The organism is Cellvibrio chitinivorans, assembly GCF_035117775.1.
Lineage (GTDB): Bacteria > Pseudomonadota > Gammaproteobacteria > Pseudomonadales > Cellvibrionaceae > Cellvibrio > Cellvibrio chitinivorans.
This window is the reverse complement of record NZ_JAYKKN010000003.1, coordinates 1-57,671: the sequence shown is the minus strand read 5'-3', so window position 1 is coordinate 57,671 and position 57,671 is coordinate 1. Positions and strand designations below refer to the sequence as shown.

The following is a 57,671-nucleotide window of genomic DNA, read 5'->3' as shown; positions in this document are numbered from 1 at the left end:
CAGGGAATAAGCCGCGTGTATTCAAACTTTGGAGTGTTTCATTGTCGCGCTTGATCCGCACTGGCGATGATGTGCGTGTTTCAATACCGGTTAACACGGCATCTTTGCGATCAAACCCGCGGATTTGTTTGCCAAACGCGGGCAGTGCTTCGCGGATGGCTTCAATTGCATAGTCAGGCAGTGAAGGCGCGAGGTCGCCGAGTTTTACGCCGGGTTTGTAAGACGGTTCTACTTCCCCAAATTCGGTAGAACTTTTGCCGCGAATAAAATCACCGACTAATTGGCCGGGGGCACAGTAATCTTTGCCGCCCAACTCATAGGCGCGCGATTCCAATTTTTCTTGCAGTTCAACACCGGCAAGTGGGCCACCTGGGAAATCTTTTTCCGGTTCAATGCCCACCACAATACCTGCATTAGCATTGCGCTCATTACGCGAGTATTGGCTCATGCCGTTGGTAACAACGCGTTCGGGTTCCGAGGTCGCAGCAACAACGGTTCCGCCGGGGCACATACAAAAGCTGTAAACGGCGCGGCCATTTTGTGCGTGATAAACGAGTTTGTAATCGGCAGCGCCCAATTCGGGATGGCCTGCATATTTACCTAGACGCGCGTTATCAATCAACGATTGTGGATGTTCAATACGGAAACCAATCGCAAATGGTTTTGCTTCTACATAAACACCGCGCTCGTGAATTTTACGGAAGGTATCGCGTGAACTGTGACCTAATGCAAGTACGACATAGCGGCTGCGCAGTTCACTTCCATCGGCAAGTGTTACACCTTCAATACGGCCGTTGTTGATCAGAAAATCTGTCACTTTATTTTCAAAACGTACTTCACCGCCCAGCGCTTTAATTTCTTCACGCATGGTAGATACCACACCGGTCAAGCGAAAGGTGCCGATATGTGGTTTGCTTACGTACATGATTTCTTCGGGCGCACCGGCGCGCACAAATTCGTGCATCACTTTGCGGCCATAAAATTTCGGGTCTTTAATTTGGCTGTAGAGTTTTCCATCGGAAAATAAGCCAGCGCCACCTTCGCCAAATTGCACGTTGGATTCCGGCGTTAGTACTTTGTTGCGCCAGAGTGCCCAAGTATCTTTGGTGCGTTTGCGTACATCTTTTCCGCGTTCCAACACAATCGGTTTAAAACCCATTTGCGCGAGTATGAGGGCAGCGAATAATCCGCAGGGGCCGAAACCAATAACAATCGGACGTTCGGTTAAGTTCTCTGGCGCTTGCGCAACCGGATAATAATTGGTGTCGGGCGCGGGGCGGATATTTTTATCATCGGCAAAACGCTGGAGAATTTGCTCTTCATTTTTTACGTTTAAATCGATGATGTATACAAAGGTGATTTCGCTATTTTTTTTACGCGCATCGTAACTGCGTTTAAACACAGTGAAATCGAGCAAATCTGTGTCTTTGATTTTTAGGCGTTTAACGATAGCAGCGCGCAGGGCTTCAGCTGGGTGATCCAACGGCAGTTGGAGTTCGGTGATGCGAATCATAATGGCTCCTGGCCGGTAACTTTCCGGCAAAAGGATGAGAAATAGAGGTGTATTGCAAGGAATGCGGGCATTTTACGCGGGTTTTGGAGCCAAGGCCATGTATCTGCATAGTTTGGAATCGGGTTAAAATAGGCTTTATTGTCAGTAAAGTAATTTTTTGAGTTATCCCTATGGCTAGATCCAAAAGCAGCAACCGTTGGTTGGAAGAGCATGTCAACGATCCTTATGTCAAAAAGGCGCAGGTCGATGGTTATCGTGCGCGCGCCGCTTATAAGCTGATCGAATTGAATGAAAAAGATAAATTGATTCGCCCCGGAATGATGGTGGTGGATTTAGGTTCTGCGCCAGGCAGTTGGTCGCAAATCGCTGGGCGTTTGGTTGGGGTAAAAGGCCGGGTGATTGCTTCAGACATTTTGCCAATGGACTCACTTGAGCACGTCGATTTTATTCAGGGTGATTTCACTGAAGAAGCGGTTTTCAATCAGATCATGGAAAAACTGGGCGGTAATCGCGCTGATGTGGTGATCTCGGATATGGCACCGAACATTAGCGGTGTGGATGCAGTTGATCAGGCATCATCCATGTATTTGGTTGAGCTGGCGTTGGATATGGCGCGCAGCGTGTTAAAACCCAAAGGCGATTTTGTGGCAAAAGTTTTTCACGGCGAAGGTTACGATGATTACGTGAAAGATGTGCGAACCTCATTTGAGAAGGTTGTAATTCGTAAACCTGATGCTTCACGCCCTCGCTCGCGTGAAGTTTATGTGGTAGGAAAGGGGTTTAAAGGTTAAACCTACTGCTATTAATCTGGGCGCTTTCAGCTAGCGCCCATCAACTCTTAACCATATCAAATCTCAACCCATCAATCCTTAACTAAGGAAGATAATTTTGTAATTGTATCTTCCACCTGCGCAGCTAAATTTTTAATTACTTGTCGATGGGATTCTCGTAAATCGTTTTCAGATGCTGCATCAATTAATGATTGCAGATGCTGTTCTGTATCTAAACGATGCGATATGAGCGGGGAAATGTCGTTAGGTGATAATGATGCTGCAACTTTTTCAATGATCAACTCACCGGTTTCTTTATCCGGATCGGGTGCAGACGGCAGTGTGCCGAGATTGAGAAGTATATCTTCCAATTTTTTGGCAAATGTTTTTCGCTCGCTGATAATGTTGTTAAAAAGCGAAGTCACTTCTTTATCAGAGATGTTATTCAGCGCATCTTCGTAATAGTCGATGCTTTCCTGACAGGCGATCAATACTTCATTCAATGCAACTTCAGTGTCTGACAGTATGTAAAACATACGTGGCTCCCGTTGATATTTAACTTAAATAGTATTGGGGGCAGGGCGGATAACTTCAAGTGCGTTTGGGATTACCTCAAACAATGCCGGTGTTGTGCTGATGGGTTCGCCGTCGGCAATAATCTCTTTTGGTCTACGCGTTTTTATCTCTATGCGTTTGGCCGAGCCGGTAAAACAAGTGGGAATATAACTGTGCTTGCCGTAGCGTAAAAATACGGCGTTTTTTAATAATTCCCATATTGATGAGGGCGCCAGACTATAAAGACAGAGGGCGCCGTCATCAATTTTTGATTTTTCATCTATCACATTACCGCCACCGTAAAATCGACCATTCCCAATAGCGACTTGAATGGAGCGCAGCTTATGTTCTTTGCCGTTGGCTTTAATCGTGACGCGAAAAGGGCGATTTTTTTTAAACGCAGAAAACGCTGCTTTTAAATAACTAAATACTCCCCACTTTTTTTTCACTTCGGGCGTGAGTTCACTTGTGACTTTTACGCCCAAGCCTATGTGTGCCGCGTTTAAAAAGTAATGCTCGTTAATTATTCCTAGATTAATTCGTCCGCGATGATTGTTAGCGATAATCTCAAATGCCTCAGGGATATTAGGTGGAATATCCAGGGAGTGTGCCAAATCATTTGCAGTGCCGAGTGGAAGAATGGCGAAGGGCAATTGATGTTTATAGAGCGTGCTTGCCGCAGAGCTGATGGTGCCATCACCACCACCTAAGATGACTAGTTGGACTTGTGCGGCGAACTCGTGAATATGTTGCGCTGTTTGTTTGGCACTGGAAGAGGTTTTTTGAATGACATTGATCCCGCGTTCAGCTAACAGGCGTAACCCTTCACTGATGTCCGTATCGGCTCCACTTCGGCTATTTGGATTCACAATCATCAGTGCCGTAATCGGAGTATTTAAAAGGGCAGTATTCACAGCAAAGCTCCGCAATCCGTTTGTTTAATTGTAAAAATGGGAAATATCCGCAAGCGTTTTTACACGACTGTTGTCTGCACGCTGAATCTACAACTGAATTAATCAGCTGGGAGAGAGTAGTGTGCGACGAGATAAGTATATTGAAGCAAGTAATTTGCCAGAGATGTCCTTTAGTAACTCAATCGCATGCTCTGTGTAGTCAGAGCGGGATCTATTGTTACTAAAGGATTGTTGGGATTTAACGAGCAAAAGTCTTGGGCAAAACTATTGTTTCGCCTGCTGCTCTTTTACATATTTCATGATGTTTACGAAGGTGTCTGTCCAGTAAATATCTTTATTGTCTGCTAGATATTTCACCAACTGCTCATGCGCTTCTTTAGATACCACTATGTGATCGCCACCCACGCCGTGAAAGGTGAAGTTGGCCATAGTGCCTTTGGCGGCGGCCTCTTTGACGTGCGCAATCAATTGTTCACCAGTAACGCCAGCGGGGAAATCCACGGGCACTGCATAAGGGTCAAGGGTTTTCATATCGGGCGTGACGGCGCCGAAGCCGGTTTTCATCGCTACAAATTCGCTTTTTAGCCCGTCTACATAATTAGCGCCACCGGCTTTTAAGTCGATGCAGGGTGGGGTGTAAGTGCGTTCGGTTTTGCCATCAATTGCATGTAAAAAGCTGTTGGCGACTTTCACTTGATCTTGCATTTGAATCACGCTGACCTTATCCAAGTCGCGGTCATCCGTAACCCAGTCGCGCCCCGGTTGGCTTTTGGCGCATTGGTGAAAAATGCTGTGGTTGCCTAGTTCATGGCCTTTTTGGGCGGCGGCACGCCATTCTGGCAAACGGGTCACCAAGGTTGGGCTAACAACATTCAAATAAAAAGTGCCGCGCAGTTTGTATTTATTCAGCGTGGGGATGGCGTTATCCAGTTGGCTATCGAGGGCATCGTCATAAGCAAGATTGACTGCCGCTTTGGCGCCCTTTGGCCAAGTGAAAGGCTTGTCCGCTGCGATGCTCGCTGTAGAGCCAAGCGCCAAACTTATGCCGATTAATAGTGCGGGAATTTTTATTGTCATTGTTTCTATCTCTTGTTGGTTGAGGCTTTTGTTAGGTGTAACTGTTAGCTGAAATTGTGTGAGCTGTAATGGTTGGTGATCAATTTCATCATTAATCGATGAGTATCATTGTTGTAGTTGCAAATGTCCTGTCATTCAACTTTTTGAAAAAGATGAACAGTTGTTAATCAGTTCTCAGAAAAGTGAATCAATAAAAATGAGAATGACAGCGCTGTCGAGATGGCAGAACTGATAAGAATAATAGCACTAATGCGTTTTTAGGCGACAAATCTCTCCGTGTATCACCCGTGTTAAAGCCGTAATCCTGTTCAGGGTTACAACTCAAAAAAATTACAAAGCAAAAAGCTGTAGACGTTTGCGTTTTTAAACGAATGTGATGGGATCACAGTGCGGCGGTGTGTCTTTGACATGCCTTCGGGCTTTGTTTGCCTCAATTTTAGGCGGACGACAGGAGTGGCAACAGCGAACGCCCGTTCTAGAGGGCTAAGACAATAATGCAGGTTATTAACTTTCACTTTATCAAGGAGACAACGCATGATAACTCCGCCCAAAAAAGGCCTGAGTCTGCTGGCTGTATTCAGCCTCTGCACTATGGCTGTCGGTTATAGCGGCGCAGCATCGGCCGCCTGTTCTTACAAGATCGATAACGAATGGAATACCGGCGCGACCGGCACAATCAGTATCACCAACTCTACTTCTGCTGCGATTAACGGTTGGTCGGTAAATTGGCAATACACGACCAATCGCTTGAGCGGTTCATGGAATGCGAATGTATCGGGAAGCAACCCTTACACCGCATCCAACCTGAACTGGAATGGCACTCTCCAGCCCGGGCAATCAACGAGCTTTGGTTTCCAGCTGAACAAAAATGGCGGGGCGCTTGAGCAGCCAACCATTAATGGTGTGGTTTGTTCGGGGACTACTACTTCATCGGCACCATCATCTGCGCCATCTTCATCATCAGTACCTAGCTCTTCTGTTCCATCATCAACACCCAGTTCATCGTCTGTTCCAAGTTCTTCATCAAGCAGCATCAGCGCCTGTCTTGAGCAATGTAATTGGTACGGCAGTGTGCATCCGCTTTGTGTTACCACTACCAGCGGTTGGGGTTATGAGAACAATAAGAGCTGTATCTCCAGAAATACCTGCGCCAGTCAGCCGTCTCCATTTGGTGTGACTTCTGCTTGTGGTACGTCTTCGTCGGTTATTCCTTCCAGCTCAAGCCGTCCAAGTTCTTCATCCGTACCGAGTTCTTCATCAGTCCCAAGCTCAAGCTCAGTACCTAGTTCAAGCTCTGTGCCTAGCTCAAGCTCGATAGGCAGTTCTTCCAGTGTGCCGTCTACAGCGGGTGTATTCCGTGTCGATTCAACCGGCAACATCACCAAAAATGGCACTGTGTTCCCGGTTCGCTGTGGCAACTGGTTTGGTCTTGAAGGTCAGCATGAGCCAAAAGATGCGGAGAACAATGCTAACGGTGCAGCACTGGAGTTGTATGTTGGGAACATGTGGTGGGCTAACACTGGCCGTACCATCCAGCAGACGATGACTGAAATCAAAGCGCAAGGTATCAACATGATTCGCTTGCCGATTGCACCGCAAACATTGGATCCAACTGACCCGCAAGGCATCGGCGATATTCGTACTGGCGGTGTATTGAAAAATCATCCGTCTGTGCGTCAAACCAATGCGCGTCAGGCGATGGAAGATTTCATCAAACTTGCTGCGCAAAACAACATTCAAGTGTTGATCGACATCCACTCCTGCTCTAACTACGTAGGTTGGAGAGCTGGTCGTTTGGATGCGCGTCCTCCGTATGTTGATGCTACCCGTGAAAACTATGAGTTTACTCGTGAAGATTATTCCTGTGCGCCAACCGGCACTCCGGGCGTAACTACTCATGCGTACAACGAATCTATCTGGTTGGATAACCTGAAAGACATCGCCGGTCTGCCAGCGAAATTGGGTGTTGATAACATCATCGGTATCGATATTTTCAACGAGCCGTGGGATTACACCTGGGCTGATTGGAAGCGTCTGTCTGAAAGTGCTTACACTGCGATCAACTCTGTTAACTCGGATATGTTGATTTTCGTGGAAGGTATTTCGGCTACTGCTGATAACCAGGATGGTTCTCCATCAACTATCACACAAGTTCCACACGGTTCTGAGGAATACAATCCGAACTGGGGCGAAAACCTGTTTGAAGCCGGTATCGCACCGCTCAACATTCCAAAAGAGCGTTTGGTTTACTCGCCACATACCTATGGCCCATCAGTATTCGTACAGAAGCACTTTATGGACCCTGCGCAAACCGAGTGTACTGGTCTTGAGGGTGATGCTGCGGCGGACGAAGATTGCCGTATCGTAATCAACGAAACCAAACTCAGAGCCGGTTGGGATGAGCACTTTGGTTACCTGCGTGCGCAAGGCTTCGCGATGGTTGTGGGCGAATTCGGCGGTAACATGGATTGGCCACAAAAAGGCAGCATTTCTGATCGCAGCAAGTGGAATCACATCACCACCAATGTTGATCAGCAATGGCAGCAAGCCTTTGTTAAGTACGCGAAAGAGAAAAACATTCAAGCCTGTTACTGGTCGATCAACCCTGAGTCGGGCGACACTCATGGTTGGTATTCCACTCCATATGATCCTGTAAGCAACGAATCTGCTTGGGGTACATGGACAGGTTTTGATGCGCGCAAAACCACCTTGCTGAAGGATCTCTGGGGTAATTAATCCTTAGGCGATCATCGCAATTAAAGCCGGAGCCAGCACAAGTTGGCTCCGGCTTTTCTTTTGCGCGGTTAAGATTCATCAACTTCGGTTTGATTTTGCGGGTGATCTCTATAAGCTGGGCAAAATTTTTTGACCCTTGGAGTAACCCATGACCTGGCTGTTGTTGATTGTTGGTTTAGTGCTGTTGGTAATTGGCGCCGATGTGTTGGTAAAAGGCGCAGCGCGTCTTGCATCCAATTTTGGTGTACCTGCGTTAGTGATCGGTTTGACAGTGGTGGCGTTTGGTACCAGTGCGCCAGAGTTGGCGGTCAGTGTAAAAGCGGCTTACTCGGGCGAGGCGGAATTGGCTATCGCTAATGTCGTGGGCAGTAACATCGTGAATGTGCTGTTTATCCTGGGCCTATCAGCGGCAGTTTCACCATTAATTATTTCACAGCAATTGATTCGTCAGGATGTACCAATCATGGTGGGGTTGTCGGCACTGGCGGCCTATATGGCATTTGATGGCAGTATCAATCGGGGCGAGGCCGCGATTTTGGCGCTTGGCTTGCTGACCTATACCTGGTTTTTGTTTTATCAAGGAAAGAAATCCGGCAACGATGTTGCTGATGGCGAAGTAGAGGAGATGCTGAGCAGCAAAGTGCCTATGTGGCAAAACGTACTCTTGGTGATTGTGGGGTTGATTCTGTTGGTGATGGGCGCGCGCTGGTTGGTGCAAAGCGCAATTGAATTGGCGACTGCTTGGGGAGTGAACGAGGCGATTATCGGTTTGACTATTGTTGCCATAGGAACTTCTCTGCCTGAGCTGGTGACCTCGGTGGTTGCAACACTGAAAGGTGAGCGCGACATCGCCGTTGGCAACGTTGTTGGCAGCAATATTTTTAACATCCTCTGCGTGCTGGGGATTTCCGGTGTGGTATCGCCTATGCCGCTGCTCGCAGGTGAGCAATTGGCGACCTTTGATATTCCGGTGATGCTGGGTGTGGCAGTGCTCTGTGTGCCACTGTTTTTTATCGGCGCTTCATTAAATCGTATCGAAGGTTTGATGTTCCTTGCGCTCTACACTGCCTATGTTTGGATATTGGTTGCGACCGCTTTATCACTGGGTTATGTGGCGCAATTAAAAACAGCAGTCTTCTACGGACTGCTTCCGCTGGTCGTGGCTTATATTGTTATTGCGCTGATTCTCGACTTGCGTAAGCGCCGCGCCTGATCTCTGCTCAACAGCCCCTCATGGTGCGTTTGCGCACTGTGAGTGGGTTTAATTCCTTGTTCTATACTCACAACAGCAACGCGAAAGATGGATTTAACCTGATGGTTTAACCATACATTGTTCAGTGACGAAGACGAGGTAGTAGCTATGTTGTTAAGAGATTTAGTGACCCAATGGGAATCCACCGCACAGGGTGTGCTGACGAAAGAAACCTACACAGTGAAGTTGTTAAAAGAGGATGCCGCAAAGCTGGACGCGCTCGCGGAGATGTACCCCAAGCGCACTAAAGAGCAGTTGATCAGTGAATTATTAACTGCCGCACTGGGGCAACTGGAGGCGAGTTTTCCTTATGTACAAGGAACCAAAATTGTCGCTACCGACGAAATGGGCGATGCCATTTACGAAGATGTCGGCCCTACACCGCATTTTATGGCGCTGACCAAAAAGTATTTGGAACAGAGCTAATCCGCGTTCACTTTTCTCATATCTGTTCCATTCAACGGTTCGAGTGCGCGCCGCAACTGCGGTAGGTGATACCCAAGCGAAAGCGCGCGCGTGATCACATAGATGATAAATGCGATCCACAATCCTTGATTACCCGCCAAATTGTCGGTTGTCGACATCAATACTTCAGCTGCCAATAAAAATACCAACAGCGAAATAAATGACGCATTGCGCATCGCACGGCTAGCTGTTGCACCAATAAAAATACCATCCAACTGAAACGCCGCAAACGACACCAAAATATAAATGGCTGCATAGGGTAAGTAGGTGAAGGCGACCTCTTGTACCGTTGAAATCGGCGTCAGCCACTGGATAAATTGATGTCCGCACAAGCCAATTATCATCATCAAACCAAACGCACAGGCAGCGGCGATTTGCGTTGAGTGGATAATCGCGCGATCAAATAGCTGACGATTTCTAGCGCCAATGGTTTTGCCGATGAGCGACTCCAGCGCGAAGGCAAAACCATCCAGAAAAAAGGCGGAGAAGGAAATAAATTGCAGCAGTATGTGATTGGCCGCGAGAGTGTTGTCGCCAAACTGCGCGCCCTGATTTGCGAACCATGCAAAGCCGGTCAGCATAAATAAAGTGCGCCACATGATGTCGCTGTTGGTTTTCAGAGTGTTGATGATGGCATTGCGCAGAAAAATTTTGCGCCAGCTGAAAAAGGATTCGGAATCTGCAGGGCGCAGGCGCCGGAACAACACAAGCCCGCCTACTGCAAAGCAGATCCACTCAGCGAGTAAAGTGCCCAGTGCAATGCCGCGCACGCCCCAATCAAATCCGACAACAAACAGAATATCCAAAACGATATTGGTGCCGTTGAGCAGTAATTGCAGCCAGAGCAGTCTGCGTGTTTCACCGAGGCCAATCAGTGTGCCCATGATCGCGTAACTACCGAGTGTGGCAGGTGCTGCCCAAATACGTAATTGCCAATAGTCGTGAGTGCCTTGCTCGACCGCAGGGCTTGCATCCAATAACCACATCGCCATATGCCCCAATGGGTATTGGGCGATGATTAACACTAATCCGATGACTATGCCGAGCAGTAACGCGCGCAAAAAAGCAGCGCGTACTTCGGCGGCATCCCCTGCACCAACGGCTTGTGCGGTAAAGCCGGTGGTGCCCATGCGCAAAAAGCCAAAACTCCAATACACGAATGAAAATATCAGTGAGCCAAGTGCTATCGCGCCCAAGTCGGCAGCAGTACCGGTTTGGCCAATTACGGCGGTATCAACCAAGCCGAGTAGAGGGGCGGTCGCATTTGCCAGAATGATAGGAATGGCCAATTGGATAATGGCGCGGCGGCTGGTTGCTATGGGAATCACAGATGTGTTGCTCGCAAATAAAAAACCCGGCTAGTTGCCGGGTTCAGTCACAAATCCTAATTTTAATATACCCGATCGCTGCACCGCGGCCATAGTGGTAATCACATGTTCGTAGCTCACGGCTTTATCCCCGCGAATGTGTACCTCGGGTTGTGGCTGCTTGCTGGCTTCGGTCGCCAAGCGCACTTCCAATTCTTCCGGCGTCACCTGATGCTCGTTCCAAAAAATCGCACCCACTGCATCAATTGAAAGGTTGATGGTTTCAGGTTTTAACTCGTTGGGTGTGTTATCGGCGCGCGGTAAATCCACTTTTACGGAGTGAGTTAATACCGGCACAGTAATAATAAAAATAATCAGGAGTACCAACATCACATCCACAAGGGGCGTCATGTTGATTTCGCTCATTACTTCTGAGTCGTCGTCGAGTCCACCGCCAAAGGCCATGGTTTAGCCCTCTTTACGTGGAGTAAGTTTGGTAACAGCGTTTTTATTTTGAATCGGGCTACCGGTAATAAAGTAAGCGTGCAGTTGATGCGCAAAGCGATTAAGTTTATTCAATACGCCTTTATTCGCACGCGCCAAAGCGTTGTAACCCAGTACTGCTGGAATTGCTACAGCCAGACCAAATGCCGTCATGATCAATGCCTCACCCACCGGTCCTGCGACTTTATCGATACTCGCTTGACCGCTTACGCCAATTCCTACCAGCGCGTGGTAAATCCCCCACACGGTGCCAAACAATCCAATGAATGGCGCAGTTGAGCCTACAGAAGCAAGAATCGCCAAGCCACGCTGCAAACGCTCAGCGCTTTCATCGATGGAGCCGCGTAAACAAGCAGTCAGCCATTCAGCCAGTGGCAAATGACCGTGAAGGTCATCTTTGTGATTGCTATGGTGGTCAAGTGCTGCCTGGCCTTCTTCTGCCAAATGGCGGAAAGGGGTAGTGCGGTCATCGCCCAGTGTGCGTAAACCTTCCGCGAAACTCTGCGCATGCCAGAAATCGTTCAAGCCCTGCGATGGGCGACGCAAGCGCCACAGGCCCCAGGCGCGTACCAGAATAACCCACCAGCTGGCGATGGACATGAGCAGGAGCATAATTGCAACGCCTTTGATCAGCGCATCGCCTTGTTGCCAGATGGAGGCAATACCGTAAGGAGAATCCATATAAACCTCTAAAACGATCAATAAAAAATTCGGGTTAAAAAAATACTAAAACAAATTAGTGCAAACTAAATTCAAGCGGCTGTTCATACCAAAAGTCGATTGACTTCCCGCCTTGTGTTGCAGGCTGATAACGCCAGCGTTTGACGGCTTTTACCGCTGTCTCATCCAAGCGTTTGAAACCGCTTGAGTTTTTAATTTTGATCTCACCTACGGTGCCGTCGGCTTTGATCAGAATCTCTAGTACCACTATGCCTTCTTCGCGCAGCCGGCGTGACATGCTCGGGTATATTGGCGCAGGGTTATTTAGCTGACCGGCGTCTGCGCGCGGCGGTTGTACTGGCGCTGGTGCAGGCTCAGCAGGTTTGGCTTCGCTTGGCTGAACTACCGGCGGCGGTGGTGGCGGTTCAGGTTCTGGTGCCTTAACTGCTCGCTCTGATGGCGGTGCCTTTGGTGGCGGCTTAGGTTTGGGTTTAGGCTCCGGCTTTTTTTCTGGTGGAGGAGGCGGTGGTGGCGGTTCAGGTGGAGGAGGTGGTGCTTCTTCTGGTTCCGCCATGACGATTGCGCCCTGAATTGTGGGCATAACCATATCAACAGGCTTGGGGGCCTCTGGCGCAAGCAACACTGCGCCCAATACCCCAGCGTGAATGCCGATGACGAGCAGCAACGAAATCAAAGATGTGTGTTTGGAGTGCATCGACAACTTACTGAAAAGGCTAATTTCTAATGGGAATAATAAGATGAGGCTAATGATAATATTTCTCATTGATTAAGGCAATGAAATCGTTAGCGTCTCTCTATTGCGGAATCAGGGCTGGCAATCTTCGTGGACGCCGATGTTATACTCGACCCCCCGCGCATTGCGCATTGGTAGAAAAAACTCATGGAAATCTTTGTATTACTTGGCTTGATCGTCCTCAATGGCCTTTTTGCAATGTCAGAAATTGCCATTGTTACCGCTAAAAAATCCCGCTTGATGGCGCTAGCCGCCAAAGGCAATAGCTCGGCGCAGGTCGCATTAAAGCTCGCAGAAGATCCCACACAATTTTTATCTACTGTACAAATTGGTATTACTTCTATCGGTTTGTTAAACGGAATTTACGGTGAGTCCATTCTTGCTGAACCCTTTGCTTTATGGCTGCAGTCTTTCGGTGTTCCAGTTAACTTTAGCGATAACATCGCAACTGTATTAGTCGTAATCGTAGTCACTTATTTTTCGATTGTGATTGGCGAACTCGTCCCCAAGCGCATTGGCCAACTAAATGCTGAACGCATCGCCTGTGTTGTGGCGCGTCCAATGCAAGTCTTGGCGATTGTCGCCAAACCTTTTGAACATTTTTTATCGGGCTCCACGCGCGCTGTGATGCGTATTCTTGGATTTCACCAAACACAAAATCATCAGGTGACTGAAGAAGATATCCACGCAATTCTGGATGAAGGTTCAAGCTCTGGAATTTTGGAGCAACAAGAACACACCATGGTAAAAAATGTATTGCGTCTTGAAGAGCGCAGTATTGTTTCGTTGATGGTGCCGCGTGCTGATATTGTTTATTTGGATACCGCTTTATCACTTGAAGAAAACTACCAGCGTGTAATGCAATCCCCTCACTCGCGGTTTCCCGTATGCAATAAGCAGAGCGATAATTTAATTGGCGTCATCAATGCAAAAGAACTCTTGGCTGAAGCTATTCGTGGCGATGCCGTCGATTTGGAAGCAATGGCGCAGCCCTGTCATGTAGTACCTGAATCCTTAACGGGAATGGAGTTGTTGGATTTTTTCCGATCATCAAATAGCCAGATGGTATTTGTGGTTGATGAGTATGGCGATCTAAAAGGGTTGGTTACTCTGCAAGACTTTTTGGAAGCACTGACGGGCGAGTTTGTTCTCGGTGATGGTGAAGACGCTTATATCATTCGCCGCGATGATGGTTCGTTATTATTGGATGGCATGTTGCCTATCGTAGATTTGAAAGATTGTCTGGAAATTGAAGACCTGCCGGAAGAGGGCGACTACCAAACACTCAATGGCTTGATCATGTTACTAATGGGACGCATGCCCGCCACCGGCGATAAAGTAAGAGTGCAGGATTGGTCATTGGAAATTATTGATATGGACGGACGTCGCATTGATAAGGTGCTTGCCTATAAACTTTTTGACAACATTTAGATGTATATAGAGGAGTCTGGGAAGTTCACTCCTGCATCTAGCGAAAAGCCCCGCACAAAAAAAATTGTGCGGGGCTTTTTTATTGCGCAAATAATCTCGAGCGAAAATTAATTAGATGTAGTAATTCGCATCAATAATGTCACCCAGTTCGGCTTTGGCAACTTGTGGTTGTGCGTTGAGCCATGCGAGTAATTTTGCTTTGTCTTCTTCGGTTGCTGAACCGTAGCGTCTATTTGAACCTACAAAACCGGACAGGCGCTTGCTGGATAAGCCGCCGCCAAAGGCCAATCCTTCCGCGTTAATTGCATCGATAAAAAAGTTGTCCACAAACTCGCTGATGGTTTCATCACTCAAGTCGCTTTTAAATTCGCATTCCAACTCAAAGCCGAAGGTGGCGAACTCGTCCTGAAATAATTTCTTGCGCAGGCGCTTGCTGCGTTGCGGGGCTTTTTTGCCGGTTGAGGCGTTGTTTGCGGTCATTTCTTCTACCTTTCTATCGGAGCGCTTGTGGCGCTTGCTTGCAGCGGGATTGCTATCGCTTTTGCGGGGGTGCAACTCTACGCGTATTGGTGTTGAATTTCATCCACTTTGGGCATGTGTCAGGGAGGGTTGGCCGATTTTTGATCGGCCCTGAAGGGGTCAGGCTTCATCCTGAATAAAGATGCTGGCTTCGGCGTAGATGACTTCATCGATCAACTGCTCTTGGGTTTTGTTATTGCAATCGATCACTATATCGGCATAGCGTTGGTAGAGCGGGCGGCGCTCGGCGTAAACATCGGCAAAACTCTGGCCTGCTGGGCGGGCGATACCGCGTGAGTCCATATTGTTGATACGCCCTTCAAGCACATCAATATCCGCATCCAGAAACACAATCGGCCCGAATTGTTTCAGGTGGCGCATGCCCGCCTCAGAGTAAACCGCACTACCGCCGGTGGCGATAATGTGATTGGGATAGTGCGCGTTGAGCAGTACCTGTTCTTCAATATCGCGCAGTGCCTGATAGCCTTGCTGATGAAGAATTTCTTGCAGGGTTTTGTGGTGCTCCAGCTGGATGAGCAAATCCGTATCGACAAAATCTTTCGCCAAATTTTTAGCAAGCAGCAAGCCCAGTGTGCTTTTACCCGCGCCGGGCATGCCAATTAAAATCAGGCTTTGGTGATAGTGATTCATAAGTGCTCCTGCTGTATCGGCGGTGGCGAGAGCTTTAACTATAGTCGATTCTGCCTATAGTAAGGTGCTATCGGTTCGGCTGCTGGAGTGGAATATCGCGACCAGCGAATAACGGAAAAAGGCACTGCAACTGGCGAGATAATCGCTCAGCAGAAATTTAACCTGCTCGGTGGCGATGTCAGTTTGCTCGAAGTCTGCGCCCACACTAATCGGCGCATCCTGCTGTTTATTTGCATCCGTCACTACAACTTTCAGGCTATTGGTTTGCGGATTCCACTCAAACAATAAATAGAGTGAGTCGTCCTGAATATTGTCGTTTAGTAGATTGATAGCTTTGGCGGCGCAGGCTTCCAAGCCATCTTTTAACGCTAGCTGTGTTGCATTGGTAAGCGTGTAATGAGTGTCGTTCGCAAGTGGTTGGATTTGCCAGTCAGTGGTTGTCATAGCGATGGTTTTGATCTTAGGCATTGCACAGGTCTTCAAACGCATCCACAACGGATTCTTCATCAGCTTCGGATAATTCGGCCAAATCCATAATGCAAGGCTCGTTGATACCCAGAATTTCCTCAATATCTTCAAAGGGCAAGTTAGCGTCCAGTGCGTGTTTAACGTAATTTTTTACCGCAGCGTGAATGGCAGGTTCGTTGTCGCGTGCTGCTTTTAATTCGGCGACGGTCTGCTCAGTGAGCCATTGGATAAATGCAGTGCGGTCAGCTTCTGAGGTGTTAGTGCGGGCATCGTAATTCACTGGGGCTACCTGTGTTGGGGGAATGATGGCGCCATTGTAAAGGTTTTGCCGCTAGCAGACGAACCGAATAATGGCTATGCCAAGCTGGAGGGCATTATTCACGTTGTTTGGATTGTTGGGGTGGTGCTAGAGTGAACTTGGCACAAGTTGAAAGGACTACCACTATGCAAGTGAGTAAACGTTCTTCGCGGGCAATAAATCCCACGCGCTCCGGTTTGGCAAAAACGGGGTTGCCTCAAGGTATTGTTTTAGTTGCGGTATTGCTGTTATTTTTTGGCGCGACTTACGCTGCATTTACCCAATCCCCTCGCGCCAATCTATTTCAGCCTCCAACATTTACTGAGCGTTTTTTTTCCCCTTGGGAAAGTAATTCGCTCAAGCGTTTGCCGATTGTGATTGGCCATTTGAACGATGTATTCGTATTACCTGGCTCGCGCTTGGTTTGGGTGGTTGGCGATGGCGGCATGATTCTGCACAGTAAGGATGACGGGATTAGCTGGGTGCAGCAGGCATATCCTTCAGCGCAGCCAGCCGCAGCGGCCGCTGCCATGTCGGCGCCCCCGGGCTTGGAGGCGACGCGTTTTTCACTCTTTCCTGCCGCTGTGGCTGCGGCGGAAAAAGACCCCAAGGCGCAGTATCCCAACGCGCAATACCCCACGACAGAATATTCCACAGAACAGTACCAAACGGAGTCAGCGTTACCGCAAACATCGCCCGCACAAGCCCCAGTGCAACAATATCCAGAGCAGAAGGCGGTGGAAAACCCGTCGCCTGTGCAAACCGCTCCTGAATCCAATGCCAATAGGATGCCTCCCAAGGACGATATGCCGGCCGATTTGTATAGCGTTTTTTTTGAGGATGCCAAATCAGGGGTAATTCTCGCGCGTGATGGAACTGTGCTATCCACTTCTGATGGCGGTGAAAACTGGGATAATCAAATTGCCTCTGATGAATTGATCAGCAGAGCAGGGGAGCGAGCGAAACAACAAACGAATACGAATTACATTGATCAGCAACAACAACCCAATCTCACGCAAAATGCACTCGCACAGCTTGATGCTAGTCATTGGCTGCAAGTCGGTGATGATGGCTTGATGATTCGCTCCGATGATGCGGGTGAAACCTGGTACCCCATCAGCCGGGGTGTTTTCTCTTGGGCAGGCACTGCGCCTTTATCAAAGGAGGAGTTGCTGGCCGGTGCGGATAATATTGATGCGGTGCAATATCGAAAATTTCCAGCGCCCTGGTATTGGCTGGTGTGCTGTTTCATCATTTTTTATGGCATTTATTTTTTTACTCGCAAAGCCGAGCCCTTGCCACAGGAAGAGTCGATTGCCGATTTACTCGCATCGGATCGGCCACTGCGCCCAGGCGACCCTGATCCTCTTGGTTACAACTCAATTGCCTGTGGGCTTTCGCGGTTTATGCGTAACCCGAACACTGAGCCACCCTTAACACTCGCCATCACTGGAGCATGGGGGAGCGGTAAAAGTTCGCTGATGAATTTGCTGTATTACGATTTAAAAAAATTTGGTTTTACACCTGTGTGGTTTAACGCATGGCACCATCAAAAAGGCGAGCAACTACTCGCGTCGCTTTACGCAAATATTCGCAATCAGGCAGTTCCCGGTTTATTTAGTTTTTCGCAAATGATTCCGGTTGGCTTAATGTTCCGCATCAATTTACTGTTCCGGCGCGGCGTTAAACATTGGTTAATGACAGTAGTGCTGATTGGAGTATTTGCCGCAAGCGCTACCTATCTGGCGGCACATAGTTCAGCTTCAGCGGTGAACGTTAATAAAATTACCGAGGTGTTGGGTGCGCCGGGTTTTAGTTGGGAGACTTTATTGATTGCACTCTTTGGCAACGTGGCGCCACTGCTGGCATTGTTTCAAGCATTGCGGGCATTTGGGCTCAGTCCACTGAGTTTGATGACTACCCAGAATGACCGGCAAGCACAAGGGCGAGTAGACCCCAGCGCGCGCCAGCAATTTGCGCGTGAATTTAATGAGGTTGCAAAAAGTTTATCGCTTGGGCGAATGGTTATTTTTATCGATGACCTGGATCGCTGCAGCAAAGAAAATGTGGTGGATATTCTGGAGGCGATTAATTTTCTTTCTGTCTCTGGCGATTGCTACATAGTCTTGGGGATGGATGAAACCTGGGTAAAAATTTGTATCGATGAACACTTTAAAGAAATGTCTAAAGATAAATCGGACTTTTCAGAACAGTATTTGGAAAAAATGATCAACATCAAAGTGCCGGTGCCACAGTTATCGGAAACCGGCACCAGTAAACTGCTCGGCTGGGATTTACCCGACTCCGGCAGCAAAAGCGAATCTGCGATTGCACAACTATGGCGCGGCATGAAAAGCGCGCTCTATCCTTATCGTTATTTTATGTTGATGCTGGGTGTTGTGGTCTTGGGTGGCTGTTTTGGATTTTTAATCGATTCAGTATTTAAAGTTGAATCAAAGTCAGTATCCCCCGTTCAGACAATTGCAACCTGGGATAATATCGAGCTTAACAAGCTTTCTATGGGGGATGACAATCCACAATTCACCGTAAGCGTACGCTCGAATACTATGTCGAACGCTTCAGGAAACCTTGATGAATCCTGGCAGCTTTCGCTAAATGCAACCGAGGAGGATATTAAAAAAGGTATAGTGATTGGAAAATTGGGCGATGCAAAATCCAATGCTGTTTTGGTGCTAAAGGGAAAGTTGTCCACACCAAAACTGAGTGAAAATAGCGATGCAATCACGAAAGAAAACTCACCCTCTGGCGAAGCACTGTTTCGCACCGGCCAGCAAGATAATTTCTGGGGCGATTTCTGGTTGCCAGTGCTGGTGGGAATTTTGTTGGCAATTGGTGTGATTGCCTACAGCATGAAAATGCCAGAGCGCCGGCCAAAAGATTCGGTGGAATTTAAAGAGGCACTAAAAATATGGCAGCCCTGGATACTCTTGAATCGACAAACGCCACGCGCCATCAAACGTTATCTCAACCGAATACGTTACATGGCTATGCGTTATCGCACCGAGCCTGATATGGATTCCTCGAGTGTGAGCGATGGGTTCTTGCGCTTGTTTCGTAAGGCCGATACCAGTCAGCAGCTGGAGCAGGAAGGCGATGAGCACCTTGAGGCCAAGCTGGTAGCACTCAGTGCAATTCAGGCCGCAAATACCCCTTGGGCATTAAACGTGTTTGATATTGATGATATCCAGCAGCAGGATTTACAGGTACTGGTAACTGATAAGTTTGGAGAACAGGCCGGGAATTCCAATAGGGCAGTCAAGTTGGTGAATCAGTTGTGGGATGCCATCAATATGCACAGAGACCTATTTGGCGATACGATTGTAGTTGATGAAGAAAAGAAAAAAGATTTTGAAAAAATGCTAATCGATATGCAGGTGAAGTAAGTGGGTTAATTTGCCTTTTTCATACAACAGAATGGGATGTATGAAAAAGGCAAAAAACTACCGACTCGATATTATTTTTTCAATTGCGCTGCCCACTCAACTAACGCACTCAATTGTGCTTTGATATTTCCCTGAATTTTTTCATCGGTCAGGTTGCCATCACCATCAAATGTGCCTGCAAACGCATTAACAAAAACTTCAGGCTTATTGAGTGGATGTACATTCACATACACGCAAACCTGACGCAGATGATATTGCGATCGGGATGTTCCCATGCCGCCGCCAGCGCCCATAATTGCTGCAGCTTTGCCATTGAGTAAATGGTTATCTGGCTCACGTGAGGCCCAATCAATCGCATTCTTCAACGCGGGGGCGATGGAGTAATTGTATTCCGGGCAAGCAAAAATAAAGGCATCAGCCGCGCCAATTTGTGCCAGCAGCGTGGTAACTGCTGCCGGTTTTTCTGTGAGGTCGGCGTTATAAAAGGGGATCGCGGATAAATCAGCAATTGTGATGTTGCTGCCTTCAGGTGCATTGGCTTGTGCGTAGCGCAATAAACCCATGTTGGTAGATTTTTTGCGCAAGCTGCCGCAGATTGCCAGAATATTCATTATTTCTACTCCATTAAAGTGTTTAGTGTCTTTTTTTAACTTTACGGTTAATGGCTGGTTTTGCAGCCAAATCAGCCGTAATCATCAATTGAAAAGCGCCAAAAAAAATCGCCATCAAACCAATGAGTGCAGTAAATAAAAATGCACCGCCATCGATTGCAAAATACATCGCGAGTGTTAGAGCAACACCAAAGAGAATAAATCCCAAGCCTATTTTCTTTTGTAATTGCATAGCGGGATAACCTTTTTTATTAGAGTTGAAGTTTAATCCGGGGGGAGCTGGAAATGCACTCACTGCACTTGTGCAGTGAGTGAGAATTTACGCTTAGAGATCGTTTAGCTTATTTAATTGTTTGGCTACCAAATAATAAAAGGTAACGCGCGATTTATTGCGTTCGGCTTTCATGATATTGCAGACCGCATCAACCGCGGCGGTTGCAGCAGCGCCGCTCACACCAAGTTTTTTGCCGCACCACTTTTCTATTACACGATCCAGTTCTTCTTTATCGCTAGCGGCAACCAGAGAGGCATCGCGGCTCTGTAGCGCAATACCAAGGTGCTTAACAATTTTTTGAACCACAGCATCATCAGCGGAGGCGTCATATTTTTTTACATCAGCTAAATAATCGCTCATCACATTTTCCTTTTCGGGGATGGATAGGGTATTTAAAAATGCCTGCTCGAGAAATAGGCTAAGTAAAGATAGACTATTTTGACGCTAATAAGTCCTGCCAAACCGAAATAAGAGCATTGCTGTTTATGGTTTTGAGTAATTTGAGCCGATTGTGGATTGCCCTGGAAAACACCCGAGCACGATTTATTGTGTTTTCTCTGGTTTGAGTGCGATAAAACCTGCAGCGGGGCGAGTTTCTTTATAGTCGCCATGATACATATCGAGGTAAACGCTATGGCTAACAGCGCCTTGGTTGGTATCGCAAATCACTTCATATAAATCAATGATATTCCCGAACGGGCCAATTCCTGCACTTCCCGATCGCTGAAATGCAGAAACTTGTTCATTGTTATCACACACCAAGCGTGACAGATAAATACGCTGCCCCATAGGTCCATCAACACGAACGGGGTTTTCTGCTGAACCTAAAGGATGTTGAGCCAGAGTTTTCTCATCTACCTCAATATTTTCACCAAAAAGTGCTGCTAATGAATAAGCCACATCATCATCTGCTTGTGCTGCAGGTTCTGGTGTAGTGGTGCAGGCAGTAACCAGCAGTGCAATACTCGCAAGCAAACACGTTTTGATAAATTTCATTTAGGTTTCCTTGATTTTTTTATTTTCGATAGTGGGTGAGCAGGCGACTAATAACAACAAGAACCAATGCGATAAAAGCACCTAAAAATTCTCGCGCTTCTTCGATGTAAGGTTTATCAGGGTTCATGCTTTGCATCAGCGGTTCGGTGTTGCGATGCAAATAATAATTATAAGCACCCTCTGCATACAGCCCCAGTGTAATACCGCACACAGCCAGCGCAATCCAAAATACAGCCTTGATGGGGCGATTAAATAATGCAAGCGCAGGCACAGCGGCGCAGATTAAATAAAACAAAATCCAACTGGCCGGGTCGGGGTCATTAATTTGTAGCGCAGCAAAAGCGAGCATGCACAGTGCAAATAAAAATTGAATGGTGTTTATGGCGTATTTCATGGTTGCTCTCTTTTTTGCAATTATTAAGCGTAATCAAAAAACTTGCGGCGCTCTGCTCCAGCGCTATTTGAATTTATTTTATTGGGATGTTTGCATTCCTTCCAACTATCTACCCGTTTGCCCACATTCAAGTGCGGGAAGTCGCCAGCAGTGCTGCTATCGATACCTAAAAAATCCAACAATTGTTTCAAACTACCTGACTGACTAATATCGATTGCTAAAAAATCATCGCGCTGGGCGAAATAGCTAAATACGGCTTGTTGATGAGTGCGATAACAATTTTCCAGATGCTCTTGAGTAAGTGGGTTTTCACAATCGAAAGGCGCAAAGATTTTATTGATACAGCGTTTCAGTACCGGATTGAGATAGCCGGATTTTGGTGTTAACTCCGGCAGCATTTTATTCATCAGCATTTGCATGGATGGCACCCATGCGCTCAATGCACGATCAAGATAAACAAATTTTGAATTGGGGAAGAGCGCATCCAGCTCTCTGTAGTCGGCAAAGCAGGGGGCATCGGATATTACATCTGCCAGTTCAAACGCACGTTTGGTGTAGGCCGTGTGAGCAACTTTAAAATCGTAATCCAGGAGCGCAACACTGATACTGGTAGTACCAGTGCGCGGTAGGCCGATAATAAACAGTTTGTTCATTGTGTTCATGGAGTCGTTATCATCGAGCCGTCAGGTAAAAAATTAAACAGATAAAATTAGAGTTGAGCGATATTTAATAATCGCCCAGCCTGATGATCATCTGATTAGTGATCACCTAAAAGTGCGTTATCGTTAGGTGCTTTCAGCCATTCGGCGATATCTTTACCCATAGCTTTAACTGTGCGGCCTAAAACAGAACAAGAACCTTTGTAGTTAGCAAAAGCACCACCCATTGATATACGGCGGGCTTCAAAGGATGCAATTTTTTTACCGCTTTCAAACAGTGTTCCCTGAGCGGTAGTGAATTTATGGTGCCCCATAAATGCATTGCCCATGCTAACTGCATCAGTGATTTCCAGCTGCAGTACACGGCCTTGTTGGGCAGTATTTAAACTTTCGGTTAATTGCACCGCTACACCATTTTTCTTGCCGAACTCTTGCGTGAATTCCGCTAACTGTGATCCGAGCTTGGTGCATTCAGTACGAATGTTTTGGGCAACTTTTGCATCGGCAGCGTAGGGAATTACGGCCTGCATAGTCACTGGGTCGGCGCTGCTAAAGCCACTAGTGGATGCAGCTAAAATAAATAACGCGATTTTTGTTCTTTTTAACATCGTGCAAATCCTTGTTTCAGGTTGAAAGTTATTGAATTCACTTATTGTGTTACGTGTGTATGAGCCTTAAGGCTGGCGCCAATATACACCATTAATACTGAATTGCTATTTGTGAATTTAAATAGCTCAGTAGCGGGGCTCGCCAATAAACTCATCGTATTCTCTAAGTTCATCTATGAGTTTTCCATCGCAATAATACCCATTCTGATCATTTCACCAGAAGATGAATAAAAGAGTCTGCGGGGTGCATTTTATTGGCTTATTCGTGATTACATTTTTTGCTTACGGTAAAGGTATTGCCTGAGGTAAAACTTTTGTAGGTGAAGCTATCAGACGTAAGATTTTTTACCCTAAATGCATCGTAGAGTGTTGGTGTGTTTGTGTCGGCGGGAAAACTGCTACCCTCATCGATAAAGCCTCGTACAGCAGTAAAGTAAATAGGGTATCGAATACCCCATATTCCGTACTCGCCCCAAGTTTCTGTGGTTTTGTCTTTTTTCGTTAGAGAAAATTTAATGGCATAAGTCCCATCGGCCTTGCGGTTAACCATCCATCTTTGGTAGTCACCATCGGCCAAGTGTTTTGACCCACACCACTTACCAATAAGCATTTCACGCATTTCTGCTGTTTTTTCTTTATTGGCTGCTACTGAGACTTCATCCGCAAGGCTCGCTGTGCTTGTGATTAGCAAGGTTAATAAAAATAGATATTTCATTATTTTTTAGTCTTAAACGGCGTTATACCGATGTTGATATTTGATTTTATGTCTTGGGCATTGCTGCTCAATCTAGGTGCTAACAATCAGTTTTGTTTGCACAGCAATTGGGTGCGGTAGGGAATATAGATAACCAGTTCGATAATCCCGCTGCGCTGCCATTTAACACGGTTGGAAATTCCGTCCAGCTCAATATCGCAAGCTTGACCAATGGCTTGGCGCAGTTTGGTGTTTTCTTCGGAGATTTTTTGAATGACTTCGTAGCGGTACTTTTCTGGATTGACAATGCTCAGGTCGATATCGCCATTCATATCAATTTCGGTGCGGCCGACTTTTTTGGCGGACTTAATAAATTTTTCCAGCGCCTCCTCTTGCTCGGCGGCGGGCTTTTGCGGATTGACTTTTTGTTTGACCGAGAAATACAAATAACTCGTATCAGCACGCGAACTGTCTTTGCGGAACTCCAGTGATTTATTTTTAGGATCGAGAGGGCGCAGGAACTCATCGCCATACGCCAGTTGCAAATTACCTTGTTTGGCAGCAGAGATTGCCAACGCCCCCAACGTTTCGCGGATTTCCTGCTCGCGCATTTTCTGGTCGCGGGTGTCGTTAATGATTTTGACATTCTGCACCAAAAAATCGCCTTGTTTTTTCAGTGTAACTGCCGGCATTTCATAATATTCATCCGAATCCATAAGGCCGGTTACGATGACTTCTTCAAGCAAATCGTCTTGCGCCTGTGCGAATGCGCAGGTTAATACCAAGGTGGAAGTGATTATTTTTTTAAGCATGATTAATCCTTATGTTTGCGTTATTTCAAAAATATCTTGATCCTGCTGGCCCCCACCATGTCAAGGTGGTGCTCTAGCGTAAGTTGACGGTGAGAGACGAACCCCAACATGACTATGTATCCGCAACCACCAAAACCAAAATCCTAGCCCCGGTGGTTGGTTTTTTGATTTATAAATTATTTTTGTTGCAAAAGCTGTTTTGAAAACTGAACAAAATCATCCAAATGATTGGTGATGATGTTTTCCACTATAGGTAGCAAGAGCGCTTGATAATCGTGAACGGCAATGTTGCGGAAGCCGACCATGCGTTTCATAGTCTCTGCGATATTGGCGTCGATCCAATTGGCTTGGGCTAGTAGGGTAAATACATCGCGAGAACTTTGCGGGACGCCAAGGCGTTCTACGCGTATCAAATGTTGTCCCACATCCAGTGCAGCTTCGCAAGCGCGTTGAATATTTAGAATGGCGGCATCTTGGCGGCTATAGTCTGTGGCGAAATTAACTCCCGCTTTGGTGTATTCCTCGCGGACTCGTTTAATACAGCGTTCAATGGTTGCGGCTTTATTGATTAGTACATCATCGACCATATATAGCACCGTCTTCCCGAATTTCATTTAATAGTTGTGCGCGCGCTTCATCCAGCGAAGTTTTTTCACTTAATACAAAAGCCTCGAATAACCCTGCCTGAACATCCTTCGCCCACAAGCGGCGACCGGTGGTGATGACCTGATATTGCATCACCGTGGATGCGGCGCGCAGGTCGAGCAAGTCTACCTCGTAACCGAGTTTATCGGCTAACTGGTTGGCCAATTCAAAGAGCTGTAATGGTTCGGCATAGCCTGCAACCAAAATCGCCAAGTCCAAGTCGCTCTGCGCGTTGGCTGTGCCTTGTATGCGGCTACCAAAGGCGTAAATACCGAGCGCATTGGCAAAGGTGTTTTGCAGTTCGGTGCAAATTAGAGATTCGGCTTGAGGTGTTAAAGAATAATCGCTCATAAAAACTCCAAAATATTCCAACACCTTAAACCAAATTTGATGAAACGGGTAGGTTGGTGGTGAGCTTGCGAACCCCAACATGACAATGTATCCGCAACCACCAAAACCAAAATCAGTGCACCGTTAATTGGTTATTCGTAATCACAGAACAATGTGCCATTTGTAATTAAGAATGTTGGGGTTCGTTCCTCACCACCAACCTACGCGAACTGGTGGATGCTTGAATATGGCCAGTCTTGCGCGTTGCTTACGTAACCGTGTTTTACGGGGTTATTGTGTATGTATTCAATGTGGTTGTAAAAATCCCGTTCGTCGCGAATGGTATGTTCCCAAAAACGGCGTTGCCAGATTCCGCGTTCTCCCTTTTTTAGTCGAGTGGTTTTTATTAATTCGTCTTTTTCAATGCGGCGGGAGAAGTTGGCTTTGATTAATGACCAACGCATGGAGTAATCACAATCATTGTGCGGTAATGTCCACAAGCAATGCAGGTGATCCGGCATCACCACCATCGCGTTTATCTCGAATGGATGATTTTGTTTTACCGTTTTAACCGCCGCACGTAAACAATCAATTTCTCGTACCAACAAATCGCTCTTGCGATCCGCCAATGCCAAGGTGAAAAAATAACAACCACCCTCAACATAAACCCGCCGATATTGCATAACCACTCCTTGTCATTAATCCATTCCCCAATTTCAAACCAACCTGCACCATCCAATGTTGGGGGTTCGCTCCGCTCACCGCCAACCTACGAAGCACCCTGTAGGTTGGCGGTGAGGAACGAACCCCAACATGACCATGCATCCGCAACGACCAAAACCAAAATCCGTGCACCGTTAATTGGTTTTTCGTATTCCCAAAACAATGTGCCGTTTGCGATCACGAATGTTGGGGTTCGCAAGCTCACCACCAACCTACATTTCGCGCGTAATTTAATTCAGGGCACTCCGTAGGTTGGTGGTGAGGAACGAACCCCAACATGACCATGCATCCGCAAGCACCAAAACCAAAATCCGTGCACCGTTAATTGGTTTTTCGTATTCCCAAAACAATGTGCCGTTTGCGATTGCGATGTTGGGGTTCGCAAGCTCACCGCCAACCTACATTTCGCGCGTAATTTAATTCAAGGCACTCCGTAGGTTGGCGGTGAGGAACGAACCCCAACATGACCATGCATCCGCAACCACCAACACCAAAATCTGTGCACCGTTAATTGGTTTTTCGTATTCCCAAAACAATGTGCCATTTGCGATTGCGAATGTTGGGGTTCGCAAGCTCACCACCAACCTACATTTCGCGCGTAATTCAATTCAGGGTGCCCCGTAGGTTGGCGGTGAGGAACGAACCCCAACATGTCCATGTATCCGCAACCACAAAAACCAAAATCCGTGTACCGTTAATTGGTTTTTCGTATTCCCAAAACAATGTGCCGTTTGCGATTGCGATGTTGGGGTTCGCAAGCTCACTACCAACCTACATAAGCCCGACCTACGTGCTAATTATATTCTATGGATTTTAGGGTTTTAATTATGTCTTTTGTGAATTTTAAGTCTTCATCTTCGCTAGTGTCACTTGAGATAAACTCAATAAAAGTATCTATCTCGTTGGCGAAGTTTTGGCTCAGTGTAAAAGTTCCTTTTTTCCTATCGGTTATTCTAACTAGATCTAGTGCCGCTAGTATTTGCCATACACCAAGAAACATGCCTGCCTGATTCTGAATGAGTAATTCTGTTGTGTCTGAAGCTTCGACATGATTATGGATTACTGCGGTCGTTATTTTTTCAAAGGTCTCATTTAGTGTTAGTTTGTTTTTTTCGCCGTAATATAGTGATAAAGACATGAATTGCGTTCCGTTGTATCCATTGGTTAGTATTTTTTCATGTATTTCATTAGTGTTTTCGGGTTTTTCTGTATTTAATTTTTGCATTAATTCGGAGTTGAACAGAGTTGAAAGCTTTTCGTAGTCGGGACTGGTTATATTTTTTGATAAGTTTTCAACTTGAGAGCTTATTTTAGATTGGTGCTCTATTGATGTATCAAGTTTTTGGCTTACGTTATTTAGATGTTCGAGGGAGTCTACTAGAATTTTTTTACTGCTGTCTATCTGGCCAACGATAGACATTAATTTATCAACTTGATTGCTAATGTTTGATGACGCACTTTGCTGGGATATGGTTTGTACAAAGGAATATACAATTGCGATTGTGGCCAAAATTATCGATATTATGGTTCCTGCGAAAGATATATAGTTCAGAACGTTGTTATCACTTGAGTAAATTAATGCCCCGACCTGCACTATGAACTGTATCAATATAATAATTGCTATGGTAAAGAGCCATTCTCTTGTTTTCATTTTTTTCATTCTCAATAAAAAACCGCCATTCAGCCCCACCAGAAAACTCTCTGACAAAACTCAATAGCGGTTCAGGTTTATTCACTCCGGAATATGTAATCCGTTCGTAATGGTTTGTTGGGCATCGCTGCGCTCAGCACCAACCTACGCTTGAATTAAAAAAATCAATCCCAGCTCAACGCCCCACCTGTTTGATACTCGATTACGCGAGTTTCAAAGAAGTTCTTCTCTTTACGCAAATCCATAATCTCACTCATCCATGGGAACGGGTTTTGTGCGCCCGGGAATTGTTCTTTCAATCCCAATTGTGAGCAGCGGCGGTTGGCGATGAAGTGGAGGTATTCTTCCATTGTTGCTGCGTTCATGCCGAGTACGCCGCGTGGCATTGAGTCGCGGGCGTATTGGATTTCCAACTCGGTGCCTTGCAGAATCATTTGCAACACTTCTTGTTGGAATTCGGGAGTCCACAAGTGTGGGTTTTCCAGTTTGATTTGGTTGATTACATCGATACCAAAATTCAAATGCATGGATTCATCGCGCAGGATGTATTGGAACTGTTCGGCAACACCGGTCATTTTGTTGCGGCGACCCATGCTGAGGATTTGGCTGAATCCGCAGTAGAAGAAAATACCTTCAGTCACTACATAGAATGCAACGAGGTTGCGCAGCAATTCCTGATCAGTTTCTGGTGTGCCGGTTTGGAAGGTTGGATCACCCAAAGTTTGGGTGTGCTTCAAGCTCCACGCGGCTTTGTTCGCAACGCTTGGTAATTCGCGGTACATGTTGAAGATTTCACCTTCATCCATACCCAGCGATTCAATGCAGTATTGATAGGCGTGAGTGTGGATCGCTTCTTCAAATGATTGACGCAAAATGTATTGGCGGCACTCAGGGTTGGTGATCAAACGATAAATCGCGAGCACCAGATTATTTGCAACGAGTGAGTCAGCAGTTGAGAAGTAACCGAGACTGCGCATAACGATGCGGCGCTCGTCATCGGTCAGGCCGTCTTTGCTTTTCCAGAGCGCGATGTCAGCGGTCATGTTGACTTCTTGTGGCATCCAGTGGTTTGAACAGCCATCAAGATATTTTTGCCATGCCCAGTCGTATTTGAAGGGTACTAATTGGTTCAGATCCGCGCGGCAGTTGATCATGCGTTTTTCATCAACTTGAATACGGGCAGCGCCCATTTCCAATTCTTCTAAACCGGGTGCTGGGTCAAGTGCAGCCAATGCTTCGCGCGCTTTGGCAAGTTCAGGGCTGATGCCAGTTTCTTTTGCCGACGCAGCAAAAGTAGCGTTCGCTGGCGCTGCTGGTGCAGATACTTGTGGTGCAGCGGCTTGCGCTTGGGCAGCTTGTGCTGGCTGTGCTTGTGGTGCAGCTGGTTTATTTAAATTGGCTGCAATCGCGTCTTGGCGTGCGGTTTCTTTTGCTGCTTCTTCGGTATCGAAATCATCCCAACTTAGCATGGTGTTCCTCTTTAAAAGTCTGTGTGCGTGTATCGCGTAGTTTGAGTGTCGGTTGCGATTGTCACTTTGATCTAATTCGGTTTTTATGGATTCTTTTGCTTAATCATTTTTGCGTTCTTTTTTAACGCAAAGAGCAAAAGCTAATCCCTCCTAACCTCCCTTTTTCAAAGGGAGGGACTGGACTCCCCTTTGTTAGCGAGGGTTTTTAATCCCTCCCAACCTCCCTTTTTCAAAGGAAGGAGCTTTCACTCTCCTTTGAATGGCAGGGTTCCAGTTCCCCCTTTGAAAAAGGGGGCTAGGGGGATTCAAATTATTGGCAAGCCTCACAATCTGGATTATCAATCGAGCACGCCAACGGTACTGGCGCTGCTTGTGCGAAGCTCGCTTCTTCTACTTCTGATACCGCTGGTTTTGCCGCTGCGGGTGCAGCTTGCAAACCAGCTGAACCGCCAGCCGATACGGCGTTTAATGAGCCGGTATTGATGGTGGATTTTTCAGTGGTGGTTGCTGCCAAGGCGCGCAGGTAGTAAGTGGTTTTCAAACCGCTGAACCATGCCATGCGGTAGGTGATGTCCAACTTCTTGCCGTTTGCGCCAGCGATGTAGAGGTTCAAACTTTGTGCTTGGTCGATCCACTTTTGACGGCGGCTTGCTGCTTCAACAATCCAGCGCGGTTCTACTTCAAATGCGGTGGAGTAGATGGCTTTCAAATCGGCAGGGATGCGATCAATTTTTTGCAGTGAACCTTCGTAGTATTTCAAATCGTTAACCATTACCGCATCCCACAGGCCACGTGCTTTTAAGTCGTGTACCAAGTGCGGATTTACTACGGTGAATTCGCCAGACAGGTTGGATTTCACGTAGAGGTTTTGGTAAGTCGGTTCAATCGACTGAGTTACGCCAGTGATGTTGGAAATGGTTGCGGTTGGTGCAATCGCCATCACGTTGGAGTTACGCATACCTTGAGCTTTTACTTGTGCGCGCAGAGTTGCCCAGTCGAAGGTTTGGCTGCGATCCACTTTGATGTAATTCTCACCGCGGTTTTGTACCAACAGTTCGATAGAGTCGATTGGCAGTACACCTTTGCTCCACAGTGAGCCTTCAAAGGTTGAATACTTGCCGCGCTCAGCTGCCAAGTCGCTAGACGCTTTGATCGCGTAGTAGCTCACCGCTTCCATTGAGGTATCAGCAAAGTTAACGGCTTCTTGCGAGCTGTAGGCGATGCGTTGTTCGTAGAGTGCATCCTGGAAGCCCATGATGCCCAAACCGATTGGACGGTGACGCAGGTTGGACTGTTTTGAAGTCGCAACGGCGTAGTAGTTAATGTCGATTACGTTATCCAACATGCGGATAGCGGTTTTCACCGTGCGCTCAAGTTTGGCTTGGTCGAGTTTGCCATCAACAATGTGTTGCGCGAGGTTGATAGAACCGAGGTTACATACGGCAATTTCATCGTTCGCTTTGGTGTTGAGGGTGATCTCGGTACACAGGTTGGACGAGTGAACCACACCGGCGTGTTGTTGCGGGCTGCGCAGGTTGCATGGGTCTTTGAAGGTGATCCAAGGGTGGCCAGTTTCAAACAGCATGCCCAGCATTTTGCGCCACAGGTCGAGTGCGCGCACAGTTTTGAATACTTTGATTTGACCGGCAGCCGCTAATTGCTCGTAGTGGGCGTAGCGCTCTTCAAAGGCTTTGCCGTACAGGTCGTGCAGATCAGGTACATCGTTTGGAGAGAACAGGGTCCACTCTTTATCGTCAAACACGCGCTTCATAAACAGGTCTGGTACCCAGTTAGCGGTGTTCATATCGTGGGTGCGGCGACGGTCATCACCGGTGTTTTTACGCAGCTCAAGGAATTCCTCGACATCCATATGCCAAGTTTCCAAGTATGCACACACAGCGCCTTTGCGCTTGCCGCCTTGGTTTACTGCTACAGCGGTGTCGTTCGCCACTTTCAGGAAGGGAACAACGCCTTGTGATTTGCCGTTGGTGCCTTTGATGTAAGCGCCCAGAGCGCGTACTGGCGTCCAGTCGTTACCCAAGCCGCCTGCGAATTTGCTGAGCATGGCGTTGTCTTGCATGGCGCCGTAAATACCGTGCAGATCGTCCGGTACGGTGGTCAGGTAGCAAGAGGACAGCTGCGGGCGCAGGGTGCCGGAGTTGAACAGGGTTGGGGTAGAGCTCATGTAATCGAACGAAGAGAGCAGGCGATAGAACTCAATCGCGCGGTCTTCTTTATTGGTTTCCTGTACAGCCAAGCCCATAGCAACACGCATAAAGAAAATTTGCGGCAATTCGATGCGGGTATCGTTGCTGTGGATGAAGTAGCGGTCGTACAGGGTTTGCAAACCGAGGTAGGTAAATTGCAGGTCGCGCTCGGCGATCAAGGCTTTGCCCAATTTTTCCAGATCGAAATCCAGCAGCTCGGGCGATACCAACTCCAGCTCAACACCTTTTTGGATGTAGAGCGGCAGGGTTTGCGCATACAGGGTTTCCATATCCGCTTGGGTGGCAGAAGTGGCAACGCCGAAGAAGCTCAGAGCTTCGGCACGCAGTTTGTCCATCAACAAACGGGCGGTTACGAAGGAGTAGTTAGGCTCTTTTTCTACCAGCGTACGGGCAGTGATCACCAGTGAGGTGTTTACGTCTTTTTCGGCAACGCCATCGTAGAGGTTGCGCATAGCTTCATCGAGAATCGCTTTCTCTTCTACACCAGCCAAACCGGCACAGGCTTCGTGCACGATGGTGCGCATACGAGCGATATTGAGTGGTGCGCGAGTGCCATCGGTCAATACCACGTTCAGTGGTGCGTAATCCGGATCTGGCTCTTGGGCGACAGGTTGTTTCTGGGCGCGCATACGGGCGTGCTCTTCGCGGTAGAGAACGTAATCGCGTGCGACTTTTTGCTCGCCAGAGCGCATCAGAATCAGCTCAACCTGATCTTGGATCTCTTCGATATGAATAGTGCCGCCAGACGGCATACGGCGCTTGAAAGTCGCCGTGATTTGTTGGGTCAGGCTATCAACCATCTCGCGCACGCGCGTAGAAGCTGCTGCTTTGCCGCCTTCTACCGCCAAAAAGGCTTTGGTCATGGCGATGGCGATTTTACTGGCATCGAAAGGAACCACCGTTCCGTTGCGCTTGATAACGCGCAATTGCCCCGGCGCTGTTGCCGTGAGGCTCGACGAGCCGCCGTGGATGTCTTGTTGGATGTTGGACTTGCCGGTGGTTTGCTCAATGTCAGTTTGCATAGACGTCTCCTGCGTGAGGTCATTCCTGGTTGAAGTTTGATTCTTTGTCGTAAACAGCGTTGGTAGCTACTTTCTAATACGGGTCTTTCGATACAAGGCTTTCGATATCAGTCTTTCGATAGGTCTTGGTACTGCGAGTACAGCTTTGCGCTTGCGATATTGCCGACCCTTCGTTGCCATCCTTATATAACAGCCTCAAGAGTCTGTTGGGTGGCGCGTCAATTATTAAAATCAGGGTTTTGAACACCGTTTTGCTCTGACGGCATTACCACTATATATAGTGGCTGCCATCTAACCGGCTGTGCCCATACTACTGATGCTGCCCGAGTGTGCTGAAGTCTTGGGCTAGCCATTAATAACAGGCTGTTTTGTGGCAGTTTCTGTAATTAATGTTCAATTGGGTCGAAAAAATGCTTGACGATAACCCTGTTGATGGTTAGGGCGCACTTGGGTGTTTGGCGCCGACAACACCTATATCTAGGGGTAAATCGCGAATGTGCTACAAGATAATGCGGTTAGGGGTTTTATGCAAGCTTGAAAACCTGTGGATAAGGTGTGGGTTATGCGGGGACAAACTGGGGGAAAGCGAAGCAAGTCTGGCGGGGTTCCGTGAAACCCCTGTGATCTCTCATTACCGTTTAAAAATGACTGTTGAATGCACGCCTTAGACTTTTTTGGCATGTATATTTGAAATAGTTATGACTATATATAGTGGTTGCCGAATTCATCGGCAAGCTGGGCTTTTTTGGAACAGGATGGTGCATTTCGCAGCCAATAAAGCAACCAATAAAAAAGGGGCCTGAGCCCCTTCTGATCGCGCTACTTCCCTGTGACCTCCTTGCCGCTGCGCTTCCTTACATTTCACGATTTCATCTTGCGCCCGTTAGATGACGATCTGATGACGTTTTTATTGGTTGTTGTTATCAGTAACTTTCTCTTAAGAATAATGAGAGCTTTAAGAGCCGATCAGGCCGCCATCATCTTTGGTGACAATAACGGTTGATGAGCGTGGACGGGCGCCGTTGCCTTCAGGCCAGTTACTGGTAAAGCTGGATGGGGTAGAGCGGTCGCCCGGGTGTTGGATGTTGACAAACATGGTTTTCAAATCCGGCGTCAGGGTTACACCTGTGACTTCGGCGTCCACCGGGCCAACAAAGAAGCGCTTCACTTGTTTGGTGGCAGGGTCTGCCGCCAGCATTTGGTTGTTGCCGTAAGGGCCAGTACCTTGTTGTGAGCCGCTCATGTCGGTTTGAATCCAGACAATGCCGCGGCTATCAACTAACAGGCCATCGGGGCTGGCGAAGTGGTTTTCTTCAGTCAGGGTGACAGCGGCATCGCCCGTCCCAGTAGTGGTGCCTACATCGCCACCCAGCAGGAAAATATCCCACTTAAAGGTGCTGGCGCCTGCGTCTTCTTTCCAGCGAATGATATGACCGGTCGCGTTATTAGCGCGTGGGTTTGCGGCGTCAATTTGTGCTTCGGTGCGGCTGGTGTTGTTGGTCAGAGTGAAATACACCTCGCCATTGGTTGGGTGCACTGCGCCCCACTCAGGGCGATCCATTTTTGTGGCGCCCATGATGTCTGCCGCCAAACGGGTGTTGATCAGCAGGTCTGCCTGATTGGCAAAGTTCACACCCGCCAAAGCGGCGTTGGCGATTAAAGTTGGATTGCTCACATCCAATGCCAGCCATTCGCCAGAGCCATCGGCATTGAATTTAGCGACATACAATGTGCCCGTGTTAAGCAAATAGCCGCCGGCAGTTGCTTTGTGGAAAGACTCCGCAGAGACAAACTTGTAGATGTATTCGTTTTGCGAGTCATCACCCGAGTAGCAAACCACTGGTTCACCTTCTACCGCTGGCGCGAAGATGACACCTTCATGACCAAAGCGACCGAGTGCGGTGCGTTTCTGTGGGCGACCTTCCGGGTCGAACGGATCGATTTCGACCATCCAGCCAAAGGTGTTTGGCTCGTTGCGATAGTCTTCTGCCGCGCTGGCGCCGATAGTTGAGGCGTCAAAGCGGACATACTCATCGGCAGCTGAATCAGCCACTTCCCAGTAGTAGCGACCATTTTTGCTCGGCACACCATAGCGTTTGTGTTCGCGCGGTTGGGAGGTATCTTTGTTTACAAAATAACCGGCCCAGTTTTCTTCGGCGGTCAGGTAGGTATTCCAGGGAGTTGCGCCCATGCCGCAGTTGTTCAGGGTGCCGCGTGTAGCTGTGCCATTTGGGCTGTATTTGGTGGCGAGCATGGCTGAGCCAGAGGCTGGGCCGCGGATGTCCATAGGGGTCGAAGCAGTAATACGACGGTTAAATGGGCTGCCATTTACCACTTCCCAAGCGCTGCCGTTTTTGCGGATGTGGATAACACTCACGCCGTGCGCGGCAATTTCTTTGCGCACTTCATCGGCTGGGCGAGTTGCGCCCAGAGTTTGGCCGTTAGTGTGAATTAATGATGGGTCGATATATTCGTGGTTCATCACCAGCAGACCTTCGCTGGAGTTGGTGCCCTCGGTTTTGGCATCCATTGCAAAGAAGTGAACGCCATCGTGATGCGCGCCAACTTGTTGTTCTTGATCGGCGCCGCTGTTGCTTGCATCGCCTTTATACGTAGGCATGGAACCCGTTAATGGCGTGCCCCAAGGAACAAATGCGACCGATGAATAGCCCGCAGGAACGGTGATGGCATCGTTACGGTTGGCGGCGATGGCGGTAAACCCTAACAGTGGAGCAGCAGATGAGGATGAGGCGCTGCTGGATGAATCACTGCTGCTGGAGGAGCTGCTAGATGAACTGCTTGAAGAGGAGTTGTTATTGTCATCATCGTCGCCACCACAAGCAACCAGAGTGGTGCCCATAATGGCAGCAACGGCAGTGCTCAAACTGCCTTTTAAAAATTGGCGACGTTGAGTCAGAATTTCAGAAAAATGGGTGTTGTTAGAGTGGTTCGACAGCGGCTCTATACCCGAGTTGTCGATTTCATAAGCGTTATGGTCGGTCATCGGTTGCATCCTTTAATTTTGATTAGAGATAAAACGAACCGGATGATTAGAACGACGATTTGTGTCAGAAAGACGACATTTTGTTGAAGATTTGGTAACAGCCGGATACAAAACCCGAACGATGTTTGAGCATGAATGCGAGGTGATTTCCGTGTTTGTTGTCACTGCGCTAATTACCGCGACAAGCAAATCTGCTAATCTTGCCCAAAAATAGTATTAATGAAGAATGAAAGAGATATGGATTCCAGCGTGACCTCAGCACAATCAGATTATGCAGTTTATCGCCGCGTGATAGGCGATCTCCTAAACGGCCAAGAACAATTGCCGAGCCTGCCCTCTATTACGTTTGAAATTCGCAAGGCCATGGGGCAGCAGGATTTATCCATGATGGATTTGAGCAAGCTGCTCGCGAAAGATCCGGCCCTGTCTGCGGTATTGATCAAATATGCATCCAGCCCTTTAGTGGGCAGCCAAACGCCACCGCAAAACCTGCTCGATGTGATTCGCCTGTTGGGGATGAATCAGGTGGAGCGCATTACCATGGTGCACTCGGTTAAAAGTTTATTTTCCGTACACTCGGTTAAGCACAAGCGTCTATTTATGGAGGCTTGGCGGCGCTTGGCATTAAAGGCCAGCGTCAGTACGTTTATTGCCAAGCATCTGCACTTTAAAAATGTCCTGCCCGACAACGTGCTTATGGCAGCGCTGCTCAGTGAAGTGGGCACCTTGGCGGTGTTATCGGCCTTTAAAAACTCTGATCAAACCCCCGATGTTCCCGCATACGTCACGCTCTGCCGCGAATACGCAAAATCCTTGGGAGTGATTACCCTCAAGCAGTGGCAGGTCGATGAGCAGTACGTAAAAGTGATGCAGCAAATTGGCAACTGGAAAGGTGAAAACCCCGGAGCGCCAAACCTTGTGGATTTGATTAATCTGGGCTTGTATCACTCGCTAAAACTCAGCAATTCCAAAACCGATTTGCCACCGATTCAAGAATTAACCGCATTTCAAAAACTGGAAGCGCCAGACAATTCGGTCGTAGCAGGTGGGCTTACTTTTGTGATGACCAGCGTGCAAGAAATTAAAATGGTCGCCAAGAGTTTGTTTTAGCAAACGCTTGGCTTTCCTCTCTATGTGAGTTTTCTAGGTACGTTTTTTCCAATGAAGTGGGTTTTTGCGTGCATGAATAACACCTATTACTAATAGAGTGTCTTCAAGAATCACAAAATAAACCCCGTAGGGGAATCGGTTAATAAAAATCCGTCGTACCTGTTGGTAAGTCTCTTTATAGAAAAGAGGATTTTTTTGGATTTTGGTTAACGATTCTTCAATGCATTGCAGAAAATCCCGGCCCAGATTTTTTTGACAGGATTCGTAATACTAAAAGGCTTCAATGATATCTGCTTCGGCTTCTTTCCTTACCGATATTTGATACTCCATCTTACTTTTCCATAATCCTTTTTTTCACGGTTTCCCAGTTGTGACCTAAATCGCCATCTGTGGCCAAGGTGGTCAAGCGTTCATCCAGCAGCTCGATAAGTTCGTCTGAAATTTTGATCTCATCACTTCTTGTTTGAACACTATCCCAAAGCTGTTCTGCCAGCAAAATTCTTTCCGATATGCTAAGTGCTTGAATATTCATAGGATTCATATTCGTGTGTGATTGGGTGTGCGGAGTGTTGTTCAAATTATATACCCTATAAGTAAGGCCGGGGCTAATCGTTTTTCGGGTGCTTATTCGGAGTTGTTTTAGTGGAGGGGGACAACCGAATCGCCCGAGCCAATTCAATCACTGACAGAGGTGCAGAACCTTCTGCTTTATTACTGAGTGTGACAAATACGTTTTGCCCCGCACTTGCGGTGCCGGCAATCACGCGCACCAAGGCTGCGCGGGTTTCGGGGTCAGGGTCGATTATTTTGTCGTAAGGTTCATAGGCATCTTTAGCATCCTCATAGCCAAAGGCGCCATGCACCGGGTTTAAATTCCAGCGGCACACCAATGGCCCCGGCCAAAGCGCACGCAAGATTGGCAGTTGTTCATCAATGCGCGGCATTTTGGCGTGCAAGCCCATGCAATAAGTCGCGCCGGTATCGCGCAGGGCAGCGACAAATTGCGGGGTCAGCCATTGCGGATCGCGCACTTCCACTGCGACCACGCCATCGGGTGCGATAGGTTTTAATGCGGGAATTGCCTTCAGCAGCGCGTGTAATCGGTCGATTAATTTTGGCATTTGCGACAGCCAAGCGGCGGGCAGGGGGCTGATCTGAAATACCAGCGCCCCGAGTTTGTGCTGCAAGCCTTCAAGTGCGGGTTCGACAAACATCTGCACTGCTTCTTCGGCGTTTAAAAAATGTGAGTTGGGGCGCATGCCGCGGCCGGTTTCATCGCGAATCAGTGCATCGGTAATCAAACTCGGTGCTTTCACTACAAAGCGAAAATCCTGACTGACTTGCGACGCGTATTGGGCAAATTGCGCAACATTCAACGGGCGATAAAAGCTGCGGTCGATACTCACCGTGCGCATCAACGGATGCTGACTGTAAGCGCTAAGGCCAAAGCGCGATAAATTGGTTTCAGCGTAATCGCCATTCCACACTAATCCATCCCAACCGGGATAATTCCAGGATGAAGTTCCCAAGCGCAAATGCGCCGGCAGCGTCTGTGCAAGTTCAATTAATTCTGCCGATGGGGTAATCGGCTCAATTGCTTTGCTGGATTTTTTAGTGAGCTTGGCCGATGTGTTGTCCGCATCGCCGAATAAAGGGTTTTGCATAGTGATGACAAAATAATTAACAAAATTTGGTAGCAGCTTATAGCAGTGTTTTTCGGGTGTCAGCTATCGCCAAGCGGCGGGTGCCAGTAAGATGCGCGCTTCCTGTAGTTGATCCTTGGAACCTCCTTATGTTGAGCGAACTGCTCGCCATTCTCGCCCCGATTGTGATTTCCGTGAGCGCCGGATTTATCTGGGGCAAAACCGGCTCCGAATTTCCTGCGGATTTTATCTCGCGCATTGTGATGAACATCGGTACACCCTGTTTAATCATCAGCGCTATGGCAAAAGTCGATATAGACCCGCAAGTCATGGGGCAGGTGGCTTTGGCAACTGCAATCGTGATGAGTGCGATGGGCATTTTCGGCTGGCTGCTGTTGCGCTGGATGAAATTGGAAATTGCCACCTATCTGCCGCCGCTGGTATTCCCCAACAACGGCAACATGGGTTTGCCTCTGTGTTTATTCGCCTTCGGTCAAACCGGCCTCGCGCTCGCGCTGGGTTCATTTATGGTGATGATGGTCGCGACTTTCACAGTAGGCTTGCTTATCGTCAGCGATAGCGAAGGCGGAATTCGCGCGCGTATTGCTTCTATATTTAAGCAGCCGGTAATTCACGCGATGATCATTGCCGTCCTGCTGCTAATAACCGACACAGATTTACCACGCTGGCTCGCCAACACGCTCGACCTACTCGGCGGTATCGCCATCCCCTTAATGACCATCGCCCTCGGTGTTTCACTCGCCACTTTAAAAATTCATTTCTGGAAGCGCAGTTTGTTTTTTAGTCTTGTTCGTATCGGCGGCGGTTTGCTGTTAGGTTTCACTGCCTGTAAGTTTTTGGGGTTAACAGGTACTTCGCGTAATGTCGTGTTATTGCAATCTGCCATGCCTGTAGCAGTATTCAACTATTTGCTGGCTTTGCGTTATGGGCACAACCCGCAAGAAGTTGCAGCCATGGTATTAGTATCTACACTGGTCGCATTTATCGGTCTGCCATTTTTACTGATGGTGATTTTGTAAATTTAACCTCAACTGGGCAAAAGGGATTTCCAGTTAACTCATAGTGAGCCTGTGAATGGAAAATCCTGTTGCGCCTTCAAACGTTTGCTCTTCTAATTCCGCTGCTTCTGCGCGTATTGTTTCTTTCGCAAAGATTAATTGCGCTATATCGCTCACCGCTTTGCAAGCGGAAGTCGATGCTCTTTTGCATGTCTCGGTGGAAACTAATTCATGGGTCGATCACGTAAATAATAACGATTACCGCGGCGGCTGGGATGTATTACCACTGCGTTGTCAGCGCCAGCATTTGAATGCCCATTCTATATTGCAAGGTTTTGCGATTGCCGAAGGCGATGACTGGGAAAACTTACCGGTAATGGCACAGTGCTCGGAAATCCAAAGCGTTTTTAATCAATTGCAATGCCCGATTAAAGCCGCGCGCTTGATGCGCTTAAAAACCGGTGCCGAAATTAAACCCCATCGCGATCATCAATTAAGTATCGAATTTGGCGAGGCGCGTCTGCATGTTCCCATTCATACAAGTGATGCGGTAAGTTTTCTTGTCAACAATAAAAAAATTCCTATGGCGGCAGGCGAGCTTTGGTATTTCAATGCTGATCAAACTCACGAAGTTTACAATCGTGGCAGTGAGGACAGGATTAATCTGGTGATTGATTGTGTCGCTAACGACTGGCTACACGAACAAGTCCTGAGCGGTGCTGCAGATGAGTAATTATTTTACTGATTACTGTGCGTTGCTTGGTTCTCACGAGCAAATTATTCATTGCCAACAAGCCGACTCGCTGAGTGACTTGCTGATGCGGATTAAACAGCTTTGGAATTGCCCGCAATTGGATGATGAAAAATTGCTGGGCGAGATTAATCGTCTAAACCAAATGCCAGTAGACGACACAGTAGTGCTTGCAGGTAATTGGCTACCGCACCGCTATCAGCCTAAACGCAAGCAAGTGCATTGGCTAATTCCTGTTGGTCATGCGACTGAGCCGTTTCAAGACGAATATATTTCTCGTTGCTGCCAGAAATTATTCAATCAAATTATTCAGCCGCGCACTTCGTTGGAGGCTGTACATCGGCAGGCAACAAAAGTAGCGGATGTACAACCCGCCGGATTTATTTTTCATTTGTCGCGCTGTGGTTCAACGCTGTTATCGGGTTGTCTTTCCGAGTTGGATTTCACCTGTGTATTTTCTGAATCGCCTTTGTTAACCGAATTATTGTTGGATAAGCAGCTATCAACTGAAGAGCTAAAAACATCTCTGCGCGCGTTTATTGATTTACAAGCAGCGGCATTTCCCGATCGCCCACAGATGATTATTAAATGGAATGCCTGGGATATTTTTCAGTGGGAGTTAATTCGCGAGTTATATCCAAAAGTGCCGGTCATTTTTTTGGTGCGCAATCCGGTTGAGATATTGGCATCTCATCAAAAAATGCCGGGCAGGCATATGGCTGGGGATTTGAGTTTGGCGCATTTGCATCCGTTTTTTTTGTCCAGCACTGATATGCCTGTAGTTGCTGGTCGGATAACCGTACTTCAAGCCTTGTTAGAGGCGTTCTTGTTTCACCAACATCAAGGCTTGATGTTGGATTATTCACATTTAACGGCGGCAACTATCGCTGAACTGTTAATGCGCTGGCGGCTTGTGAGTGACAATACGGCGAATGCAAGTGAGTCGCCTTGGTGCAAGCGCATGGCGTTTAACTCCAAAGTTCCTAAGCAAGTGTTTATGGAAGATATACTGGAAAAACAGTCAGCCTTTTCGAAGGAGAATGTGTTGTTAATCGAGCAGGAGTTGAGTGAGATTTATCAGCAGGTTTTTGCGGCTTGTTTTATGAACACAGGAAAAGTACATCATGCATAACCTGCCAGAATTACCCGATGGTTTTGTGCTGCGCGACATTATCGCTGCCGATCATTCCTTTTTGCTGGCGTTGTTTCGCTCTACCCGTGAGCAACTGGCCTATCTGCCTTTGGCTGCTGCGCAATTGGATATGCTGTACGAGCAGCAATACCAGCTCCAACAGCATTTCTACACGCAGCAGTTTCCTCAGGCTTGGCATTGGCTGGTGGAAGTTAAGGGGGAATGCGCGGGGAAGTTAGTGGTAAACCCTGGCGAGGGCTGGGTTCACTTGGTGGATATCAGTTTGATCCCTCATGCTCGCGGTCAGGGGCTAGGTCAGCAGTTGTTAAAAGCTCTGCAGGTTTGGGCGGAATCACAAGGCTGCGGTATTAGCTTGCAGGTGGATAGGCACAACCTGCGCGCTAAAAACTTGTACTTGAGTTTGGGATTTCGTGAGGTGCTGCAAGGTGAAACTCATGAGCGCTTATGTTGGCAGGCGTTATCTGTTAATAGCGTGGAAATCTGAGGGCTGTTATTGGGTGTAATGGCGATAGGTAGGCATTGTGAATATGCTTTTTTGGCTGAGCCTTTAGTATCGAAAATGCAAAAAATTATAAGCTGAATATTTTTTAGGCTTTTTTTATGTTAACGGCTAAGCTAGCAGAATCGGATTCGATGATAGTCCTATCCTCCGGCTCTGCTTTAAGGGAGTGGTAGGGGAGGCAGGCTCACTGGAGTAGTCAAGGTTGCGATTATCTAAAAGGGCATGTTTACCAACAAGGGAATTAACCGGGTGATTTATTACCCATCTCAATAATTGAGGTATTAGCCTCACATATAAAATGTATTAAGGAGAATTTATGGATCAGTTTTTAGGTGAAATTCGCATGTTTGCCGGTAATTTTGCTCCTCGTGGTTGGGCATTTTGCGAAGGTCAATTGCTCGCCATCTCATCAAACACCGCATTGTTTTCCTTGCTCGGCACTGTCTATGGTGGCGATGGAAGAACTACTTTTGCGCTGCCGGATTTGCGTGGTCGCGCGCCGATTGGTGTTGGTTCTGGTCCTGGCTTATCACCGGTGGCACAGGGGCAAAAATCAGGTGTTGAATCTGTCCATCTGACCGTTAATGAGTTGCCCGTGCATGCACCTCAAGTAACTGTTCAAGTTGCAGTACCCGCTGTGGCAGCAAGCACCAATGTGGCCGCAGCCCCATCAGACACTACTGTGCTTGGCCCTGTCACCGGTGGTGGTCGCCCCGGTACTCTGTACAGTACCGATGCAGCCGATACCACCCTGAAACCTTTCAATGCCAACGTTACTGTCACCCCAATGGGTGCTGGCGCCGCTGTACCTGTGCGTAATCCTTATTTGGGGATGAACTACATTATTTGCACACAGGGGATCTTCCCTTCGCGTAATTAATCGGCAGTTGTTGTACTGGGCACAAAGGATCTGTGCCTGTTTCTTATCTATTTGGTATTGGGGATTGTCATGTACAGGAATTGGTTCTTTGGTATCGCTTATCAGGCTTTAGACTTTATGAAAAACAAAATTCAACGCAGCTTTCTGTTAGTTGGAGTTTTTATGTTTACGGCGGTCGTGTCGGTTAGCGTGAATGCGGCGGTGCCTACGGACGAAAATTTCGATGGTGTTGCTTTGGGTGATGTTGGCGGCACAATGAGCTTTGGGACTCCAGGTGCACCAAGAACAATTAATAACTGGACATTTACTTTACTCAATGCGGCGGGTACCCAAGATACGAGCATTAATGCTTATGTTGATGTTACAAATGATTCGGGTTTTACATCGCTCGCAGATGATGGTGCTGATAAAGCCGCATTACTTAACGGTAATTTTGCGGGAGGTACCGGAAATGCGGCAGCAGTATTCAAGGCTACCCTGGGTGAAGAATTTGCATTTATTTCTGTTCGGGTGGAAAACGGTGCTTCAGCGGGCACCGATTATCGTTTGGTGGGGTATTTAAATGGCAGCCCAGCTTCGGGAGCCACTCAAAATTTTAATGCTGGAGCTTTTGGTTCCGGCGGCACTTTGGTTACTGTCACGGGAGTCGTTTGGCAGTATCTGGATGAAATTCGCGTTGTGCGTCAAAATGGCGCTACTGATGTTTCTATCTATATAGATGATATTGACATTGGCCCAGCCGTATCCCCCGACGCCACTCCCCCCACAGTAACCTCTGTCAACTCCAGCACTGCCGATGGCGCCTACAAAGTAGGTGACGTCATTAGTATTCAAGTCAACTTCAGCGAACCCGTTACGGTAAACACCGGCGGCGGTACACCGCAGTTGACGCTGGAAACCGGTACAACTGATCGCACAATTAACTATGCGTCCGGGTCGGGTACCAGCACATTGACTTTCAACTACACAGTGCAAGCGGGTGATACCACCGCTGACCTAGATTATGTTGCGTCCACGTCACTGACATTGAATGGCGCCACTATTCGCGATGCGGCCAGCAATAATGCAACCCTGACCTTACCAAGCCCCGGCGCTGCTAACTCTTTAGGAGCAAATAAAGCCCTAGTGATTGATGGTGTTGCACCAACTGTGAGTAGCGTTAGTGTTCCTGCCAACGCAACCTATATCACAGGCCAGAATTTAGATTTCACGATTAATTTCAATGACAATGTGACGGTCAATACCGGAGGCGGTACACCACAATTATCCATTACTGTTGGTGCGACAACTCGTCAAGCAACCTATCAAAGTGGTTCGGGAACCGGGGCATTATTATTCCGTTACACCGTTCAAGCTGGAGAGTCTGATGCAGATGGTATTGCTGTCGGCACTTTGAGTGCGAATGGCGGTACCTTGCGCGATGCTGCTTCTAATGACGCTAACCTGACCCTCAATAGTGTAGGGGCAACAGCCTCGGTATTAGTTGATGCAACTGCGCCAGCAGTTACATCCGTGACTGTTCCAGCTAATGCTACTTATATCGCAGGACAAAACTTGGATTTCACCATTAACTTCGGTGAAAACGTTACAGTCAATACTGGAGGCGGTACACCACAATTATCCATTACTGTTGGCGCGATAACTCGTCAAGCAACCTATCAAAGTGGTTCGGGAACCGGGGCATTATTATTCCGTTACACCGTTCAAGCGGGAGAGTCTGATGCAGATGGTATTGCTGTCGGCACTTTGAGTGCGAATGGCGGTACCTTGCGCGATGCTGCTTCTAATGATGCTAACCTGACTCTTAATAGCGTGGGGTCAACAACCTCAATATTAGTCGATGCAGCCGCTCCCAGTGTCACCAGTATCGCACCTACTGGTTCACCTGCTGCCAATGCGGCAAGCATGGATTTTGCGGTGGCCTTTGATGAATCTGTCAGCAATATCTCTACCGATGACTTTACCTTGGTCTCTACAGATTCAGCGTCGGGCACTATTGCCAGCGTCTCGGCTGCTTCTGGTTCCAGTGTCACTGTCACCGTCAATGCCATCACAGGTACTGGCACGCTCAAATTAAATTTGAATGGTTCGACCAATATTGTTGATGCTGCGGGCAATGGCATAGCTGCATATAGCAGCGGCACCACGCACACAGTTGATCGCGATGCGCCTGCCGCACCAAGCACACCAGATTTGGATGCTGCCTCTGACACTGGCGCTTCCAATACTGACAATGTCACCAGCGACAATACTCCCACCTTTACCGGCACTGCCGAAGTCAATGCTACGGTGACAATTATTTCGTCATTGAGCGGCACGCTTGGCACAACGACGGCCGATGGCTCCGGTGATTGGAGTTATACCGCAGGCGCTATGGTGAATGGCATTCACAACATCACTGCTACGGCGACTGATGCGGCAGGCAATGTCAGCAGTGCATCGGCGGCTTTGGCGGTCACTATCGATGGCCCGGTTACCGTAACTACCAATGCTGATTCGGGTGCGGATGCAACTATTGATGGCAGTCTGGCGACAGATATAGCCGATGGTGGTGGTTTATCCCTGCGAGAGGCTTTGGCCTATGTAACAGCAGGCGGCACGGTTGATTTTGCGGCGGGCTTGAGCGGCACCACTATAACTCTGGGCGCACCTCTATCTGTGCCAGCGAGCATCACTTTGGATACAGACGCACTAGGAGAGGCGACTATTACTGGCAGTACCTTCACGCTGATGGGTAGCCTTAATTTAACTAATGGCACTGACGATAAATTAACGCTGGCGAGCGAATTGACCGGAGTAGGTGCTTTAATCAAAGCGGGTGCGGGCCGCTTGATCCTGACCAATGCCAACAACACAAACAGCTACTCTGGCACCACCATGGTCAGTGCAGGTGAGTTGAGCATTGGCAGTGATAGCAATTTGGGTTCAGGTGCTCTCTCTATAGCCAGTGGCAGCATACTCGACATCACAGGTGCTACCACTATCGACAATGCGATTGCCCTGAGTGGCAATGCCACAATCAGCAACTCAGCAGCGGTGACTTTGTCTGGCACTATTAGCGGTACGAATAACCTAACCAAATCAGGTTCGGGCACGCTGACTTTATCGGGTACCAACAGCTACGGAGGTACTACGGTTAGTGCAGGCACTTTAAGTATTGCTGATGATGCGAATTTGGGGTCTGGTGGTATCACGTTAAATAACAGCACTCTTGCAGTGACAAGCGCTGGCACAATCGATAACGCGATTACTTTAGCTAATGACGGCACATTGAACCTGGCCGCTGCAACTAGCCTTACAGGTGAGCTTTCCGGGCAATATCGACTGGCAAAATGGGGTCTTGGTGACTTAACCATCGCCAACAGTAATAACGCTAACATGACTGGTGAAATTGCTGTTTTCGAAGCGGATTTATTGGTCGCTGATGGTTCCTACATGCCGAGCACAGTTGTTTTACGTGGCGGTAATCTAATTTTTACGGATACAACAACAGTATCGTCTGTGATTGCCATACAGGCTAATGCAACCATCTCGAACGATAATGATGTCGCATTGAATAACGTAATCGAGTTGAGCGATTCCAATCACACCCTGACCAAGGCGGGTACAGGAAGGCTAACTCTGGCCAGTACCGCCAACTCTCAATTCATGGCAGGTAATGTTGTTGTCGCCAGCGGGATTTTGTCGGTTAGTGATGATCGTCATCTTAACTCCGGTGATATCACGATTAATGGTGGGACTCTGGCTATCACTGCTACTGGTATCTACGACAATAATCTTGTCATTGGTGCAAGTAACGCTGTGATTGAAGTGCCCAATAATGTGACTGCAACGCTTGTAGGTGGGCTCACTGGTGTTGGGGGGCTGGGTAAAACTGGCATGGGCTCACTCGGATTGAGTGGGACAGGTAGTTTCACTGGTGCCACCACGGTTTCGGCCGGCGCGCTGTTGGTTAATGGCAGTACCGCCAGCGGTACCACGGTTGCTAGCGGCAGTTTGTTGGGCGGCGCCGGCACTATGGGGGGCAATGTCACCGTGCAGAGCGGCGGTACTCTCTCACCGGGCAACAGCGCCGGCTCCTTAATCATCAACGGCAATCTGAGCATGAACGCTGGCAGCACGCTGGCCTTGGAAATCAATGGCTCTACTGCTGGAGTTCAGTACGATCGGCTGCTGGTCAATGGCACGGTAAGTGTTGCGGGTGCTACCGTGTCTGCTACCCATAATTACACCGCTGGGCAGGGGGATTTTTACACCATCATCGTCAACGATGGCGTTGATGCAATTGTCGGCACCTTTAGTGGGCTGAGTGAAGGCGGTACGCTGACGGCGGGTGGTAACAGCACAGTGTTAACTGCTAGCTACGCAGCTGGAACCGGCAATGATTTCATCCTGATTGCACCTATCAATACAGCCCCGGTTATTGCCGATCTCAACGGCGATTCCATCTCCTTTATTGAAGACAGCACGGCGATCTTGTTGGATGCAAATAGCAATGCAACCGTAATCGATGCCGACTCGGCCGATTTCAATGGTGGTAATGTGACTGTCGCTATCACCAGTGGCCGTGTAGATGCGGAAGATGTTCTTTCTATTCGCAATCAAGGAACTGGGGCAGGGCAGATTGGCCTTTCTGGCGCGGATGTCACTTATGGCGGTGTGCAAATTGGTACTGTAAACCTCAATGGCGGTACTGGTTCTACTAATCTGATTATCAGCCTCAATAGCTCAGCAACACCCGCAAGTGTTCAGGCGCTTGTGCGTAACCTGACTTACATCAACACCAATACCACTGAGCCAACTACGACTTCTCGTACAGCGAGTGTGACCATTAATGATGGCGATGGCGGAACCAGTACGGCTGCGAATGTGACTGTTGGCGTTACAGCTACGAATGATGCCCCCACACTGACGGCCACCGCTGCAAACCCAACCTTTACCGAAGGTGGTTCTGCTGTTGCGCTGTTTAGCGGCGCGCTTATCAATACCGTTGAAGCGGGTGAATCCATCAATTCACTGGTACTGACGGTTGCTAATCTGGCAAACGGTAGCGATGAGGTTCTCTCTGTAGATGGCACAAATATCCAGTTAACCAATGGCAACTCGACCACAACCTTAACTAACGGGTTTAACGCTAGTGTCTCTGTGGTGGCAACTACAGCAACGGTAACGCTAAGCAAGCTTGCAGGTGTATCTGTTGCGGATGCGCAAACGGTCGTGAATGGCATTACTTACGCCAACAGCAGTATTACGCCAATCGGCGCTAATCGTGTCGTCACTATCACATCGCTACAAGACAGCGGCGGTACTGCCAATGGCGGTGTAGATACTTTTAACCCGAATATTGCCTCGACCGTGACTATCGATGCGGTTAACAGTGCGCCAGTGGTGACAACAACAGCCGATGCAACCGATTTTGTAGAGGGTAATAACGTCGCGTCAGTACCGGTGATTATCGATGCAGGATTCACTGTGACTGATGCAGACAATACGACTCTGGCATCTGCAACGGTCAGTATCACGACGGGCTTTGCAACAGCGGAAGACGTGCTTGCCTTCACTAATGACGGCGCGACTATGGGCAATATCGCTGCCAGCTACGATGCAGGCACAGGTGTTCTGACGCTGACATCCAGTAGTGCTACCGCAACTCTTGCTGAGTGGCAAGCAGCTCTGGCGGCTGTTACTTACACCAATTCATCCGATGCTCCATCAACTGCAACTCGCACCATCAGTTTTGTTGTCAATGACGGTACTGATGACAGTATTGCAAGCACCAAAGACGTGACTGTCACAGCGACTAATGACGCGCCGATTTTCTTGAACTCTCCATCTCTCTTGGTTGCTCAGGATGCAAATTACAGCTACATCCCATCTGTGACTGATGCGGACTCCGTGCTACTGGTATTCAGTATTACCAATCAACCTGTGTGGGCGAGCTTTAATCCGTCGACTGGTGAATTAAGCGGTGCGCCAAATGCTGTTGATGTTGGGGTTTTTGCAAGCATTGTGATCAGTGTGAATGATGGTGTTGAAACCGTGAGTTTGCCTGCATTCGATATTACCGTGACTAATGTAAATGACGCGCCAACCATCGGCGGTCTGCCAGCCACATCGGTAGCACAGGATACGCCTTACAGCTTCACTCCATCTGCCGATGATATTGATGTAGGTGATGTATTGACTTTCAGCATCACCAATAAACCCAGCTGGGCTGTGTTTGATCCTGCAACGGGTGCCTTAACGGGTACGCCAACCAATGCGGATGTAGGTACTACCACCGGTATCGTGATCACCGTGAGTGATGGCAGCTTGAGTGCCAGTCGTCCGGCCTTTGATCTGACCGTCACCAACGTGAACGATGCGCCGGTCATCAGCGGTACACCTGCTACCTCAGTTGATCAGGATGTGGCTTACAGCTTCACCCCAACTGCAAGTGATATTGATGTGGGCGATGTATTGACCTACAGCATCACCAATAAACCCAGCTGGGCTGCGTTTGACCCTGCAACGGGTGCATTAACGGGTACACCAACCAATGCGGATGTAGGCACTACCACCGGTATCGTGATCACCGTGAATGACGGCACTGTGGATGTGAGCCTTGCTCCGTTCAACTTGACCGTCACCAACGTGAACGATGCCCCAGTAATCAGCGGAACACCTACAACTTCGGTCGATCAGGATGTTGCTTACAGCTTCACTCCAACTGCAAGTGATATTGATGTAGGCGATGTGTTGACCTACAGCATCACCAACAAACCAAGCTGGGCTGTATTTGATCCTGCAACTGGCGCCTTAACGGGTACGCCAACCAATGCGGATGTAGACACTACCACTGGTATCGTGATTACTGTGAATGACGGCACTGTGGATGTGAGCCTTGCTCCGTTCAACCTGACCGTCACCAACGTGAACGATGCCCCAGTAATTAGCGGCACACCAACTACCTCAGTTGATCAGGATGTTGCTTACAGCTTCACTCCAACTGTAAGTGATATTGATGTGGGCGATGTGCTGACCTACAGCATCACCAACAAACCAAGCTGGGCTGTGTTTGATCCTGCAACTGGCGCCTTAACCGGTACGCCAACCAATGCGGATGTAGGTACTACCACCGGTATCGTGATCACCGTGAATGACGGCACTGTGGATGTGAGTCTTGCTCCGTTCAGCTTGACCGTCACCAATGTGAACGACGCACCAGTCATTAGCGGCACACCCACTACCTCAGTTGATCAGGATGTTGCTTACAGCTTCACTCCAACTGTAAGTGATATTGATGTGGGCGATGTGCTGACCTACAGCATCACCAACAAACCAAGCTGGGCTGTGTTTGATCCTGCAACTGGCGCCTTAACCGGTACGCCAACCAATGCGGATGTAGGTACTACCACCGGTATCGTGATCACCGTGAATGACGGCACTGTGGATGTGAGCCTTGCTCCGTTCAACTTGACCGTCACCAATGTGAATGATGCCCCAGTCATCAGCGGTACACCTGCTACTTCGGTTGATCAGGATGAGGCTTACAGCTTTGTTCCAACCGCAAGCGATGTTGATACAGATGCGATATTGACGTTCACCATCACCAATAAACCAACTTGGGCAGCGTTCGACACTGCAACTGGCGCCTTGACTGGTACTCCAGTTAAAGCCAACGTAGGGGTTACAACTGGCATCATCATCACTGTCAGCGATGGTGTTGATACAGCGAGCTTGCCCGCCTTCGATTTGACTGTCGTTAACGTCAACGCAGAGCCGGTAATCAGCGGTACTCCGACGCTGAGTATCGATATGGATACGCTCTACAGCTTCGCACCTGTTGCTAGCGATCTCGATATTGCTGATGTATTGAGCTTCACCATCAGCAACAAACCGGCTTGGGCGATGTTTGATGCGATCACCGGTGAGCTGACTGGTACGCCGACCGAGGCTGACGTAGGTGTGTTTGCCAACATCATTATCACTGTGAGTGATGGTGTGCTGAGTGCGAGCCTGCCAGCGTTCAACCTTGAGGTAATCCGCACCATAGATCCGCTGCAACCGATAGTGACTGCACCGGCCGATATCGTCATCAATGCAACCGCGTTGTATACGCCGGTGAGTCTGCGTCAGTTGTTGAGCTTGAGTGCTTCTGCAACGCAAGATGAAGTGGATGCACTGCTGAACTCTATGGCGAGCGATGGTGTGAGCGGTAATACCTGTTGCACCACTAATCCGGAAGGATTAAATGTGAACAACGCGCTGTTACTGCCGCCCGGTCGTCATGAAGTGAAGTGGAACGCAACCAACGCGGCCGATGTGACCGGTAGCGCTACGCAAATCGTAGATATCCGTCCGCTGGTGTCGTTCAGCAAATCACAAATCGCGATTCGCGGTAGTGCGGTGGAATTCCATGTACTGCTAAACGGCAAGGCACCGGAATATCCATTCACCGTGGCTTACGAGATAGATGCTGCCAGCACCGCGGGTACGGGCGAACACAATTTGGTGAACGGCACCGTTGAATTCGCGACCGCAGGGCAGGTGAAAGCAGTAGTGCCGGTGCAACTGGCTAGCTTGAGTGGTTTGTCCGACAGCGAACTGATCGTACGTTTGGCGGATGGCCTCAACGCCGGTGTAGCCAATACCCATCGCATCAGTATCCGCGAAGGTAATATCGCGCCAATGCTTAGCTTGCGTTTAAGCCAAAACGGTGTGAATACCGCCAATATCACCCCAACCGATGGCCCGGTGACGGTTACTGCAACCGTAGTTGACCTGAACCCCGGTGATACCCACAGCTTCGACTGGTCTGCGACCGATTCAGTATTGGCCGATACCGATGGCAATCCGGTTGATGCAACACTGGTGTTTGACCCAGCCAATCTGACTGGTCGTCATCAGGTGCAACTCACCGTTACCGATGCCGGTGGTGCAAGCGCCAACGTGCAGCTTTACTTCCGCGTAGTAGCCAGCCAGCCGGTATTGAGTGCTGATGTGGATACCGACGGCGATGGTATCGATGACCTAACGGAAGGCTATGGCGACACTTCTGGCAATGGCATACCGGATTATCTGGACAACATGCCATCCACCAACGTAGTGCCGCAGCAGGGCAGTGCTACAACCTCCTACCTGATCGAATGTGATCCGGGTGTGCGTTGTGGTCTTGGTTTATTCGCTCTGGGCAGCAACTCCGGCGGGGTACAAATCCTTGACGAAGAGTTGGGCACTATGACCGACTTGGTTGCAGATACTACCTTCGAACCAGTGGGGGGCATCTTCGACTTTGTGATTCGCGATCTGCCAACACCGGGCCAAAGCGTGCGCATTGTTATCCCGCAAGCTGCGGCGATTCCCGCCAATGCGACCTATCGCAAGTATCAGGAAGGTCGTTGGGTCAGCTTTATTGAGAATGCCAACAACGCCATCTTCTCGGCACCGGGCAACCCAGGTTATTGCCCACCACCGGGCAACCCTGAATGGACGAGCGGCTTAACCGAAGGTCATCTGTGTGTGCAATTGACCATCGAGGATGGCGGCCCGAACGACGATGACGGCTTGGTGAACTCGGCCGTTGCCGACCCAGGTGCGGTAAGTGTGGAGCTGGAGGTCGTTGAGCCGCCGCCACCACCAGAACCAAAACCACCGGTTGAGGTGAAATCCAAAGGTGGCGGTGCAATGGGCGGACTTTGGTTGTTAGTGTTAGGAGGATTGATGTTATTTAAACGTGTAAAACCGGTTTGGATTGCCTTGGCTGCGCTGGTAGCAGCCTCGGTCAATACCCAAGCGGCCGAGAACAAAGGCTTTTATCTGCGTGCCGATATCGCCGGCGTCACCAGCAGTGTGGAGAAAGAAGATTTTTCGTCTGTTTTGTCGGCGGCAGGTTACGACTTCAATATCAATCGTTTTGATGCGAGCCGCTCCGGCTTTCAGCTCGCGCTGGGTTTGCAGTGGGAGCGTCATTTGTACACCGAACTTGGCTATCTGGACTTGGGCGATGTAAAAGTGGATTTAACACTCGATGGCGAAACTGACTTGGGGGATTTCTCGCAAGACTTCGCTGCCAGCTATCCACTCAGTGCTGAAGGTCTGACGTTAGTGCAGGGCATCATGCTCACGCCGGATGCGCCAATTAAAATTTCCGCTGAAGTTGGCGTGTTTATCTGGCGCAATAAAATCGATATCGAAGAGCAAGTATTTGCTGTCGATAAAGACGAAGGTGAAGACGTATTAGTTGGTGTAAAACTGGATATTCCAGTAGATGATAAATTCGGATTTGGTGTTGGCCTGCGCCGGATTTATTTTGATGATCAAACAACGAATGTATTTTCGCTAATCGGTAGTTATCACTTTTAGAAAAAGAAATTTTTTGGGTAACGACTGAATTTTTAGCTATATGTAAATAAAAAGAGGAAGGTGGGTTATCGCCTTCCTCTTTTTTTATTTTTGTGGTTTTGCTTGCTGTTTTTAGTTGGCTTCATAAAATGCCGCGCTGAATTGTTTTCTCTTTTTTGAATGCTAGTCTTTAAGCAAATTCTTTCTTAATGAATGATTCTGCTTGTCATTTTTCTGTCCTTGTTTGTCTTTATTTTTTTCGAAATTAAAAATTAGTTAATAAATTGACGTTTTGGGGTGTTTATGTCGCAGCTTAAGTTGATACTTCTTGGGCTTTACGGGTTTTGTGTTACCGCTACAAACAATTTGCGCATATGCATATTGGCAACAATTTTTTTAATGAGTACGCCTCAAATCGTCTTCGCTGCGCCAAATCAAGTTGTCGGTTGGCCTGGCGCAACGGTTTATGTGCGTCCAGGTGAGGCAAGTTATAACTGGACTTGGGGGCTGGATACCGTGAACGGATCTGTACAAATTACCCAAGTTTCATTCTGGAATGTGCCTCCCCAAGGCTCAAGTTTTAACTGGTATTTGGACTATGGTTACTTTCAATACAGCATCGACTCGGGCGCAAATTGGACAACTTATAATGTTACTGATACATCTAGCAGCGACCGTAAAACAACTGCGGGGCAGCTTTGGCGCTTTGTAAATACTAATATCCAGGGAGCACCTGCATCTGCTCAAGAGGATCGAATTGGATTTGGTTTTACAGCGGGTGGGGTTGATTACGGTACGAGTGGTTTTGCGATAAAAGAAGATGCCGCCCCCACTGATATTAATAGCTCTAATACAGCAGGTTTTGTTGTAAGTGATGCGCCAGTCAATGGAGTAATCACTACATTTACTCCGGTCGATACTGGTCTGACGACTAATGGTCATTGGTCCATTGATAGTCAAACCCATGCCGGTGCTTTTTCTCTGGATTCCAATCCATTAACCGGTAATACCGCGAAACTTATTTTATCTGATCCATCCCAACTGCCTGCTGATGGGCAGCAAACGTCGGTTACCGTTAGGTATCACGATATTTATCAAACCGATTCGTCTGGAGTGCCGATTGCGGGACAAGGTTACTCAGAGACATTCTCATACACTGTCAAAGGTGCATCTTACGATTTGGATTTTTCTGCGGACATTGCTGTAAATGACACATCAAGTGATACAGCAAATCAGTGGCAACCAGTTATTGCCACTTTGACAAATGGTAATTATGTCGTGGTCTGGTCTGATGAATCTAATGGCGGAATCTATGCGCAGCGTTTTAGCAATCTGGGTGTGGCTATTGGCGCGGCAATCACAGTGGACAGTGATGCTAATGCATCTCGCCCAAGTGCTATTGCGCTTTCAGGTGGAAAGTGGGTTGTTGTTTATACGGACTATTCAAGTTACGACATTAACTATCGCATAGTGGATAGTAGTGATCAGGTTGGTGCTAAACAGCTCGCAGCTACTGGCGAATGGGATCAATATAGCGCCATAGCTGTTGCAGCGAATGCGGCTGGTGATAGTTTTGAAGTTGTATGGAATCTTGCTGATTACACCACAATTAAACGGGCTGCTTTTAATGATGCGGGTGTGCAGATTGGTGTTACTGAAACCTTGGGTTCAGATTGGGGCTATTCACCATCTATAGCTATATTGTCCGGCGGTGAGAAGGTGACAGCAAATGTGGATGGTGTTAGCTATGCAGGCATTTATCTGAGCCTGAATGGGACTTTGCTAAACCCGTTATCTCTCATTGGTGATACATGGGAAGTGCCGGCTATTGCTCCAGTGGGGGCTGGGTTTGTATTAGTGTGGAGTAGCGGTGACTCGCAATCGATTTATGCGCAGATCTACGACAATACTGGTACAGCCACTTCTTCTGTAATTACTGTTAATAGCGAGACTGGTACTTTAGGTGGGCCTCAGGTTAGCACTTTATCTGACGGTAGTTTTGTTGTTGTATGGAATGTAGCAGATCTTGATGGAAGTGGATTAAGTGTTCATGGGCGTCGATTTGCTGCTGATGGAACAGCTCTTGATGCAACCGAGTTTCAAGTTAATGAGTTGCGTTATGGGGATCAAAACTATGCTGTCGTGACAAGTTTAAGTGATGCGCGCTTTGCAGTTGCTTGGGTGGATTCAATTACCGGTAAAACCACCGGCGCTGATATAGAAACGCGCGTGCTATTAAATGCTGGTCTTCCGCTGACCGTTAGTATTGCTAGTGATAAGTCCAGTGTGAAAGCTGGTGAAACGGCGATACTGACGTTCACCTTGAGCGAAGCAAGCAGTGATTTTGTGGCAGGAGATATCAGTGTAACTGGTGGGGTTTTATCAAATTTTGCAGGGAGCGGAACCAGTTATACTGCAACGTTCACTCCAACTGCAAATAGTACTGCAATGGCCACTATTGATGTGGCTGCCGCTACTTTTACCAATGCCGGTGGTGATGACAATACTGCCGCCACTCAATTGTCTATTGCCGTTGATACCCAACGCCCCACTGCAACCATTGTGATGGCAGATAGTGCTTTGGCGATAGGCGAAACCAGTTTGGTTACCTTCACATTCTCTGAAGCCGTGACCGGATTTACCAACGTCTATCTAACCATCACCAATGGTTCATTGAGTACGGTGAGTTCAGCGGATGGCGGCGTGACTTGGACAGCAACTTTCACTCCGATTGCCGGCGCTAATGCAGCGATCAATGCCATCACTCTCGATAACACCGGTGTAACAGATACAACGGGTAATACGGGTACAGGTACAACTGACTCCAATAATTATGTGGTTGATACTCTGCGCCCAACGGCAACGATTGTAATGGCAGACACCGCATTGTCTGCTGGTGAAACCAGTCTGGTTACTATTACCTTCTCTGAGGTAGTGACAGGTTTTACCAATGCCGATTTAACCATTGCAAATGGTTCACTGAGTGCAGTGAGTTCATCTGATGGCGGCATAACTTGGACAGCAACTTTTACTCCTTCTGCGAGTACCAACGCTTCAACTAATGTCATCTCATTGAACAACACTGGTGTGACAGATACAGCAGGTAATTCAGGGGCGGGTACAACTAGCTCCGATAATTACGCGATCAATACCCAGATTCCAAGCGTAGTGAGTATTGTGGTTGCCGATACAGCATTAGCTGTTGGTGAAACCAGTTTGGTGACCTTCACTTTCTCGGAGGCAGTAACAGGGTTTACCAATGCCGATCTAACCATTGCGAATGGCTCATTGAGTGCGGTTAGCTCATTGGACGGCGGTATTACCTGGACAGCAACATTTACGCCGTCTGCCAGTATTACCAGCGCAACCAACGTCATCACTTTGGATAACACTGGCGTAGTAAATACAGCGGGTAATGCAGGCACAGGAACTACAAGCTCCAACAACTACGCTATCGATACCCAGCGCCCCACCGCAACTATTGTGATGGCGGATAGTGCCTTGGCGATTGGTGAAGCGAGTTTAGTTACCTTCACCTTTTCTGAAGCAGTAACAGGGTTTACCAACGCCGATTTAAGCATCGCTAATGGTTCCTTAAGTGCGGTGAGTTCAGCGGATGGTGGTGTGACTTGGACGGCAACGTTTACTCCTACTGCTGGCGCTAATGCGGCGACCAATGCCATCACTCTCGATAACACCGGTGTAACCGATGCTGCGGGCAATGCGGGTACGGGCACAACAGATTCCAACAATTACGCGATTGATACCCAGCGTCCAACAGTAACAATTGTGGTGACAGATACGGCATTGGCTGCGGGTGAAACCAGTCTGGTTACTTTTACTTTCTCGGAAGCAGTGACTGGATTTACCAACGCTGATGTAAGCATTGCCAATGGTTCGCTGAGCACAGTGAGTTCATCGGATGGTGGTGTGACTTGGACAGCCACTTTTACTCCATCGTCCAACACTAATACTGCAACCAATCTCATCACAGTGGATAACACCGGTGTAACGGATGCAGCAGGAAATGCGGGTGCAGGAACAACGGACTCCAATAACTTTGCGATCAATACCCAGATTCCAAGCGTAGTGAGTGTTGTGGTCGCCGATACTGCATTGGCTGTTGGTGAAACCAGTTTGGTGACGTTCACTTTCTCTGAGGCAGTAACAGGGTTTGATAACGCCGATTTAATCATCGCCAATGGTTCGCTGAGCACAGTTAGCTCATCTGACGGCGGTATTACCTGGACAGCAACATTTACACCGTCTGCCAGTATTACCAGCGCAACCAATGTCATCACTTTGGATAACACTGGTGTAATAAATACAGCGGGTAATGCGGGAACAGGCACTACAAATTCCAACAATTACGCTATCGATACCCAACGTCCCACTGCAACCATTGTGATGGCGGATAGTGCCTTGGCGATAGGCGAAACCAGTTTAGTTACCTTCACCTTTTCTGAAGCAGTAACAGGGTTTACCAACGCCGATTTAAGCATCGCTAATGGTTCCTTAAGTGCGGTGAGTTCAGCGGATGGTGGTGTGACTTGGACGGCAACGTTTACTCCTACTGCTGGCGCTAATGCGGCGACCAATGCCATCACTCTCGATAACACCGGTGTAACCGATGCTGCGGGCAATGCGGGTACGGGCACAACAGATTCCAACAATTACGCGATTGATACCCAGCGTCCAACAGTAACAATTGTGGTGACAGATACGGCATTGGCTGCGGGTGAAACCAGTCTGGTTACTTTTACTTTCTCGGAAGCAGTGACTGGATTTACCAACGCTGATGTAAGCATTGCCAATGGTTCGCTGAGCACAGTGAGTTCATCGGATGGTGGTGTGACTTGGACAGCCACTTTTACTCCATCGTCCAACACTAA

44 protein-coding genes (1 of these 44 running past the window's edge) are annotated in these 57,671 nt (G+C 48.1%); 14 read left to right on the top strand and 30 right to left on the bottom strand.

The features are described 5' to 3' along the window. Positions 1–1,513: the 5' portion of an NAD(P)/FAD-dependent oxidoreductase gene (locus SPL68_RS10120; protein ID WP_323815018.1), read on the bottom strand. It extends 107 nt beyond the left edge of the window; the window shows 1,513 of its 1,620 coding nt (coding positions 1–1,513); its start codon is at positions 1,511–1,513; its stop codon lies beyond the left edge, outside the window. A gap of 170 nt (positions 1,514–1,683) precedes the next feature. Here SPL68_RS10120 and rlmE point away from each other — a divergent pair, with 170 nt between their 5' ends. After that, positions 1,684–2,304: a 23S rRNA (uridine(2552)-2'-O)-methyltransferase RlmE gene (gene rlmE, locus SPL68_RS10115; RefSeq protein ID WP_323815017.1), complete on the top strand. Its 621-nt coding sequence runs from the start codon at positions 1,684–1,686 to the stop codon at positions 2,302–2,304. A 71-nt stretch (positions 2,305–2,375) separates the two neighbouring features. On the opposite strand, the gene SPL68_RS10110 is transcribed toward rlmE, so the two are convergent. From SPL68_RS10110 to SPL68_RS10100, 3 genes are all read right to left on the bottom strand, one after another. Further along, the gene (locus tag SPL68_RS10110; RefSeq protein ID WP_323815016.1) at positions 2,376–2,819 is read right to left on the bottom strand and encodes a hypothetical protein; all 444 of its coding nucleotides are present in this window, start codon (positions 2,817–2,819) and stop codon (positions 2,376–2,378) included. 24 nt (positions 2,820–2,843) lie between these two features. After that, on the bottom strand, positions 2,844–3,752 hold the full coding sequence (locus tag SPL68_RS10105) for a lipid kinase (protein ID WP_323815015.1): 909 nt from the start codon (positions 3,750–3,752) through the stop codon (positions 2,844–2,846). Between the two features lie 264 nt (positions 3,753–4,016). Then, positions 4,017–4,829, bottom strand: coding sequence for a polysaccharide deacetylase family protein (locus SPL68_RS10100; protein ID WP_323815014.1), 813 nt, complete (start codon positions 4,827–4,829; stop codon positions 4,017–4,019). 534 nt (positions 4,830–5,363) lie between these two features. Here SPL68_RS10100 and SPL68_RS10095 point away from each other — a divergent pair. From SPL68_RS10095 to SPL68_RS10085, 3 genes are all read left to right on the top strand, one after another. Further along, positions 5,364–7,565 carry a cellulase family glycosylhydrolase gene (locus tag SPL68_RS10095; protein WP_323815013.1) on the top strand — a complete coding sequence of 734 codons (2,202 nt, stop codon included), beginning with the start codon at positions 5,364–5,366 and terminating at the stop codon, positions 7,563–7,565. Positions 7,566–7,713: 148 nt separating this feature from the next. Next, positions 7,714–8,778 carry a calcium/sodium antiporter gene (locus SPL68_RS10090; RefSeq protein ID WP_323815012.1) on the top strand — a complete coding sequence of 355 codons (1,065 nt, stop codon included), beginning with the start codon at positions 7,714–7,716 and terminating at the stop codon, positions 8,776–8,778. Between the two features lie 147 nt (positions 8,779–8,925). Beyond that, entirely contained in the window at positions 8,926–9,243 is a 318-nt protein-coding gene (locus SPL68_RS10085) for a type 1 pili tip component (protein ID WP_323815011.1), read from the top strand. Here the strand turns inward: SPL68_RS10085 and SPL68_RS10080 are convergent. Genes SPL68_RS10080 through SPL68_RS10065 form a run of 4 tightly spaced genes read right to left on the bottom strand, consistent with a single transcriptional unit; the run spans position 9,240 to position 12,468 of the window. Then, complete coding sequence (locus SPL68_RS10080) at positions 9,240–10,610, bottom strand: MATE family efflux transporter (protein WP_323815010.1); 1,371 nt, start codon at positions 10,608–10,610, stop codon at positions 9,240–9,242. The two genes, SPL68_RS10085 and SPL68_RS10080, sit on opposite strands and share 4 nt — an antisense overlap. A 30-nt stretch (positions 10,611–10,640) precedes the next feature. Continuing rightward, entirely contained in the window at positions 10,641–11,054 is a 414-nt protein-coding gene (locus SPL68_RS10075) for an ExbD/TolR family protein (protein WP_323815009.1), read from the bottom strand. A gap of 3 nt (positions 11,055–11,057) precedes the next feature. Further along, positions 11,058–11,774: a MotA/TolQ/ExbB proton channel family protein gene (locus tag SPL68_RS10070; RefSeq protein WP_323815008.1), complete on the bottom strand. Its 717-nt coding sequence runs from the start codon at positions 11,772–11,774 to the stop codon at positions 11,058–11,060. Positions 11,775–11,829: 55 nt separating this feature from the next. Then, positions 11,830–12,468 (bottom strand): energy transducer TonB, encoded by a 639-nt coding sequence (locus SPL68_RS10065; protein ID WP_323815007.1) that lies wholly within the window; start codon positions 12,466–12,468, stop codon positions 11,830–11,832. A 186-nt stretch (positions 12,469–12,654) separates the two neighbouring features. Here SPL68_RS10065 and SPL68_RS10060 point away from each other — a divergent pair, with 186 nt between their 5' ends. Next, positions 12,655–13,938 carry a hemolysin family protein gene (locus SPL68_RS10060; protein WP_323815006.1) on the top strand — a complete coding sequence of 428 codons (1,284 nt, stop codon included), beginning with the start codon at positions 12,655–12,657 and terminating at the stop codon, positions 13,936–13,938. Positions 13,939–14,049: 111 nt separating this feature from the next. On the opposite strand, the gene SPL68_RS10055 is transcribed toward SPL68_RS10060, so the two are convergent. The 4 genes from SPL68_RS10055 to SPL68_RS10040 form a co-directional block, all read right to left on the bottom strand. Then, entirely contained in the window at positions 14,050–14,418 is a 369-nt protein-coding gene (locus tag SPL68_RS10055) for a YggL 50S ribosome-binding family protein (protein ID WP_323815005.1), read from the bottom strand. A 159-nt stretch (positions 14,419–14,577) separates the two neighbouring features. Then, positions 14,578–15,108 carry a shikimate kinase gene (locus SPL68_RS10050; RefSeq protein WP_323815004.1) on the bottom strand — a complete coding sequence of 177 codons (531 nt, stop codon included), beginning with the start codon at positions 15,106–15,108 and terminating at the stop codon, positions 14,578–14,580. Between the two features lie 54 nt (positions 15,109–15,162). Next, positions 15,163–15,576, bottom strand: coding sequence for a hypothetical protein (locus SPL68_RS10045; RefSeq protein WP_323815003.1), 414 nt, complete (start codon positions 15,574–15,576; stop codon positions 15,163–15,165). Next, entirely contained in the window at positions 15,569–15,856 is a 288-nt protein-coding gene (locus SPL68_RS10040) for a hypothetical protein (protein WP_323815001.1), read from the bottom strand. The genes SPL68_RS10045 and SPL68_RS10040 overlap by 8 nt, the downstream gene beginning before the upstream one ends. 164 nt (positions 15,857–16,020) lie before the next feature. Here SPL68_RS10040 and SPL68_RS10035 point away from each other — a divergent pair, with 164 nt between their 5' ends. Then, positions 16,021–19,278 carry a P-loop NTPase fold protein gene (locus tag SPL68_RS10035; protein ID WP_323815000.1) on the top strand — a complete coding sequence of 1,086 codons (3,258 nt, stop codon included), beginning with the start codon at positions 16,021–16,023 and terminating at the stop codon, positions 19,276–19,278. Positions 19,279–19,349: 71 nt separating this feature from the next. Here the strand turns inward: SPL68_RS10035 and SPL68_RS10030 are convergent, their stop codons facing one another. The 16 genes from SPL68_RS10030 to SPL68_RS09955 all read right to left on the bottom strand — a co-directional run bounded on the left by SPL68_RS10030 (position 19,350) and on the right by SPL68_RS09955 (position 35,398). After that, the gene (locus SPL68_RS10030) at positions 19,350–19,889 is read right to left on the bottom strand and encodes an NADPH-dependent FMN reductase (protein ID WP_323814999.1); all 540 of its coding nucleotides are present in this window, start codon (positions 19,887–19,889) and stop codon (positions 19,350–19,352) included. Between the two features lie 22 nt (positions 19,890–19,911). Next, the gene (locus SPL68_RS10025) at positions 19,912–20,121 is read right to left on the bottom strand and encodes a hypothetical protein (RefSeq protein WP_323814998.1); all 210 of its coding nucleotides are present in this window, start codon (positions 20,119–20,121) and stop codon (positions 19,912–19,914) included. 93 nt (positions 20,122–20,214) lie between these two features. After that, the gene (locus SPL68_RS10020) at positions 20,215–20,523 is read right to left on the bottom strand and encodes a DUF2853 family protein (protein WP_323814997.1); all 309 of its coding nucleotides are present in this window, start codon (positions 20,521–20,523) and stop codon (positions 20,215–20,217) included. Between the two features lie 183 nt (positions 20,524–20,706). Further along, positions 20,707–21,159: a hypothetical protein gene (locus SPL68_RS10015; RefSeq protein WP_323814996.1), complete on the bottom strand. Its 453-nt coding sequence runs from the start codon at positions 21,157–21,159 to the stop codon at positions 20,707–20,709. 19 nt (positions 21,160–21,178) lie between these two features. Next, positions 21,179–21,553 (bottom strand): transmembrane 220 family protein, encoded by a 375-nt coding sequence (locus tag SPL68_RS10010; protein ID WP_323814995.1) that lies wholly within the window; start codon positions 21,551–21,553, stop codon positions 21,179–21,181. A gap of 23 nt (positions 21,554–21,576) precedes the next feature. After that, on the bottom strand, positions 21,577–22,206 hold the full coding sequence (locus SPL68_RS10005; RefSeq protein ID WP_323814994.1) for a sulfotransferase: 630 nt from the start codon (positions 22,204–22,206) through the stop codon (positions 21,577–21,579). A 104-nt stretch (positions 22,207–22,310) separates the two neighbouring features. Continuing rightward, positions 22,311–22,820, bottom strand: a complete 510-nt coding sequence (locus SPL68_RS10000; protein ID WP_323814993.1) for a hypothetical protein — start codon at positions 22,818–22,820, stop codon at positions 22,311–22,313. Positions 22,821–23,079: 259 nt separating this feature from the next. Beyond that, entirely contained in the window at positions 23,080–23,535 is a 456-nt protein-coding gene (locus SPL68_RS09995) for a hypothetical protein (protein ID WP_323814992.1), read from the bottom strand. An 86-nt stretch (positions 23,536–23,621) separates the two neighbouring features. Beyond that, a complete protein-coding gene (locus SPL68_RS09990; RefSeq protein WP_323814991.1) occupies positions 23,622–24,326 on the bottom strand; it encodes a hypothetical protein in 705 nt (234 codons plus the stop codon). 176 nt (positions 24,327–24,502) lie between these two features. Continuing rightward, on the bottom strand, positions 24,503–24,913 hold the full coding sequence (gene hepT / locus SPL68_RS09985; RefSeq protein ID WP_323814989.1) for a type VII toxin-antitoxin system HepT family RNase toxin: 411 nt from the start codon (positions 24,911–24,913) through the stop codon (positions 24,503–24,505). Then, complete coding sequence (mntA, locus tag SPL68_RS09980) at positions 24,903–25,322, bottom strand: type VII toxin-antitoxin system MntA family adenylyltransferase antitoxin (protein WP_323814987.1); 420 nt, start codon at positions 25,320–25,322, stop codon at positions 24,903–24,905. Before mntA ends, hepT begins: the two co-directional genes overlap by 11 nt. A 200-nt stretch (positions 25,323–25,522) precedes the next feature. Beyond that, positions 25,523–25,984: an REP-associated tyrosine transposase gene (locus SPL68_RS09975; RefSeq protein ID WP_323814986.1), complete on the bottom strand. Its 462-nt coding sequence runs from the start codon at positions 25,982–25,984 to the stop codon at positions 25,523–25,525. Positions 25,985–26,817: 833 nt separating this feature from the next. Then, a complete protein-coding gene (locus SPL68_RS09970) occupies positions 26,818–27,714 on the bottom strand; it encodes a hypothetical protein (RefSeq protein ID WP_323814985.1) in 897 nt (298 codons plus the stop codon). A 125-nt stretch (positions 27,715–27,839) separates the two neighbouring features. Beyond that, positions 27,840–29,144, bottom strand: coding sequence for a ribonucleotide-diphosphate reductase subunit beta (locus SPL68_RS09965; RefSeq protein WP_323814984.1), 1,305 nt, complete (start codon positions 29,142–29,144; stop codon positions 27,840–27,842). Between the two features lie 310 nt (positions 29,145–29,454). Then, the gene (locus SPL68_RS09960) at positions 29,455–32,394 is read right to left on the bottom strand and encodes a ribonucleoside-diphosphate reductase subunit alpha (RefSeq protein ID WP_323814983.1); all 2,940 of its coding nucleotides are present in this window, start codon (positions 32,392–32,394) and stop codon (positions 29,455–29,457) included. A 955-nt stretch (positions 32,395–33,349) separates the two neighbouring features. Next, on the bottom strand, positions 33,350–35,398 hold the full coding sequence (locus SPL68_RS09955) for a PhoX family protein (protein ID WP_323814982.1): 2,049 nt from the start codon (positions 35,396–35,398) through the stop codon (positions 33,350–33,352). 219 nt (positions 35,399–35,617) lie between these two features. On the opposite strand from SPL68_RS09955, the gene SPL68_RS09950 reads away from it, so the two are divergent. Then, positions 35,618–36,508, top strand: a complete 891-nt coding sequence (locus tag SPL68_RS09950; RefSeq protein WP_323814981.1) for an HDOD domain-containing protein — start codon at positions 35,618–35,620, stop codon at positions 36,506–36,508. 331 nt (positions 36,509–36,839) lie between these two features. Here the strand turns inward: SPL68_RS09950 and SPL68_RS09945 are convergent, their stop codons facing one another. Both SPL68_RS09945 and SPL68_RS09940 read right to left on the bottom strand, forming a co-directional pair. Continuing rightward, positions 36,840–37,040, bottom strand: a complete 201-nt coding sequence (locus tag SPL68_RS09945; protein ID WP_323814979.1) for an addiction module protein — start codon at positions 37,038–37,040, stop codon at positions 36,840–36,842. A 73-nt stretch (positions 37,041–37,113) separates the two neighbouring features. Beyond that, positions 37,114–38,172: a DUF72 domain-containing protein gene (locus tag SPL68_RS09940; RefSeq protein WP_323814978.1), complete on the bottom strand. Its 1,059-nt coding sequence runs from the start codon at positions 38,170–38,172 to the stop codon at positions 37,114–37,116. 128 nt (positions 38,173–38,300) lie between these two features. On the opposite strand from SPL68_RS09940, the gene SPL68_RS09935 reads away from it, so the two are divergent. The 7 genes from SPL68_RS09935 to SPL68_RS09905 all read left to right on the top strand — a co-directional run. Beyond that, positions 38,301–39,191 (top strand): AEC family transporter, encoded by an 891-nt coding sequence (locus SPL68_RS09935; RefSeq protein WP_323814977.1) that lies wholly within the window; start codon positions 38,301–38,303, stop codon positions 39,189–39,191. A 55-nt stretch (positions 39,192–39,246) separates the two neighbouring features. Continuing rightward, entirely contained in the window at positions 39,247–39,903 is a 657-nt protein-coding gene (locus SPL68_RS09930; protein WP_323814976.1) for an aspartyl/asparaginyl beta-hydroxylase domain-containing protein, read from the top strand. After that, entirely contained in the window at positions 39,896–41,053 is a 1,158-nt protein-coding gene (locus tag SPL68_RS09925; RefSeq protein ID WP_323814975.1) for a sulfotransferase family protein, read from the top strand. The genes SPL68_RS09930 and SPL68_RS09925 overlap by 8 nt, the downstream gene beginning before the upstream one ends. After that, a complete protein-coding gene (locus tag SPL68_RS09920) occupies positions 41,046–41,558 on the top strand; it encodes a GNAT family N-acetyltransferase (protein WP_323814974.1) in 513 nt (170 codons plus the stop codon). Before SPL68_RS09925 ends, SPL68_RS09920 begins: the two co-directional genes overlap by 8 nt. Positions 41,559–41,892: 334 nt before the next feature. Beyond that, positions 41,893–42,456: a phage tail protein gene (locus tag SPL68_RS09915; RefSeq protein WP_323814973.1), complete on the top strand. Its 564-nt coding sequence runs from the start codon at positions 41,893–41,895 to the stop codon at positions 42,454–42,456. 162 nt (positions 42,457–42,618) lie between these two features. Continuing rightward, the gene (locus SPL68_RS09910; protein ID WP_323814972.1) at positions 42,619–52,800 is read left to right on the top strand and encodes a putative Ig domain-containing protein; all 10,182 of its coding nucleotides are present in this window, start codon (positions 42,619–42,621) and stop codon (positions 52,798–52,800) included. A gap of 378 nt (positions 52,801–53,178) precedes the next feature. After that, a partial coding sequence (locus SPL68_RS09905; RefSeq protein WP_323814971.1) for an Ig-like domain-containing protein occupies positions 53,179–57,671 on the top strand: 4,493 nt, incomplete at its 3' end.

Coding starts and splice junctions, on each gene's coding strand:
- SPL68_RS10100 (WP_323815014.1), bottom strand. CDS start 4,829: ATGACAATAAAAATTCCCGCACTATTAATCGGCATAAGTTTGGCGCTT.
- SPL68_RS09935 (WP_323814977.1), top strand. CDS start 38,301: ATGTTGAGCGAACTGCTCGCCATTCTCGCCCCGATTGTGATTTCCGTG.
- SPL68_RS10025 (WP_323814998.1), bottom strand. CDS start 20,121: ATGCAATTACAAAAGAAAATAGGCTTGGGATTTATTCTCTTTGGTGTT.
- SPL68_RS10005 (WP_323814994.1), bottom strand. CDS start 22,206: ATGAACAAACTGTTTATTATCGGCCTACCGCGCACTGGTACTACCAGT.
- SPL68_RS09915 (WP_323814973.1), top strand. CDS start 41,893: ATGGATCAGTTTTTAGGTGAAATTCGCATGTTTGCCGGTAATTTTGCT.
- SPL68_RS09960 (WP_323814983.1), bottom strand. CDS start 32,394: ATGCAAACTGACATTGAGCAAACCACCGGCAAGTCCAACATCCAACAA.
- SPL68_RS09910 (WP_323814972.1), top strand. CDS start 42,619: ATGTTTACGGCGGTCGTGTCGGTTAGCGTGAATGCGGCGGTGCCTACG.
- SPL68_RS10030 (WP_323814999.1), bottom strand. CDS start 19,889: ATGAATATTCTGGCAATCTGCGGCAGCTTGCGCAAAAAATCTACCAAC.
- SPL68_RS09940 (WP_323814978.1), bottom strand. CDS start 38,172: ATGCAAAACCCTTTATTCGGCGATGCGGACAACACATCGGCCAAGCTC.
- SPL68_RS10050 (WP_323815004.1), bottom strand. CDS start 15,108: ATGAATCACTATCACCAAAGCCTGATTTTAATTGGCATGCCCGGCGCG.
- SPL68_RS09930 (WP_323814976.1), top strand. CDS start 39,247: ATGGAAAATCCTGTTGCGCCTTCAAACGTTTGCTCTTCTAATTCCGCT.
- SPL68_RS09925 (WP_323814975.1), top strand. CDS start 39,896: ATGAGTAATTATTTTACTGATTACTGTGCGTTGCTTGGTTCTCACGAG.
- SPL68_RS09955 (WP_323814982.1), bottom strand. CDS start 35,398: ATGACCGACCATAACGCTTATGAAATCGACAACTCGGGTATAGAGCCG.
- SPL68_RS10075 (WP_323815009.1), bottom strand. CDS start 11,054: ATGGCCTTTGGCGGTGGACTCGACGACGACTCAGAAGTAATGAGCGAA.
- SPL68_RS09975 (WP_323814986.1), bottom strand. CDS start 25,984: ATGCAATATCGGCGGGTTTATGTTGAGGGTGGTTGTTATTTTTTCACC.
- SPL68_RS09990 (WP_323814991.1), bottom strand. CDS start 24,326: ATGCTTAAAAAAATAATCACTTCCACCTTGGTATTAACCTGCGCATTC.
- SPL68_RS10095 (WP_323815013.1), top strand. CDS start 5,364: ATGATAACTCCGCCCAAAAAAGGCCTGAGTCTGCTGGCTGTATTCAGC.
- SPL68_RS09995 (WP_323814992.1), bottom strand. CDS start 23,535: ATGAAATATCTATTTTTATTAACCTTGCTAATCACAAGCACAGCGAGC.
- SPL68_RS09920 (WP_323814974.1), top strand. CDS start 41,046: ATGCATAACCTGCCAGAATTACCCGATGGTTTTGTGCTGCGCGACATT.
- SPL68_RS10045 (WP_323815003.1), bottom strand. CDS start 15,576: ATGCCTAAGATCAAAACCATCGCTATGACAACCACTGACTGGCAAATC.
- SPL68_RS10035 (WP_323815000.1), top strand. CDS start 16,021: ATGCAAGTGAGTAAACGTTCTTCGCGGGCAATAAATCCCACGCGCTCC.
- SPL68_RS09945 (WP_323814979.1), bottom strand. CDS start 37,040: ATGAATATTCAAGCACTTAGCATATCGGAAAGAATTTTGCTGGCAGAA.
- SPL68_RS10060 (WP_323815006.1), top strand. CDS start 12,655: ATGGAAATCTTTGTATTACTTGGCTTGATCGTCCTCAATGGCCTTTTT.
- SPL68_RS10065 (WP_323815007.1), bottom strand. CDS start 12,468: ATGCACTCCAAACACACATCTTTGATTTCGTTGCTGCTCGTCATCGGC.
- SPL68_RS10090 (WP_323815012.1), top strand. CDS start 7,714: ATGACCTGGCTGTTGTTGATTGTTGGTTTAGTGCTGTTGGTAATTGGC.
- SPL68_RS10110 (WP_323815016.1), bottom strand. CDS start 2,819: ATGTTTTACATACTGTCAGACACTGAAGTTGCATTGAATGAAGTATTG.
- SPL68_RS09965 (WP_323814984.1), bottom strand. CDS start 29,144: ATGCTAAGTTGGGATGATTTCGATACCGAAGAAGCAGCAAAAGAAACC.
- rlmE (WP_323815017.1), top strand. CDS start 1,684: ATGGCTAGATCCAAAAGCAGCAACCGTTGGTTGGAAGAGCATGTCAAC.
- SPL68_RS10015 (WP_323814996.1), bottom strand. CDS start 21,159: ATGAAATTTATCAAAACGTGTTTGCTTGCGAGTATTGCACTGCTGGTT.
- SPL68_RS10010 (WP_323814995.1), bottom strand. CDS start 21,553: ATGAAATACGCCATAAACACCATTCAATTTTTATTTGCACTGTGCATG.
- SPL68_RS10085 (WP_323815011.1), top strand. CDS start 8,926: ATGTTGTTAAGAGATTTAGTGACCCAATGGGAATCCACCGCACAGGGT.
- hepT (WP_323814989.1), bottom strand. CDS start 24,913: ATGGTCGATGATGTACTAATCAATAAAGCCGCAACCATTGAACGCTGT.
- SPL68_RS10055 (WP_323815005.1), bottom strand. CDS start 14,418: ATGACCGCAAACAACGCCTCAACCGGCAAAAAAGCCCCGCAACGCAGC.
- SPL68_RS10070 (WP_323815008.1), bottom strand. CDS start 11,774: ATGGATTCTCCTTACGGTATTGCCTCCATCTGGCAACAAGGCGATGCG.
- SPL68_RS10000 (WP_323814993.1), bottom strand. CDS start 22,820: ATGTTAAAAAGAACAAAAATCGCGTTATTTATTTTAGCTGCATCCACT.
- mntA (WP_323814987.1), bottom strand. CDS start 25,322: ATGAGCGATTATTCTTTAACACCTCAAGCCGAATCTCTAATTTGCACC.
- SPL68_RS10020 (WP_323814997.1), bottom strand. CDS start 20,523: ATGAGCGATTATTTAGCTGATGTAAAAAAATATGACGCCTCCGCTGAT.
- SPL68_RS09950 (WP_323814981.1), top strand. CDS start 35,618: ATGAAGAATGAAAGAGATATGGATTCCAGCGTGACCTCAGCACAATCA.